This window comes from Allobosea massiliensis, from assembly GCF_042655245.1.
Classification (GTDB): domain Bacteria; phylum Pseudomonadota; class Alphaproteobacteria; order Rhizobiales; family Beijerinckiaceae; genus Allobosea; species Allobosea massiliensis.
Map to the genome: position 1 here is coordinate 1 of NZ_JBHSLU010000047.1, position 55,632 is coordinate 55,632.

At 65.7% G+C, this 55,632-nt stretch carries 56 protein-coding genes (1 of these 56 only partly in view); 34 read left to right on the top strand and 22 right to left on the bottom strand.

Annotated elements, in window-relative coordinates:
- Positions 1-77: 77 nt before the first annotated feature.
- The 4 genes from ACFPN9_RS15340 to ACFPN9_RS15355 form a co-directional block, all read right to left on the bottom strand.
- Positions 78-1,268 carry a hypothetical protein gene (locus ACFPN9_RS15340; RefSeq protein WP_377817224.1) on the bottom strand — a complete coding sequence of 397 codons (1,191 nt, stop codon included), beginning with the start codon at positions 1,266-1,268 and terminating at the stop codon, positions 78-80.
- Positions 1,265-1,672 carry a hypothetical protein gene (locus ACFPN9_RS15345; RefSeq protein WP_377817225.1) on the bottom strand — a complete coding sequence of 136 codons (408 nt, stop codon included), beginning with the start codon at positions 1,670-1,672 and terminating at the stop codon, positions 1,265-1,267. The genes ACFPN9_RS15340 and ACFPN9_RS15345 overlap by 4 nt, the downstream gene beginning before the upstream one ends.
- Positions 1,673-2,185: 513 nt before the next feature.
- A complete protein-coding gene (locus ACFPN9_RS15350; protein WP_377817226.1) occupies positions 2,186-3,628 on the bottom strand; it encodes a hypothetical protein in 1,443 nt (480 codons plus the stop codon).
- A gap of 143 nt (positions 3,629-3,771) precedes the next feature.
- The gene (locus ACFPN9_RS15355) at positions 3,772-4,539 is read right to left on the bottom strand and encodes a hypothetical protein (RefSeq protein WP_377817227.1); all 768 of its coding nucleotides are present in this window, start codon (positions 4,537-4,539) and stop codon (positions 3,772-3,774) included.
- Positions 4,540-5,459: 920 nt separating this feature from the next.
- Here ACFPN9_RS15355 and ACFPN9_RS15360 point away from each other — a divergent pair.
- The 10 genes from ACFPN9_RS15360 (at position 5,460) to ACFPN9_RS15405 (ending at position 12,968) form a co-directional block, all read left to right on the top strand.
- Positions 5,460-5,966, top strand: coding sequence for a hypothetical protein (locus ACFPN9_RS15360; protein WP_377817228.1), 507 nt, complete (start codon positions 5,460-5,462; stop codon positions 5,964-5,966).
- A gap of 111 nt (positions 5,967-6,077) precedes the next feature.
- Positions 6,078-7,250, top strand: coding sequence for a hypothetical protein (locus tag ACFPN9_RS15365; RefSeq protein ID WP_377817229.1), 1,173 nt, complete (start codon positions 6,078-6,080; stop codon positions 7,248-7,250).
- A 56-nt stretch (positions 7,251-7,306) separates the two neighbouring features.
- On the top strand, positions 7,307-7,444 hold the full coding sequence (locus ACFPN9_RS15370) for a PDDEXK family nuclease (RefSeq protein WP_377817230.1): 138 nt from the start codon (positions 7,307-7,309) through the stop codon (positions 7,442-7,444).
- A gap of 155 nt (positions 7,445-7,599) precedes the next feature.
- The gene (locus tag ACFPN9_RS15375) at positions 7,600-8,247 is read left to right on the top strand and encodes a hypothetical protein (protein WP_067993545.1); all 648 of its coding nucleotides are present in this window, start codon (positions 7,600-7,602) and stop codon (positions 8,245-8,247) included.
- Entirely contained in the window at positions 8,225-8,662 is a 438-nt protein-coding gene (locus ACFPN9_RS15380) for a hypothetical protein (protein ID WP_067993548.1), read from the top strand. The genes ACFPN9_RS15375 and ACFPN9_RS15380 overlap by 23 nt, the downstream gene beginning before the upstream one ends.
- Positions 8,663-8,933: 271 nt before the next feature.
- Positions 8,934-9,344: a hypothetical protein gene (locus tag ACFPN9_RS15385; RefSeq protein WP_377817231.1), complete on the top strand. Its 411-nt coding sequence runs from the start codon at positions 8,934-8,936 to the stop codon at positions 9,342-9,344.
- A gap of 4 nt (positions 9,345-9,348) precedes the next feature.
- On the top strand, positions 9,349-10,209 hold the full coding sequence (locus tag ACFPN9_RS15390) for a DUF6036 family nucleotidyltransferase (RefSeq protein ID WP_377817232.1): 861 nt from the start codon (positions 9,349-9,351) through the stop codon (positions 10,207-10,209).
- A 286-nt stretch (positions 10,210-10,495) separates the two neighbouring features.
- Positions 10,496-11,188 carry a Panacea domain-containing protein gene (locus ACFPN9_RS15395; RefSeq protein ID WP_067993550.1) on the top strand — a complete coding sequence of 231 codons (693 nt, stop codon included), beginning with the start codon at positions 10,496-10,498 and terminating at the stop codon, positions 11,186-11,188.
- Between the two features lie 416 nt (positions 11,189-11,604).
- Positions 11,605-12,168: a hypothetical protein gene (locus tag ACFPN9_RS15400; protein WP_067993553.1), complete on the top strand. Its 564-nt coding sequence runs from the start codon at positions 11,605-11,607 to the stop codon at positions 12,166-12,168.
- The gene (locus ACFPN9_RS15405) at positions 12,165-12,968 is read left to right on the top strand and encodes a metallophosphoesterase (RefSeq protein WP_377817233.1); all 804 of its coding nucleotides are present in this window, start codon (positions 12,165-12,167) and stop codon (positions 12,966-12,968) included. Before ACFPN9_RS15400 ends, ACFPN9_RS15405 begins: the two co-directional genes overlap by 4 nt.
- A gap of 429 nt (positions 12,969-13,397) precedes the next feature.
- Here ACFPN9_RS15405 and ACFPN9_RS15410 read toward each other — a convergent pair whose 3' ends face one another.
- A complete protein-coding gene (locus ACFPN9_RS15410) occupies positions 13,398-14,192 on the bottom strand; it encodes a hypothetical protein (RefSeq protein ID WP_156450998.1) in 795 nt (264 codons plus the stop codon).
- Positions 14,193-14,930: 738 nt separating this feature from the next.
- Between ACFPN9_RS15410 and ACFPN9_RS15415 the strand changes: the two genes are divergently transcribed.
- The 6 genes from ACFPN9_RS15415 to ACFPN9_RS15440 all read left to right on the top strand — a co-directional run bounded on the left by ACFPN9_RS15415 (position 14,931) and on the right by ACFPN9_RS15440 (position 21,636).
- Positions 14,931-15,272: a MarR family transcriptional regulator gene (locus ACFPN9_RS15415; RefSeq protein ID WP_377817241.1), complete on the top strand. Its 342-nt coding sequence runs from the start codon at positions 14,931-14,933 to the stop codon at positions 15,270-15,272.
- A 58-nt stretch (positions 15,273-15,330) separates the two neighbouring features.
- The gene (gene hdhA, locus ACFPN9_RS15420) at positions 15,331-16,098 is read left to right on the top strand and encodes a 7-alpha-hydroxysteroid dehydrogenase (RefSeq protein WP_067993560.1); all 768 of its coding nucleotides are present in this window, start codon (positions 15,331-15,333) and stop codon (positions 16,096-16,098) included.
- A gap of 33 nt (positions 16,099-16,131) precedes the next feature.
- A complete protein-coding gene (locus ACFPN9_RS15425; protein ID WP_067993563.1) occupies positions 16,132-16,926 on the top strand; it encodes an SDR family oxidoreductase in 795 nt (264 codons plus the stop codon).
- Positions 16,927-16,976: 50 nt separating this feature from the next.
- Positions 16,977-17,693: a hypothetical protein gene (locus ACFPN9_RS15430; RefSeq protein ID WP_156450999.1), complete on the top strand. Its 717-nt coding sequence runs from the start codon at positions 16,977-16,979 to the stop codon at positions 17,691-17,693.
- 240 nt (positions 17,694-17,933) lie between these two features.
- Positions 17,934-18,782 (top strand): hypothetical protein, encoded by an 849-nt coding sequence (locus tag ACFPN9_RS15435; RefSeq protein WP_156451001.1) that lies wholly within the window; start codon positions 17,934-17,936, stop codon positions 18,780-18,782.
- Between the two features lie 139 nt (positions 18,783-18,921).
- Positions 18,922-21,636, top strand: a complete 2,715-nt coding sequence (locus tag ACFPN9_RS15440) for a caspase family protein (RefSeq protein WP_377799797.1) — start codon at positions 18,922-18,924, stop codon at positions 21,634-21,636.
- 14 nt (positions 21,637-21,650) lie between these two features.
- Here the strand turns inward: ACFPN9_RS15440 and ACFPN9_RS15445 are convergent, their stop codons facing one another.
- The gene (locus ACFPN9_RS15445; RefSeq protein WP_377799796.1) at positions 21,651-22,097 is read right to left on the bottom strand and encodes a hypothetical protein; all 447 of its coding nucleotides are present in this window, start codon (positions 22,095-22,097) and stop codon (positions 21,651-21,653) included.
- A gap of 305 nt (positions 22,098-22,402) precedes the next feature.
- On the opposite strand from ACFPN9_RS15445, the gene ACFPN9_RS15450 reads away from it, so the two are divergent.
- Together ACFPN9_RS15450 and ACFPN9_RS15455 are read left to right on the top strand one after the other, a co-directional pair.
- Entirely contained in the window at positions 22,403-22,759 is a 357-nt protein-coding gene (locus ACFPN9_RS15450) for a hypothetical protein (RefSeq protein WP_067993607.1), read from the top strand.
- 81 nt (positions 22,760-22,840) lie between these two features.
- Positions 22,841-23,356, top strand: coding sequence for a DUF4189 domain-containing protein (locus tag ACFPN9_RS15455; RefSeq protein WP_377817234.1), 516 nt, complete (start codon positions 22,841-22,843; stop codon positions 23,354-23,356).
- 123 nt (positions 23,357-23,479) lie between these two features.
- Here ACFPN9_RS15455 and ACFPN9_RS15460 read toward each other — a convergent pair whose 3' ends face one another.
- The 3 genes from ACFPN9_RS15460 to ACFPN9_RS15470 form a co-directional block, all read right to left on the bottom strand.
- Positions 23,480-24,898: a hypothetical protein gene (locus ACFPN9_RS15460; RefSeq protein WP_067989384.1), complete on the bottom strand. Its 1,419-nt coding sequence runs from the start codon at positions 24,896-24,898 to the stop codon at positions 23,480-23,482.
- Between the two features lie 8 nt (positions 24,899-24,906).
- Positions 24,907-26,652, bottom strand: coding sequence for a hypothetical protein (locus ACFPN9_RS15465; RefSeq protein ID WP_067989385.1), 1,746 nt, complete (start codon positions 26,650-26,652; stop codon positions 24,907-24,909).
- 70 nt (positions 26,653-26,722) lie between these two features.
- Positions 26,723-27,568 carry a MotA/TolQ/ExbB proton channel family protein gene (locus ACFPN9_RS15470; RefSeq protein ID WP_082732878.1) on the bottom strand — a complete coding sequence of 282 codons (846 nt, stop codon included), beginning with the start codon at positions 27,566-27,568 and terminating at the stop codon, positions 26,723-26,725.
- 133 nt (positions 27,569-27,701) lie between these two features.
- Between ACFPN9_RS15470 and ACFPN9_RS15475 the strand changes: the two genes are divergently transcribed.
- Complete coding sequence (locus ACFPN9_RS15475) at positions 27,702-28,346, top strand: response regulator (RefSeq protein WP_067989386.1); 645 nt, start codon at positions 27,702-27,704, stop codon at positions 28,344-28,346.
- 7 nt (positions 28,347-28,353) lie between these two features.
- Here ACFPN9_RS15475 and ACFPN9_RS15480 read toward each other — a convergent pair whose 3' ends face one another.
- Both ACFPN9_RS15480 and ACFPN9_RS15485 read right to left on the bottom strand, forming a co-directional pair.
- Positions 28,354-30,165, bottom strand: a complete 1,812-nt coding sequence (locus ACFPN9_RS15480; RefSeq protein ID WP_377817235.1) for an ATP-binding response regulator — start codon at positions 30,163-30,165, stop codon at positions 28,354-28,356.
- A gap of 180 nt (positions 30,166-30,345) precedes the next feature.
- Positions 30,346-32,472 carry a tetratricopeptide repeat protein gene (locus ACFPN9_RS15485; RefSeq protein WP_067989389.1) on the bottom strand — a complete coding sequence of 709 codons (2,127 nt, stop codon included), beginning with the start codon at positions 32,470-32,472 and terminating at the stop codon, positions 30,346-30,348.
- Positions 32,473-32,957: 485 nt separating this feature from the next.
- Here ACFPN9_RS15485 and ACFPN9_RS15490 point away from each other — a divergent pair, with 485 nt between their 5' ends.
- From ACFPN9_RS15490 to ACFPN9_RS15525, 8 genes are all read left to right on the top strand, one after another.
- The gene (locus ACFPN9_RS15490) at positions 32,958-33,386 is read left to right on the top strand and encodes a hypothetical protein (RefSeq protein WP_067989390.1); all 429 of its coding nucleotides are present in this window, start codon (positions 32,958-32,960) and stop codon (positions 33,384-33,386) included.
- Complete coding sequence (locus ACFPN9_RS15495; protein ID WP_067989391.1) at positions 33,383-33,841, top strand: M23 family metallopeptidase; 459 nt, start codon at positions 33,383-33,385, stop codon at positions 33,839-33,841. The genes ACFPN9_RS15490 and ACFPN9_RS15495 overlap by 4 nt, the downstream gene beginning before the upstream one ends.
- Entirely contained in the window at positions 33,838-34,449 is a 612-nt protein-coding gene (locus tag ACFPN9_RS15500; protein ID WP_156450830.1) for a hypothetical protein, read from the top strand. The genes ACFPN9_RS15495 and ACFPN9_RS15500 overlap by 4 nt, the downstream gene beginning before the upstream one ends.
- Complete coding sequence (locus ACFPN9_RS15505; RefSeq protein ID WP_067989393.1) at positions 34,446-35,078, top strand: hypothetical protein; 633 nt, start codon at positions 34,446-34,448, stop codon at positions 35,076-35,078. The genes ACFPN9_RS15500 and ACFPN9_RS15505 overlap by 4 nt, the downstream gene beginning before the upstream one ends.
- A 26-nt stretch (positions 35,079-35,104) precedes the next feature.
- Positions 35,105-37,381 (top strand): hypothetical protein, encoded by a 2,277-nt coding sequence (locus ACFPN9_RS15510; RefSeq protein ID WP_377817236.1) that lies wholly within the window; start codon positions 35,105-35,107, stop codon positions 37,379-37,381.
- A gap of 109 nt (positions 37,382-37,490) precedes the next feature.
- Positions 37,491-37,952: a hypothetical protein gene (locus ACFPN9_RS15515; RefSeq protein WP_067989395.1), complete on the top strand. Its 462-nt coding sequence runs from the start codon at positions 37,491-37,493 to the stop codon at positions 37,950-37,952.
- A 28-nt stretch (positions 37,953-37,980) separates the two neighbouring features.
- Positions 37,981-38,547 carry a hypothetical protein gene (locus tag ACFPN9_RS15520; RefSeq protein WP_067989396.1) on the top strand — a complete coding sequence of 189 codons (567 nt, stop codon included), beginning with the start codon at positions 37,981-37,983 and terminating at the stop codon, positions 38,545-38,547.
- Positions 38,548-38,685: 138 nt separating this feature from the next.
- A complete protein-coding gene (locus ACFPN9_RS15525) occupies positions 38,686-39,813 on the top strand; it encodes a hypothetical protein (RefSeq protein WP_067989397.1) in 1,128 nt (375 codons plus the stop codon).
- On the opposite strand, the gene ACFPN9_RS15530 is transcribed toward ACFPN9_RS15525, so the two are convergent.
- From ACFPN9_RS15530 to ACFPN9_RS15545, 4 genes are all read right to left on the bottom strand, one after another.
- Positions 39,810-40,742: a hypothetical protein gene (locus ACFPN9_RS15530; RefSeq protein ID WP_156450831.1), complete on the bottom strand. Its 933-nt coding sequence runs from the start codon at positions 40,740-40,742 to the stop codon at positions 39,810-39,812. The two genes, ACFPN9_RS15525 and ACFPN9_RS15530, sit on opposite strands and share 4 nt — an antisense overlap.
- Before the next feature lie 11 nt (positions 40,743-40,753).
- The gene (locus ACFPN9_RS15535; RefSeq protein WP_067989399.1) at positions 40,754-41,203 is read right to left on the bottom strand and encodes a hypothetical protein; all 450 of its coding nucleotides are present in this window, start codon (positions 41,201-41,203) and stop codon (positions 40,754-40,756) included.
- Between the two features lie 224 nt (positions 41,204-41,427).
- Positions 41,428-42,054: a tyrosine-type recombinase/integrase gene (locus ACFPN9_RS15540; RefSeq protein WP_067989400.1), complete on the bottom strand. Its 627-nt coding sequence runs from the start codon at positions 42,052-42,054 to the stop codon at positions 41,428-41,430.
- A gap of 111 nt (positions 42,055-42,165) precedes the next feature.
- Positions 42,166-43,059 (bottom strand): LysR family transcriptional regulator, encoded by an 894-nt coding sequence (locus tag ACFPN9_RS15545; RefSeq protein ID WP_067989401.1) that lies wholly within the window; start codon positions 43,057-43,059, stop codon positions 42,166-42,168.
- A gap of 120 nt (positions 43,060-43,179) precedes the next feature.
- Between ACFPN9_RS15545 and ACFPN9_RS15550 the strand changes: the two genes are divergently transcribed.
- Positions 43,180-44,154 carry an alpha/beta hydrolase gene (locus ACFPN9_RS15550; protein WP_377799789.1) on the top strand — a complete coding sequence of 325 codons (975 nt, stop codon included), beginning with the start codon at positions 43,180-43,182 and terminating at the stop codon, positions 44,152-44,154.
- Positions 44,155-44,269: 115 nt separating this feature from the next.
- A complete protein-coding gene (locus ACFPN9_RS15555) occupies positions 44,270-44,695 on the top strand; it encodes a hypothetical protein (protein ID WP_377817237.1) in 426 nt (141 codons plus the stop codon).
- A gap of 164 nt (positions 44,696-44,859) precedes the next feature.
- On the opposite strand, the gene ACFPN9_RS15560 is transcribed toward ACFPN9_RS15555, so the two are convergent.
- From ACFPN9_RS15560 to ACFPN9_RS15590, 7 genes are read right to left on the bottom strand one after another with little or no spacing between them, the layout of a single operon-like run.
- Positions 44,860-46,107 carry an acetyl-CoA hydrolase/transferase family protein gene (locus tag ACFPN9_RS15560; RefSeq protein ID WP_067994568.1) on the bottom strand — a complete coding sequence of 416 codons (1,248 nt, stop codon included), beginning with the start codon at positions 46,105-46,107 and terminating at the stop codon, positions 44,860-44,862.
- A 7-nt stretch (positions 46,108-46,114) separates the two neighbouring features.
- Positions 46,115-47,311, bottom strand: a complete 1,197-nt coding sequence (locus tag ACFPN9_RS15565) for an acetyl-CoA C-acetyltransferase (protein ID WP_067994564.1) — start codon at positions 47,309-47,311, stop codon at positions 46,115-46,117.
- An 18-nt stretch (positions 47,312-47,329) separates the two neighbouring features.
- Entirely contained in the window at positions 47,330-48,244 is a 915-nt protein-coding gene (locus ACFPN9_RS15570; protein WP_377799892.1) for an SDR family NAD(P)-dependent oxidoreductase, read from the bottom strand.
- A gap of 8 nt (positions 48,245-48,252) precedes the next feature.
- Entirely contained in the window at positions 48,253-49,410 is a 1,158-nt protein-coding gene (locus ACFPN9_RS15575; protein ID WP_067994562.1) for an acyl-CoA dehydrogenase family protein, read from the bottom strand.
- The gene (locus ACFPN9_RS15580; protein ID WP_067994559.1) at positions 49,407-49,832 is read right to left on the bottom strand and encodes a MaoC/PaaZ C-terminal domain-containing protein; all 426 of its coding nucleotides are present in this window, start codon (positions 49,830-49,832) and stop codon (positions 49,407-49,409) included. The genes ACFPN9_RS15575 and ACFPN9_RS15580 overlap by 4 nt, the downstream gene beginning before the upstream one ends.
- Before the next feature lie 41 nt (positions 49,833-49,873).
- Complete coding sequence (locus ACFPN9_RS15585; protein ID WP_067994556.1) at positions 49,874-50,281, bottom strand: MaoC family dehydratase; 408 nt, start codon at positions 50,279-50,281, stop codon at positions 49,874-49,876.
- Entirely contained in the window at positions 50,278-51,129 is an 852-nt protein-coding gene (locus tag ACFPN9_RS15590; protein ID WP_291548159.1) for an IclR family transcriptional regulator, read from the bottom strand. Before ACFPN9_RS15590 ends, ACFPN9_RS15585 begins: the two co-directional genes overlap by 4 nt.
- A gap of 111 nt (positions 51,130-51,240) precedes the next feature.
- On the opposite strand from ACFPN9_RS15590, the gene ACFPN9_RS15595 reads away from it, so the two are divergent.
- The 5 genes in view from ACFPN9_RS15595 to ACFPN9_RS15615 are tightly spaced (at most 42 nt apart) and all read left to right on the top strand, a layout consistent with a single transcriptional unit that may run on beyond the window.
- Positions 51,241-52,482: a CaiB/BaiF CoA transferase family protein gene (locus ACFPN9_RS15595; RefSeq protein WP_291548160.1), complete on the top strand. Its 1,242-nt coding sequence runs from the start codon at positions 51,241-51,243 to the stop codon at positions 52,480-52,482.
- A 42-nt stretch (positions 52,483-52,524) separates the two neighbouring features.
- Positions 52,525-53,712, top strand: coding sequence for an ABC transporter substrate-binding protein (locus tag ACFPN9_RS15600; protein WP_377799788.1), 1,188 nt, complete (start codon positions 52,525-52,527; stop codon positions 53,710-53,712).
- Positions 53,713-53,740: 28 nt separating this feature from the next.
- Positions 53,741-54,616, top strand: a complete 876-nt coding sequence (locus ACFPN9_RS15605) for a branched-chain amino acid ABC transporter permease (protein WP_067994544.1) — start codon at positions 53,741-53,743, stop codon at positions 54,614-54,616.
- Positions 54,609-55,529 carry a branched-chain amino acid ABC transporter permease gene (locus ACFPN9_RS15610; protein ID WP_067994541.1) on the top strand — a complete coding sequence of 307 codons (921 nt, stop codon included), beginning with the start codon at positions 54,609-54,611 and terminating at the stop codon, positions 55,527-55,529. The genes ACFPN9_RS15605 and ACFPN9_RS15610 overlap by 8 nt, the downstream gene beginning before the upstream one ends.
- 1 nt (position 55,530) lies before the next feature.
- Positions 55,531-55,632, top strand: the start of a protein-coding gene (locus ACFPN9_RS15615; protein ID WP_067994538.1) for an ABC transporter ATP-binding protein. 639 nt of this gene lie beyond the right edge of the window; only the first 102 of its 741 coding nucleotides appear in the window; it begins with the start codon at positions 55,531-55,533; its stop codon lies beyond the right edge, outside the window.

Sequence of the window (55,632 nt, forward strand, 5' to 3'; positions counted from 1 at the left end):
CCTCACTCTTCGATATCGAACCAGTCATGGACACGACATTACTCCTACCCCTTACGGAAGTGGGAGGGCGTGTCCGGTCAATTAGGGGGCGGCTTCACAGACACCTGGCCGCACCAGACTGTCTCTGCGTCTCTGTCACGTGAGGTATCCGCGGGATCGCCTGATGCGTCGAACGCCACCGGGCGCATCTGGAACTGCCGCCCGTCACTGGTGCCGATCACCTCCACACCATACCCCGGGCGGGTGGCATCGGCGACGACGAGACTTCCATTCGCCACACACGTCGTCGTCATTCCTTCACGGACTTCGTAGCCAAGGCCCGCGAGACCGGTCATGATCGCAGCGCGCCGCGCAGATGCAGCCTCGTGGGCCCGATGCTTCGCCAAAACGGCCTCAGCGGTGGCGAGACGCGCCTGAATGACCTCGCTGACGACAGCAGCGTCCTCGGAGACTGTGAAAGAGGCGACCGGAAGTCCTGCCTGTGCCATCTCGGCCAGAAGAACGCGCAGCGCAGTTCTCAAGTCGGCGGCTTTCCGGGCTTCAGCGAGCACCCGCCCTGTTTCGACCTCCAACCCGTCGAGGATCAATCCCCGACGGGGTGATGGGGCTTCGATGGCTTCGTTCACCCTCGTTCGTAAGGAAGCGATGTCTCTGACATGGCCGAGCGCGAGCAGTTCATCGAGCCGGGCTTCGATCCGCTCGACATCGGGGTCTGTCGGAGCCGCCGGCTGTGCGGCGAGCCAGTTGGCGAACGACAGGGCTTCCTCACCACGGCTGAGTTGCTCCGCCAGAGCGCTCGCTCGCCCGGAAGCCGGCCTGCTCGCGGCAAGCGCACGGAACCCCTCCGCAAGGGCGGCCTCTTCGCCATCAGCGAGGCCGCGCATCACTTCATTTGAGAGGACGACGCCGGCGGCGGCAGCAGCCCTTCCCAACGTCTCGACTGCTTCGCAACGTCGACGGGCATGGGTGCGCGCGGCAGCCTTGGCGGCTGCGGCCTTCTCAAGGCGGAAGCGCATGTCCGACCGCAGGAACGATTCCTCTGCGGGAGCCTGCGCTTGCATCTCGGCGAATTTGCCCTCTGCGGCGAGCGCAGCCAGGGCGTCACGGCGCCGACAGGCTGCCTCGACTGTCGGCGCGTCTAGGCAATCATTGCGGCGTCCTGTCTCGGCCCACTGCTCGAGCGCAGCGTCGATACGAGCCAGCATCCCCCTGCAGATTGCTTCGTGCTCCTCGCGCGTGACGATCCTGACGACTTTGGGGCCGCTCATGTTCGCTCTCCCAAGGCGTGCGCGACGGCCGTCCGAAGGCGCGCGCGCTCGACATCGGGCTCGTGGAACCAGCGGTGCGAGGAAACGCGGTGCAGCACTGGCACCGACCTGCGCAGGACCTGCGGCCGCCAGACTTCTCGGGCCCTGGCGCACTCAAGGAGCGGATGGCGTGGCGCGTCGCATTCAATGCCGATGCCGAACAGGCCCGTTCGGGGATCCTCAATGGCAAGGTCGATCCCAAAAGCCCCATCGTCGCAGACGTCCGTCGGCTCCCAGCCCAAGGCCCTCAGCTCCTCCGTCACAGCAACTTCGAGACCATCGCGTCCGCCGACATGGCCAGTCAATCCAGAGGTGAACACGTCGCCGACGGCCAGACACCGGCCAACGCGGCCCACGGGGGGCACGCGCGCTTCTGCTATCCGGAAGTCCAGCTCCGGTCTCAACGGGCTGCGAGACCATCGCCTGGAAGACGCTGCGGCCGGGAGACAGCCTCAACTGAATCGATGGCCACCATTTCCTCTACAATGTAGAGTAAATGGTGCCGACACAGACAGGATGCCACGTGGCGGGGCGTGTTGGCGCCGCCGCCCACATTCCGCCGCCCTTCTCGCGCCTCCCTTGCGAAGGGGATCCGACCTCAGGGAAGCAGCGACGAGTGCTCCGACGCTGACGGAACAAAGGAGCGCCGGCCCTCCCGGGCCTCCGCGCCACCCAACGGCTCCAGGTCATCAAGGGAGCATGAGAGGGGAAGGCGCCCATAAGGGGGAGGGCAGACACAAGCCGTCAACTGCTTCACAGCCTGCGGGTTGACGGAACAGCCCTCCCGCCGGCAAAGGCGTCCAAAAGCAAAGGGGCCGATCCTCAACGGACCGACCCCAACGCCATCGCCTCCCAGGCATCGCCCCACGATGGGGCCGTCACCTTCCCCACAAGGCGCGCCCGAGGCGCCGCCAGTAGCCGCCCTCCGGAACGGCGCGTCCGCCGATCTCGGCGATCGCGCACGACAAACGGGGAAGGTCGTCCTGGAGGGACGACAGAGCCAGGACCTTCTCCTTCAGATCAGCCAGCGTCTGGGTGATCGTCGGATTCGACAGGACGCCGTCCTCACGGGCCTCCAGCTCCGCAAGATCCTCCATCCGCTTGCGATGGTTGTCGACCTCGAGCTCGACCTGATCAACGAAGAGGCGATCGACGACGCCAGAGGCGTCCAAGCCGAGAAGGTCGCCAAGGACCTTGGCCTGGACCTCGTCGAGGTAGAAGGCGGCCAGGTCGACGCCGTGCTGGACCTCGAGACGCTCGAAGACCTCGCCCGGCAGACCGGCGCGATGGAAGCGCACCTCCTCGGCGAGCGAGCGTTCGAACATCCCGAACGCCATCGCCAGCACGCTGAAACGGATCCGAAGCCGGCGATCGTCGCCACGCAGGAACGGGACCGGCGGCTTGGCCAACACCTTCGGCCCGCCGGCCCGGCCGGCCGCGTACTGGCGCGAGACCCCGTCGGGACCGACGGGGTCGATGATCGTCCCCGCCACCACTTGAAGATAGCCGGCCCCATGGTCCCTCAAGGTCGCGACGATCGAGTTCACGCCGACGCCCGGCGGCGAGCCGAAGTCCCGCCGCATCACGCCGACCACGAGCTCGACGTGCCGGAGCGACAGGAGGAGCGCACCCTCCACCGACGCCGACACCGGGACGGGGCCGACCCCGGAGAGGTCGCTGAAAAGCGCCCTCATCCGGCGGGGGTCAAAGCCCGCCGTCCGATAAAGCGACTCGTCGATGACGTGGAGCACGCCATCCTCCAGTTCGTAGACGACGCCATCGTGCGAGATGCCCGTCACCCGCTGAGGCGGGGCCGGAGGAGGAAGCGCCGCGGAAGCGACGGGCGGAGGCGGAACGGCCGGACCGGCCGGCTGAAGCGTGCCGTCCCGCCAAGCCTTCTCCAGCCTGATCAGGTCGACGAGGAGATCGCGCCCCTTGGGCATGCCTGACATCACGATCAGGAACTTCGCCTGCTCGGCGTTCAGGAAGTTGATCTTGGGCTTCTCGCCACGCTTCGAAGGGTCGATCAGACCTTCGATTTTCAGCAGCTCAAGGAGCCTCTCCGCAACAGCCTTATCAAAAGGCGGTTGCACGACCCCATCAGGATCGTGACGCAACAACTGACGCGCCTGGGGATCGATCTGAAAGATCGAGCCGAGCATCATCAGGCCGTCGCGGTTCGCGTCGATGAGATTCCATCGGATGCTACGCTTCCTGGCCATCTGAAGATCCTTGGCCAGATCCTCATCAGCCACCCGTGGCTCGCCGTCGATGATGAACAGGCGCCGCCCGTCCTTGTGGAAAACGCTCGGCTCCGCCACGACGGGCAGCCCGCCATTCGTATTGACCATGACCCTGCTCCCGCAACTTGATTCGGCACTCACGTGCAGAACATAGCGGAAACAGGGGATTTCCGGCAGGGATCGCTCGGAACTGCGCTACCATAGCGCAATTCGCCAAGCCGTCACTCGGCCGCGATGCCCACGGCCTTCGCCAACTCGGGATCAGGATCATCAGGCGAAGGCGCCGCATCGGCCAAGCCGACCATGACGAGGTAGGGAACCTCGCCCCGCTCGGGATGACCCGCCATGTGCGCCTTGCGCAGGCGATTGATCGCCACCTCGGCCGACGCGACATGATCGGGCCCCATCGCCAGAGGCCCATGGCCCAAGCACGCGCGCATCTCCTCGCTGTCCTTGAGCGTCCGCGGCGTCTCGCCGGCAGCCTGGCGCCGGACCAGCTCGGCCAAGGCCAGGTTCAGGCCCTCGTAGAGCGCCCGCTGCGCAAGATGAACCGCCAAAAGGCGCGCGTTCGCAGACCGGCTCGTGCGCGCGTTGCGCTCGGCCACGTCCCGCCGCTCGGGACGCGGAGCGTGCCTCGGCATCCCGGCTGGCAAGGCAACCTCGCCACGCTGCGCCTTCTCGTCGCGAACCCGCTGAAGCTCGATGAACCTCTGCTCGATCTGCTCCGCCAAAGCCGCGACCGGCCGATGGCGCTGGTACTCGAACAGGATCATCGTCTCGACGCGACGGACCAGGTTGTCCAAGATCCCGCCATCGTCGAGCAGGCCGAAGGCGGCCAGCTTCTCCTCGGCCGCGGTCTCGCCGAAGAGCATCCGCGCGAAGTCGACCTCCTGCTCGGCAAGCGAGCCGTCGCGGATCATCTCGACCGAACGGACCGCGGCGCGACGCGCGCGCTTGACCTCCTCGACGCCCCTCATCTCTGCGAACACGGCACAACTCCCGACCCTTAAAGCGCGGCCCGGGAGGCCGCCAATGAGACCCGACTCAAGCGCCGGGACCACGGTCGGGAGTCATACCACCTCCGGCCGGACGCCGAAACGGCCTCGAATGAAGATTCCCTCACGTGGGGCGGATTCCCCGGAATCGCCCGGATTCCCCGCAATGCGCAAGATTCCCCGGAATCCGCTTGACACGGGGGAATCCCGTGATCTCAGCAGGATTCCCTGCAATGACCACGATCCGAGGGAATCTCTGTCGAAAAACGCCAAAGATCACCTCGGATTGCCGATTTCAAGGTGATTTCGAAAATGGGCGTTCCGCAAAAACAAAATCACCTTGAAACGGCAGTTTTTCGGCTTCGCCATACGGGCCTACAACGGCCAAGGTCGGCTCTACAACGAGCCGTGGGAAGGTCCCTCAAAACCCATCTCAGGCGGCTTCGCAGAGGCACTACGACGTGCATTTTCAATGGGTTAGCGTTTTGGGCCTGACAAGGGGACGAGCTACAACGCTTCAGGCCCACATGGAGGGAGAAAGAGGGCACGATACCGCAAAGTTGACGGGAGGCGCTCTCGCTTCTCCCGATCATCTTCGCTGAGCCTCGCTTCCGCTCGTCTCCGTGCTCTCCGAGGGGTCTCCCGACGGGCTCCGGCCGGGCTCTCGCCGGCCTTCGTGTGCTCCTCGAAACCGGCCTGGTCGGCCTCGTCCCGCGCGCTCCATGTACCATGGATCGCGCCGCCCTCCCGGGCGGCTGCGGGTCGTTCGAAGAGCGTCTCGGAGGCGGCCACGAGCCGCCGTCCTAGACCGTTCCCGGTAACCACGCCAGCCCTCTCGTTCTGACGATGTTCCCCGGAAACAGGCAGGATCAGCCCGTGAAACGGTCTGATTCGGGCCCTATAGGAGTTGCGTCGTGACCAAAGCCAAGACGAAGCTGCCGGCGAAGAAGGCGCCGCCGACCATCATCATCGAGGGCCATGAGACCTACGAGCGCCTCGGCATGGTCGCGACCAAGATCGACGGCGTCGAGCACTTTCTCGACCGGTCGTACGCCAGGAAGATCGGGCGCCAGGAGAACATGGTCTCCCTGACGATCGAGGAAAATCGGGCTGAGCTTGAGGCGTACGGAACACTTCAAGTAGTAATTGATATGTTCGCCCTCGTCGGAAACGGCGCCAAGCGGCCCGTCAAGGCCCACTGGCTCAACGCCGACCAGATGATAATCCTGGCGATGCAGTCCCGCACGCCCAAGGGCGTCGCGTTCCGCAAGACGCTCGTCGAGCTGGTCAAGGCGGTCCGTGACGGACGACTCATCCACCGCCAGCATGCCGTCCTCACGGACAATCAAGAAGGCAATCCGAGCCTGGCCCTGCCCTTCGACCTGTCGAAGGGACTGGGACCGGTGCCAGAGGCCCTATAGGAATTGCGGGAGCTCTACGGAACAGTGCATGCCGCACATGCACTGTTCGCCGTCGTAGGGAACGACGCCAAGTACCCCATCAAGGGATATTGGCTCAACAGCGATCAACTCATGATCCTGCTGATGAAGTCGTCGTCGGCCAAGGCCGTCGAGTTCCGCCGGCGCATCGTCACCCTGATCAGGGACCTCAGGGAAGGTCGCCTCGTGTACCGCGACAACGCGCTCGTCGCCGCAGAGCCCCGTCACGACACTCAGACCGCGCATGCAAGCCCGCCGAGACACGCCCTGCCCTTCGACCTGTCGAAGGGACTGGGGCCGGTGACCGAGGTCAATGAGTGGGCGCAACGCTTCGCGATCAAGGACGGCTTGGCCATGGAGGCGCGGGACGTCCCACCCACGGCCAGGACCGACGACGGCGTCACGCTTCACGTCGTCGGCACGAGGGTCCACTTCACCGATGCCGACCTCGCCATGCTGGCGGGATGGACCGAAGCCGCCGTCGGCGACCTCATCGCGACGAACGTCGCGAAGTTCGAAGCGCACGGTCAAATCCACAAGGTGCCCAAGGCGGCTGCTGGCCGGCGCAAGGGCGCGTCCACAGATCGACTCCTGAACGTGCCGCAGACCGGCTTACTGCTCGACCTGTTGGAAGCCCGCGGGGTGCCGACGTCGGTCAGGGCCCGCCTCGGCGCGATCTACAAGGCCTACCTCGATGGGACCCTGGCCGACCTCTGCGGCGACCCGATCCAGAGGTCCAACGCGATCGCGATCGCGCAGGCCCGCCTCGGCTACGCCATCGACGCGCATGGCTACGTCCATAGGACGCACGACCAGAACGGCCGGCCGGTCTCTCCGTATGAATGGCTGCCGCCCGTCCGGATCGACCTCGCTCGAATCGTCTCCCATCTCGACGACGGGAAGCCCGTCTACGCTGCGGCGGCGACCGCCGCGACGACGCGCCAACTCGCCTCACGGCAACCGCCAGTCGATCCACCAAAGGAGATCGACGCTCCAGTTTCACCCCTCGCGCCGACCAGCGGTAGCAGTGAGATCGTCGTGAGGGACATCGAGGCACCCATCGGCGCCGCCGAACTGCCGGGCCTCATCGCCACCGCGGTCTCGCAGGGCCTGGCGCCCCTGGTGGACGCCATCTTGGCGACAAGGGTCCAGAGCGCCGCAGATCCGACCAGCCAGAGGACGAAAGGCGCGCCGCGGACCCTCGACAGGATCAAGAGCGCGCTCGACGCCTTCAAGGACCCGCGCCGCACACACGACGACGCATAGCCTCTAATCCAGATATCGGGTGGCGGCGCCCAGCCGGCACCGCCACATCTTGGGCCATGACCACGACCCTCTCCGATGCACGTCCGATCGTCTCGCCCACGACCAGAAAGGTCATGCAGGCGAACAAGCGCCGCGACACCGAGCCAGAGCTCAAGGTGCACCGCTGGCTGCACGCCAAGGGCTTCCGGTTCTAAGATGGAAAACCGGACTTCCCAGGACACCTCCCCAACATCCTGGTTATGGTTGGCGCCCTCGCCGACCCCAAAAACGCGAAAACACCTTGCTCAATCATGCTGCTCAGGGATCATCATGAGAGCAAACCCCCGCAAAGAGTGGATTATAAGCCATCATGCCCACAGAACTGAATGCTGATATCCTCGAACACGCTTTCGACGATCTCGGCCAGATGGCTAGGGACAATGGCCTGATATGTGAGATCGCCGTCTACGGCGGAGCATCCATCATGCTCGCGACCGACATCCGCGGTGTAACCAGGGACGTCGACTCAGCATTCTTGAAGGAAGCGCCATTCATCGATCAGGCCGTGCAGGTCATCAGTCGGAAAAGGGGTCTACCAGATGACTGGCTGAACCAATCAATTGCGCACATGGTCACTGGGCGCATAGGCCCGACGGCGAAGCTTACGCTCTTCAACGAGTATCCTCGAGATCACGGCGTGCCAGGTCTACGCGTCCTTCTGCCAACGCCTGAATACATCCTGGCGATGAAACTCATCATCTCCGGACGAACAGAACCGCATAAAGACGAAAGCGACCGAAAGGACATTATCGGTCTCATGCGGATCACGAAGATTCGGGACAAAACCAAGATGATGGACCTCGTGAAGCATTTCTTCCCATCGGCGGTCGGAACAGGCGAGCGGATCAAAGCCAAAATCGAAGACGCCATCAAAGCGGAAAAGGACAGCAGATCCCATGATTCCGATGCCAAGACCTGGAACGCTCAAGGAAGTCGTGCGCCGGGTTCTGGCCGGTGAACAAGAGCTAAATGTCGCGTTCAACGAATTCCTCGACGCATTCTACACGGACCCCGATCCCGTCAGCCGCATGGCACGAATAGCCGAGGAGCCAGCCTACCTTGACGACGAGGTCGCCGACGCGCTTATCGGCGCCGCGGGCGAGCATCTCGCACGACGCTGGCGGGTCGGAAAACCGCCGCGCTGGACCGAGCGCAAACGGCGCTTCCTCAGGAAACCTTGGTTCCCTGAAGGCGTCGACGCCGAGAAGCCGTTCATGATCGCAGAAAGCCCAATGGCGTTCCGTCGCCGTATGCTCTTCGTTGACGCGGAACCGCTACGCCGCCTCCGAATGCCTCATGACGAGCGTTGGTATGCCCACGAGCAACAGCGGACCGGCATCGACTGGCGAGAGCTTGAAAAGCCAAATCCATGATCGAGCGCGAGATTCACGTGGGCGCGTCGACGCGATCCCGAGCGACTTCACAGAAATAAACCGAGGCCACAGCCCCGGTCATGGCGATCCTCGCCCCACAGGAGGCTCAGAAGGCGGCTGCGCCGGAGGCAAGGGTCGGACGGCACGCGGAGCAGTCTTCAGGCCCCTGACGTTGATTCGCTGGCCAGCCGGAAATTATAAGAACGCCGACGAACCCCTGGGATGATCGCTCAACTCGATCGTGATACAAAGCTCAAGAAAGGAGGAAGCCGTGAGCGCCATCGAAGAGACAGCCGTGGGAAGCGCGTTCGCATTTCCGTCCCTGGCGCAGACGCCGATGCGGTTCTGGGACCGCGACAAGCACTTGTCGTGGCTCAAGGCCAACATCGCGGCGCACCGCATCTGCAGCGACCCAAAGACGCTCTCACACCTGAGACGCCACCTCGATGCGTGGCGCAAAGATCCGCGCAATGCGCTCACCATCCGTGTCTGGGATGATATCCTTGCGCAGGGCCCCGAGACCATCATGCAGCGCATCACCGCCTTGAATGACGCTGGCGAGTTGGCGCGCGACACGATGCCTCCGGGCATTGTGCTCGACGAAGCCGAGATCACCGCCTGCATCGCCGAACGCCGCCGACAAGAGGCTAGAGGCCTCGTTGTCTACGGATCCGACGGCTGACGCCATGGCCATGAATCGAGCGAAGCTAGACCGCCTCTTGAAGGCAGCGGCGCATCGCTCCAAGCAGAATCGATTCGTTCTTGTGGGCTCGGCCGCAGTTCTTGGTCGTGGCAAGAACATCCCCGCAGACATGCTGCAAACGAACGAAATCGACATCTACGCGCCAGACGCCGAGGATATCGAAGGGGTGTCAGAAGATCTTTCGGCTTTCCTCGGCGATGGCACAGCATTCGCAGATGCAAATCAATGCCACGTCGACGGCGTCAGCCCAAAAACAAGCAGGATGCCATCCGATTGGCTCTCCCGTACGGTAGAATACACCAGCTCTGGATGCCCTGGCGTGGCGGCCATCGTCCCTGACCTCAACGACATCGCAATCGCGAAAATGATTGCTTGGAGGGACAAAGACAAGATTTGGCTCGCTGCCGGTGCCCGACACATGCTGGTAGACGCCGCCACCATGCACAGTCGCATCGACAACCTGCCTGAGGCCTTCACAAGCGACATACCACGCTGCGAGCTGGAGCGTCGCCTCGACGACATCGAGCGCTTCACCGGCCGACCCGGAAAGGCAGCAAGAGTTCACGAGATCCTTGCCATATCCAAGATCGGTCCAGGACAAGATGACGGCTTCGTCAGAGTCCAATGGGGAGATCGCGACGACCCGACTGATGCGGAAAGGCAAAGCGCTCTCCTCACTTATCCGGCGTTATCAAGAGACCTTGCGATCAAGGAATGGCGCTTGCGCGACTTCGCAGGAGTGGAGCTTTGGGAGGCCAATGGACGTCCGGGAAAAGGACCGGATCGGAGCACTTCGACCAAGGGATGGATCGAGCTACGCATTAGAAGAGACATCACGGACTGATAAAACGTAGCGTTTCTCCTGAAGGCCAAAGTCATCTCGGCCCAGTTCGCGATCCCCGTAGACGGAAAGTACCTCCCGCTCCGAACAGGCCTCGGGTAACTTCACCGAAATCGACCGGTCATGGCCCCGGTCATCGCGATCCTCGCCCCACACGAGGCTCAGGGGCTGGCTGAGCCGGAGCCCAAGACCCGACGCTGAGGGCGGCCGTCTTGAGGCTCCTAGGATGGATTCGCGGGCCCGCGACGAATGAAGGACCAAGTCCCAACCCCTACAATGAAGACGAAAAATGCTGAACGCGATCTTTGGCAGCCATCGAACGAGCGGGCGCGTGAACCCAAACGTCGCTCTGACCTCGCGCGTCAAAGCGCTCGCGCTAGCGGTATGGGACTCTTTCAATCCCATCGCGATGCGATATGATCGGGCCATGCGAACCGATCCCATCCACTTCCGCTTCGATGAGCGAAAAGGCGTCGAGGTGCTCACCTACGTCGCCGAGCGCTGGCCGGGGATCACGCCGTTCTACGCCTCGAAAGTGCTCTTCGTCGCCGACGAGGAGCACATCAATGCCTACGGACGACCCATTACGGGCGACACGTTCATCGCCATGCCGAATGGGCCTGTGCCCTCAGCGACGTACGCGCTGATCAAGGGCCAGCTCGACGCCTTTGGCGCGCCAGAGGCGATCTTCGAGGCGATCGAAATCCGCCAAGGCCCTCGCTACAAGCAGATCTTCGCGAGACGGCCAGCGAACCGAGAAAAGCTTTCGCCGTCCGACGAGGAATGCCTCGACAATGCGATCGCCTTCTGCCGCGGACGGGACTTCGACGAGCTGTCCATGCTGACGCACCAGAATCCAGCATACCAGAGGGCCATGCCCAATGGTCCGATGGATCCGGCAGACATGGTCCGCATCGACCTCCCGCACCGAGACGAGGTGCTCCAAGAGATGCGCGACTTCAGCCGATATGGCCTGCTCTGAAGCGGCCGAATTGGTCACGGGCCATGTCTACGTGATCTTCGCGACCATCGCGAAGCCTCCCAAGGACAAACTCACGATCTGCGTCTGCGCCGGGAAGAATCTCTTCCTCTGGATCAACACGAAGCGAAACGACCGCCAGGACGGCCAACTGCCACTCAGGGCCGACGACCATGGCGTGCTCGATCGGGACTGCTTCCTCGATTGCAGACGTTTCCGCCCGTCTCGCTGGCGAGCGCCCGCGACAGGGGCCCATCTCAGACGACCTGCGCAATCGCATCATCGAGATGTTCGAGCAAACTCCGCCCCGCAGGGTCCCACGCGAACGGGTAGCCCTCATCATCGCAAGTCTCAGGGAAACACCACAGGACAGGTATTCGGACGGCGGTCTGAATCCGAACCCCTGAGGAAGAGACAAAATGTTAAAGACGATCAAGCGCGCGGGGCCCGCGCGCCTGGTGGTGAAGTCGGTCGCCTACGTCGCCACGACGGCGTTCCAGGGGACCGTGGGCGGTCAGGCGATCTTCACGCAGATCGCCGACGACGCCGGCCGGGTCGTCTACACCGCCCTCGGTGAGACAACGCTTGGCCGGGCCTCGGCCGCGAAGCTGACCCAGGCCAAGGTCAAGGCCACGCTCTTCGCGGCGCTGCTGACGCAAGCCAAGCCGATGCACTGGCTCGAGCGCGGGCACCTGACCTTCGGCGTCGACGAGCCCGGCATGGGCCTGGCCGCGATCGGGACGATCAACGCCGACGACTGGATCCTCCAGGCTCCGTACATGGTCATCAAGACCGCCACCGGCCACGCCATCCCCGGACCCATCGAGGTCGCCTACCCGATGTCCCTCGCGCACCTCTCCGACCGGGAGCCGCGCGTCAGCGAGATCAACCGCGACATCTTCTCGGCCTGCGTGCGGTCGGGATTCTACCGGGAGCTCACGGGCGCCGAGGCGATCGAGCACAGCGACCTGATGCCGGCATGAGGTTGCTGGTCTTATCAGACCTCCACCTCGAGCTGAAGCCGCGATGGTCGCTGCGCCGGCGCTGGCCCGACTATGACGTCACCGTCGTCGCCGGCGACCTCGCAGGCTCGATCGCGCTGGGCGTCGCCATGCTGGCGACGTATCCCGTCCTCGGCGGCAGGCCGGCCATCTACGTGCCCGGCAACCACGAGTACTGGGAAGACGAGATTGGCCAGGCCGAGCAAGCCGGCCACTGGGTCGCCTTGGGAACCAACGTCCACCTCCTGCAGGGATCGTCCGTCGTCATCAACGGCGTCCGGTTCGCAGGCGCCACGCTCTGGACCGACTACGCGCTCGACGGCGATCCGATCGGATCAGCGCGGATCGCATCAGAGACCATGAAGGACCACGACCTCATCGGCCTACGCCGGCCAAGCGGCGAGACGGCGGCCTTCATGCCGGGAGACGCCATGGTGCTGCATCAGCGGCACCGGACCTTCATCGAAAAGACCCTGGCGAAGCCCTTCGACGGGCCGACGGTCGTCGTCACCCACCACGCGCCCAGCGCGCGATCCGTCGCCGCGACCTACAAGGACGACGACGGAAATCCGGCCTACGCCTCCGACCTGGAGCCAACCCTCCTCTCGCGCCAACCCGACCTGTGGGTGCATGGGCACGTCCACAACTCGAACGACTACCGAATCGGCGCGACACGGGTCGTCTCGAACCCCAAGGGGTATGGGCCGTCGCGATCCCGCGACGGGCTGTTCCGAAAGAGCGAGAACCGGGCCTTCAACCCAGCCCTCGTCATCGAGATCTGAGACCATGACGAACCAACCTCGGAAGATCCTCGTCATCGTCCATCCCGGCTCCTGCTGCGGGTCGGCCGACATGAACCTCGGCCGATACGAGGCCCGTGCCCTCAGGGACCAACCCCACGGAAACCGTGCTCTCCGACAAGCTCGCGCACCCGGCCTGCGAGCATCTGGGGCGCGCGATCAAGAACGCGCTAAGCCGCGCAAGATACGGCACGCTCAGCCATGAAGGCCTCGTATCGATCGGTGCAAACCACTACAGCGTGCCTGACGGGGTTGGGCCTCGTTCCGCTAGCGCTTGGCCGCCTTGGCAACTTGCTCGGCCGACTTCCTGCGGGCGCTCAACCTGCTTCTGGACGCCGGGACCAAGGCCCATATTGCCCTCTCTGCGCTCAATACCCTAGTTCTGTTCATGACTACGTTCCGCGGCTTCGCCTATTGCTGCCGAGCGCCTCGGACGGCGTCAGCCACATCATTGTGATTCTTCCGCCTAAGCCAGTCGACCAGCTTGGTGGGAACGCGAAGCCCCTCTCTTATCCGACCTGCGCGAAGCGTCGCAGATTGGATGACGAGTCGGCCCAAGGCGACGCGATGAGGCAGCGGCACGTGGACCGTTTCCCGATCCGAGCTCAGTACGTCAAGCACGATAAGGCGGGTGGCTTCGCGCATTGCTGATGAGATAGGGCGCATGTCGCGTATTTGCCCAGTGATGTCAGTCGCCCGGAAGGCACAATCGATCGTGACCCAGCCCGTACTCCGCGCCCAATCTTGGTAAGGACAGAACTCAATCATTGCCCCGCTCGTCAAAGCGTTTAGCAGTCCATGATCGGCGCTGATCACCTCCTCAAGCAGAGTTTCGGCCTCCGATCGCGAAAGCCGGTCGCCGATTAAGCCAGCCCCCATGCGGTCTGCAAACCTAACGAAATATTGCAACCTCCAGCCTTGAGACGCTCGGGCACCCCGCTGAACCTGCGTCAGATCAGCATCATGGATTAGATACCTCTCCTCGTCACGCAAGTCCGAACTCCCGATGATTGCCGTGACAATACGTCCATAAGTGCGCTCAGCATTGGCGATCGCCTGCGTTTGCGACGCGGCACGCTCCGTCAGACGGAACAGTGGTGCGCTGCGCATGTGAGACAGCGTCACAGCGAACATCTGTTCGCGCTTGGTATTGATGATAGAGCCAGAATTACCGATTGGGCTTCCTGCTGTCGCCGGTGTCTTCATGAATGAGCCTTCCCGGCTGAACCTGACCGGAAAGCAAAGACGGCCCCGGTTGTTGACCACAGACGGACCGAGACCCGCCAGCTGTGCGAGGGTCTCAACCTCATCGGGTCTAACAACGGCTTCCACGGGCCACAGACGCAAAGCGTCAGCTTAGACCAGAAAAACATGCCTGATTCGGATTGCCGTCGCAACACGTCGCAAGCCGCTGCTGCGCGTTCCGCTTGAGATTTCTCTTGTGAGGCGCTGCATCGGAAGATCTCGGGGCTGTTTTCCCTTACTTTAGGAGGCTTCCATGACCGATGCCGTAACGGTCACTGCTGTTCGCCGCGTATGTTCGATGACATGGCCATTTGCTGCTGTTCCGACAGTATTGTCGATCGAAGCGAACCTCGAACGCCAGCAGCACCTCCGTCACCGAAGAAAACACCAGAATTGCCAGCCTCTCGCCTAGGCAAAATTCGTCACAACCGGCGTTGAGGGCGAGTCCAATGCGGACGGACGGCTCCGCCGGGCTGCGCTCGGGGTCGAACCGTGCCCGGTTGCGACCGGAGCCATTCTCGGGTCAGATCGTGGAGATGCTGTGCAGGAGACCGCACCATTCGTGCTGAAGGCGATCCCCTCGAGGCTGAGCGAGCGTTGCAGCTCCGCTATCACTATGTCGAGTTTCTGACGGCGCATCTGGCGGATTGCTGCCGCGTCTTTGGTGGCGACCTTCAGGAGATGCTGGTGTTGGCCGTCATGGGCCAGGTTCATCTGCGGGCCGGTCTCGACGTCGGCCCCGACGGCCTGGTCAAGCCGCGCTCGATCCCCGGCCCCATCGGGATCACGGCGTCGCGGATCGCCGATGTCACCGGGATTCCCAGGCAAACCGTCCGCCGCAAGCTTGCCAAGCTGGAGAGCCGCGGCTGGATCGTCCCGAAACCGTCGGGCCTCTGGGTGATCGCCCTTCGCGATGGCGTGGCAGTGGCGCGTCAGGGCGACAATGGGCTGGATGCGCTCGATGCCAGATCGATGGACCGCGTTCTGCGCATGGCCCGACAACTCTCAAAGATCGTAACGGGAACAGAGCGCCCGCTTTGAGCAGGTAGGCCCTTGCCGCCCGCCCGCCGCATCGCGACGGTGGCGTCGGGAGGACCCCATGTACGATCCATCGCTGTTTCGTCTCGACGGGGACGTCGCACTCGTCACCGGCGCCGGTGCAGGCATAGGCCGCGCGATCGCGCAGACCTTTGCCGCGGCCGGCGCGGCCGTCGTGGTCACCGACAGGACGCAGGTCGAGGCGCAGAAGGTCGCCGCCGACATCGCAAGCTCGGGCGGCCGCTCCCTCGCCTTGGCCTGTGACGTCACCCAGCCCGACCAGCTCGAGGCTGCGGTGGCCGGTGCCATCGGTGCCTTCGGGCGCCTGACCATCCTCGTCAACAACGCCGGCGGCGGGGGACCCAAGCCCTTCGACATGCCTATCGCCGATTTCCGCTGGGCCTATGACCTCAATGTCTTCTCGCTGTTCCGGCTGACGCAGCTGGCGGCCCCTCACATGGCTGAAGCAGGCGGCGGCGCCGTTCTCAACATCTCCTCGATGGCCGGCGAGAACCGCAACCAGCGCATGGCTTCCTACGGATCGTCGAAAGCGGCGGTCAATCACCTGACCCGCAACATCGCCTTCGATCTCGGGCCCCGCGGTATCCGCGTCAACGCCATCGCGCCCGGCGCGATCCGCACGGACGCGCTGGCCTCGGTGCTGACGCCGGAGGTCGAGACGGCGATGCTGCGGCACACGCCGCTGGGTCGTCTCGGCGAGGCCGCCGACATCGCCAATGCCGCCTTGTTCCTGTGTTCGCGCGCGGCGAGCTGGATCAGCGGCCAGGTGCTGACCGTCAGCGGCGGGGGCGTGCAGGAGCTGGACTGACCTCGCGCGACCTGATCACACAGGAGGAGATCGATGGGCTTCGATGCTTTTGCCGGGTTCCGGATGGCAGGCCATACGGCCATCGTGACCGGCGGTGCCCAGAACATCGGGGCGGCCATCGCCCGCAGCCTCGCAGGGGCTGGAGCACGGGTCATGATCGCCGATCTCGACGGCGACAAGGCCGCCGCAGCGGCCGCGTCCATCGCCGCCGAAACGGGGGCAGACTGCCTCGGCCAGGTCTGCGACGTGACGAAGACCGATCAGATCGAGGCCGTCGTGGCCGCCACCGTCACCGCTTTCGGGGGCCTCTCGACGCTCGTCAACAATGTCGGCTGGGGCGGCCGGCAGGACGATCCGACCGCGATCCCCGATGAGGAGTTCATCGCCTCCTACCGCCTCAATACGATCAGCGCGTATCGGATGAGCATGGCCTGCCTGCCCCATCTGCTGGCGGCGACGAACGCCACGATCACCAATTCGGGGTCGTTCTCGTCTGCCATACCGGCCTACGACATCCTTCCCTATGCCACGGCGAAGGCGGCGCTCAACCAGATGATGGTTTCGGTCGCGCATTTGCTGGCTCGCAAGGTGCGGGTCAACTCGGTCCTAATCGGAACGGTCCTCACCGCCGGCTATGCCGATGCAGGAATCGACGAGGCCGTGCAGCAGCGCATGAAGCACCCCGACACCCTCACAGGTCGCCCCGGCACCCCGGAGGACGTCGCCAATGCCGTGCTCTGGCTCTGCTCGCCGGGCAGCAGCTGGGTGAGCGGACAGACCATCAACGTGCATGGCGGGGGCGGTGTGGTGCGTCTCTTTGGGCACTGACCAGAGCGATCCGCGGCGCCGCCGGCACGAAGGGAACCTTGGCTATGAGAATGGCGATTGCGGCTGCTGCGGTCTCGGCCGCCTTCGGCACAATGTCGGTGGCCTCGGCGCAGAGCCGGGACGCCGCAAAGTCGGTCAGCGATCGCCAGGTCGCCGTCATGATGTTCGTCGATTATGGCCGTTCCTATGGGTACCAGAGCATGCTGGCGGCGATCCAGATCGACGTGGTCAAGGCTCAGATCGCTCGCGACCAGGCGCTGCTGAAGCAGAAAGAAGAGCTCTACCGGAAGAAGGCGATCCCGCTCGTCGAGCTGGAGATCGCCCGGCTTAAGGATCTCTGGAACCGCAAGCAGCTGGTCGTCGCCGAAAAAAGTCTAGCGACGGTGTCGGCCCAATACCAGGCGATGGGCGAAATGGCGAAGCACTTCAGTGGGGTGAACGTCCCGGTCGATGCCCTCTATGCGACGTTCCGGCGCGCTTGGGACGCAGGTTGTGAGAAGGGCCCCGACGAGGTCGAGGCCATGCGGGCGTGGGCTGCGTTCGCGACCAAATCCGCAGAACGTGCTCGGCAGTTGAACCGGCTGGGCCGTGAAACGAAGACGGCGTTGCTTGAGAAGCAGATGCAGCAGAGGATCGCCCAGGCCAACTATGAGCAAAGGGCGTCAAGGCTCGACCGCTGCAGGACCGTCCTGTCTCCGAGCTTCGATGACGTTCTGATGGTTGACGCACCGCGGCCAGCTGGAGCCGAAAAGCCGTCCGACCGATAGATGCAACCTCGCCGCCGCCGGAAGTGCTCGCTGTTCTTCCATCGCCGCGCTGTTCGGGAAGGATGCGCCACAACCCGACATTGGGAGCTTGCTGGATACCAGACATTCGGCACCGCAATTGTCTTCGCGGCTGCGGCACAGCATCATGATGAAGCTGAACCGCATCGCAGGTGGTTGGACCATATGGCGACGACTCCGGGCCTGTATCTGAAATGGCGCGCTTTTCGGGAGCTCGTCGGCATGCCGATGCCCGAGGCGGAGATTGCCTTTCGGCTGTTCGGCGAGACGAATTGGGAGAGCAGCGCGCCGAAATTCTCGAAGCTGCTTTACGGCGATTACGGCTTCTCCCTCGATACCGCCACCGAACTCGCCGAGATCGTCAACAAGCGTCTCGACGTCAGCCTGCGAGCGCGTGGATTGCCCGGACTGGCGGAGCCGCTGGCTCCGTCCGAGTTCACACTCCCGCTCTACGACTTCATCCGTCGCATCCAGTCGGCAGCGCGGATCGAGGACGGCGAAACGCTCGACCGGGCGCAGGACGCGCTGCTCGGCGACTTGGCACCTGGGGTCAATCCGCAGGGAACCGTGCGGCTCGTCATCGAGAAATTCGCGGCCGATCGCAGCTTCGACGGCTTCTTGCCGTCCGGCGGCGACGGACCCGTGGTCTTCGAGGCGGGCCGGCACAAGGGCCGCATCGCGGTGCAAGGCATCGATCGCGAGCCCGCCATGGCCTATACGCTGCTTGCGCGCGACACGCGCCCGATCGGACACAGATGTTGGGAACTCAGCTGGGCCGAAACGATCCTTTGGCTGCCGTCCCCGTCCCGCCCGCGCCTGGTAGAGGGAAAGCTGCTGCTGATGCCTGAAGCGGCGCCCGTGCAGCCCAAGCCCGGACGGTTCCTGGCGACCACGGCGCTGCTCTGGGATACCGACAGTCGCCGACTACTCGATCCGCGGGGGGCGGATGCGGAGCCGGGCGCGCTAGACGAGGAGGAGACGGCCCGCTTCCTGACCAATCTGCGCCGCCTGCAGCGGCGCAACGCGGGCGCCGTGACGGTTTCGAGCGCCGAGTACATCGTGACCATCTGACGGAGCGACGCAGATGCGCAGCCGCTGGTTCGATCTATCGGGAGAGAGCTGCGCTACCGCAGCCAGTGCCTTGGATTCCAACGCTCCGCCGGATTCCACGGCCGCCGCTCCTGAGATCGATGGACCTTCTGGATCCGGTGTGGAGCAGCGCTTCGCCCTGCTGATCGGCAACGCCTCCTATTCCCCGGCTGCGCTCGCCAATCCGGTCCGGGACGTGCGCCTGCTGGCCTGGACTCTCGAAGGCATGGGCTTTTCCGTGCGACGGGTCGAGAACGCAACGCTGGCTGCGATGCAGGACGCGGTCATCGCCTTCGGCGAAGAGCTCGACGCGGCCGGCGCGAACGCGATCGCGCTGCTCTATTTCGCGGGACACGGCGTGCAGCACGAGGGCGGCAACTTCCTGCTGCCGGTCGATGCGCGCATCCCGGCGCCGCATTATCTCGCAACGCGATCGCTGCCGCTCGACGTCGCGGTGGCGCAGCTGGCCCGCTGCCCCCGCCGCGCCACCATCGTCGCGATCGACGCCTGCCGCGACGAGGTCGTGACCGACATGTCCGCGGATGCGGCCGGCGTCACGGCCGGGCTCGCGCGCGCCAAGCTGCCGCGCCCCTCGCAACTCATCTTCTCGACGGCGGCCCGGGCGCGCGCCGCCGACGGATGGGGCGATCACAGCCCTTTCGCGCTCGCTCTGTCCGAGGAGTTGCCGGGGCTGCTCGTCCCCGGCCGCCGCCTGCAGGACATGATCGACGACGTCGCCACCAAGGTCGGCCTCTGGACGAAGGACGAGCAGACGGTCTCGGTCTATCGCGAAGGCTTCATGCCGCCCTTGTCCCTGACGGAATCCGACGAGCAGCGGCTGCGCGACTGGAGCAAACGTCCGCCGTTCCGGCTCTCGCGCCGGCAGGCCGTGCAGCGCATGGCCACCGGCGTCGCGGCGCTGGCGATGGTTGCGGCGGCAACGCTGTGGTGGACCGCCTATCCGGAAACGCGCACGACCTGGCTGCTGCGCGCGGGCCTGCTCGACAAGGCGGCCTATGATCTGACCTGCGCCCGGCCCTGGGACGGAGCGCCGGATCGCTATGGGCTGACGCGCCGCGACTGGTGTCAATTAATCCCGCGCATGCTGGTCGAAAAGGCGGCTTCTCAAGCCGGTGCCAAAGAGCAGGTCGCGACCGGTCTCCGCGATGGCGATCCGAAGGCTGTGCTGCTGGCCGCGGGCTGGGCCTCGCAGGATGCCGACGCCCTCCATTTACAAGCGCGGGAAACGAGAGAGCGAGAGGCCTATGCTCTCGCCGAAAGGGCGGCACAGACCGATCTTCCGCTCGGTGTGATCGCGCCGATGCTGATCGCGCCCTTGCGCTATACGGCCGAAGCCGGCCCGGCGGCTATCGTCCGGTCGCTGCGGGACGCCGAGGCGAAGGGTGTCCTCGTCGCGGCCATTCTCGCGCCGGTCGCGGAGGCGACGCTCCGCAGCGGCGGCATCGGAGGCATTCCGTACGAGGCGCTGGACGAGGTGGAGGCGGCCTTTCGCAAGGCGGCGGCAGAGGACAGCACCGGTGAGGTCGCCTATTACGCTGCGCAGAATTTCAGCGGAAACGGTCTTTCGCCGGCTCTGTTTTCGCCGGAACGGGAACGTGCCTGGCTGCAGCAAGCGGTCGCCGCCGGGTTTCGGCCCGCCATCGCGGTTATCGTGCGGCGTGCGGAAACCGATCCGGCCTATCGGCTAGAGCCCGAGGAGCGCACGCGCCTGCTCGGCCTTCTGGCGTCACGCGGCGATATCGCCGGCCGCTACTGGCAGGCTCGCCAGCGCATCGGGCGCGAGCACAGCATCGGGCCGGACACGCTTGCGCTCGCGGACGAGGCGGCCAGGGCCGGATTCGAGCCTGCGACACTCGATCTCGCGGATTATTATCTGGGCGACGGGCGAAACCCGCAGCGGGCGCTCGAAATGCTGCGCGCGGCGGCGAAAGCTGGTCAGCCTGAGCCGATCCTGAGGCTGGGCCTCCTCCTCGCCGATGGCCGAACCGGCGCCGACGGACGCGAGATCGTCAACCCGCAGCAGAAGGAGGCGATGGCGCTCCTCCAGCGGCCTGAGGTCGCGCAGAACCTTCATGCCCGCTTTACGCTCGCCCGGCTCTACCTCTACGGCGATCCCGCCCTGCGCGATCCGGCCAAGGCCGAGGCTCTGCTACGCGATGTCGCCAGAGCGACGCCGGAACCGCGGATCGGGCTCGATGCGCGCGGTGAACTCGACCGGATCGCGACAGAGCGAACGTTGGAGCGGGTGCTCGATTCTTCGCTCGGCATCACGGCCGGCCGTCCGGACGCGCCTCTGTCATTGACGCTCGCGATGTCCCCGTCCTGCGGGAGTTGCGGTCTCGAGAAGCTGATGCAGGTCGTCGAACCCTTCGTCGCGAGCGGCGACGCGCATCTTTCGGTCGTGCCGCTCAGGGCTCCCGGCGACGCGAGCGTCGAGGCCTCGCTGCTCGCTGTCTGCGCCGCCCCCGAGACGCGTTTCGCTCGGTTTCGCAAGCTCGTGGCCGCCGCCGTCCGGTGGGGGAGCATCGCCGAAGAAGCGCAGCGAAGACGGGCCTTCGCTGACGTCCTCAGCGAGGGGGACATCCCACCCGTCGATGTCGATGCATGCCTTCGAAACGGTACGGCTCGGGCGGCCCTCCAACGTCAGCACGACGACATCATAGTGGCGACGGGGCTGACGGCTCAGCCGGTCCTATTCATCGGCGGCGAGAGGCGCGAGGAGGCCGATGCTCTTCCCGCGGACGAACTGCGCTGGCTCATCCTCGCCCAGCTGCCGCCGGCGAGGCGCGTCGGATCGCGCGGCCCAACGCCATAGATCGAAGGTGCCGGTCACGATGCTCTGCCGGCCGGCCACCGCCCATCGTAGATCCGCTCCACAAAGAGCCTCCACGTCACGAAGAAGCATAGGAAGCCGGTGAAGAGCATGAGACTGCCGAAGACGATGCCCGGCCAGACCATCACCACGCTTGCGACGGTCGTGGCGAGCTTGTGGGCGAGCCACGACGCGGCGAAGCCGGCATCCTGCACGATGTCCCAGTGGTTCTGTGGCGGCCGCGGCTCCGGGAAATCCCGCACGAGCCACGCGACGGAGGGATGATAGGGGGCGCCGGGCTTCAGCCACGGTTCCGGGAAGAGGAAGTCGGTCGCCGCCCTGGCGATCCAGAGGCCCACCGCCATCGAAATCGCGCCGCAGACGATGAACAGCAGGTTCCCGGTCCAGCCGAGTTCCTTCTGCGCGGCGGGGGGCTCAGCCCCAGGGTTCTGCTGAAGATCCATGACGTTCTCCTTCGCGCTGATGATGTCCTGTACCGGGTGGCCCGTGGCGACCTCTGATCTGTTTTCCGAATATACAGCTTTGATCGCTCGGCGACGATTGCGCCTGCTTGCGCTGGGTTGCGGTTCGCCGTGAGACAGGATTCGCGAGGAAGGGGTGGCCGCATCCTCTTTGACGCCGCCATGCTCTTTGCCCGCGCCCGCTGAGGCGGCTCGCCAACGGCAAGGCCCGGCAACCGGAAGCAATCGACAGATGCCGGCCCGGTGGCAAAAGTAAACGAGATCTTCTTCGATCGGCCGAGGGACCCATGTCGATCACCACACCAGGACATCTTTCGCTCAACCGATCGATGGCGCGAGCCGGACTGGCGCTGTGCCTCCTCTGCGCGACGGCGCCAGCCAAGAGCGCGGTGCCGCGCCTGAACGGCGCGGGCGGCCTGTCCTGCCGCGTGCTGGACTCGCCTCCCAAGGCGCGTCTGCCGGAGGGGCACGCCGCGCTGCAATGGAGCTTCGGCTACCTCACCGGGCGTGTGGAATCGGGCACCGGTGAGCCTCACCGGCGCTTCGCGGGCCCAGACGGTATCGCCGCTGCGATCATCGCCTATTGCCGAGCGTATCCGGAACGACAGGTCGCGGACGCCGCGGCGAGTGTCTTCGGGCCTTGACGGCCTCTTTCCCGGTTCGACGCGGAATCTCCGCGCCGGCCGATCGCTTGGTTTTTTCAGCTTCTTACAGGGGGTATCGCGATGTCCATGATCACCCGCTTTCGTCTTGCGAGCGCGGCCGTCGCTGCGGCGCTGCTGCTGGCCTTCCCGGCCGCGGCCCAGAACAATCAGTGCTCGATGATGTGCAACGGCATGTATAACGACTGCTACAGGGCCTGTGCCGGATCGAATGACGGCCTCTCGCCCTTTGGAGCGGCGCCCGGCAGCGGTCCCGGCCGGTCCGGTGGCGGCTATGGCGCCATCGCGATCTCCGACAGCGACAAGGGCTCCCTGCGATGGGGAACATCCTATGATTACGAATCTCGCGGGCGCGCGGAAGCCGCGGCGATGCGAAACTGCATCGCCGGAGGGCTTCCGGGCTGCCGGGTACGGCTCTGGTTCTCCAACGCCTGCGCCGCCCTCGTGACCGCGGGCAACGGCCGTTGGTGGACATATTGGCGCGGTTCGCTCGCGGCCGCCCGCCGTGCGGCCCTGGCGGAGTGCGAGCAGGACGACAAGGGCCGGTGCACCGTGAAGGAGGCGTTCTGCTCGTCCTGAAGCACGTTCCAGGTCAAGGCGGCACAAGCGCCCGCGATGAGCGGGCGAACGCGGTTCGATGGCAGCGAGAACAGCGCCGAGCGGAAAATGGAGGTCCAGTCCGAAGCAGGCGGCCGGGAGGGCTCACTGAACCCCGATATCCTTTGCGACCTGCTCGACGAGCGCGCGTTGGCCCGGTGGCAACGCGTCCTTGAGCCCGGCATAGCGCTTGCTCAGCTCAGCGAAGAGCGCATCGTCCGGCTTCATGCCCGTGAGAGCGAGCGCAATCCAAAGAGCGGCGTTCGGCAGATCCTTGGGGAGCCCGGCGCGCCCCGTCTCACAGAGCCACCCGATGACCCCGCGGGACCGCGGGTGCATGACGGCTGCGCCCCCGTCCGCCATGACGAGAAGGCGGTCATAGGGCCCGTCGAGTCCCCGGGCGCTGCTCACGGCATAGGCCATGTTCGCATCGACGAGCGGCGCACGCCGCTCGCCGATCGCCTTGTACGCGGCGATCAAGCCGGGCCAATCGCCCGCGGCCAGCGCATCGGTAAACGCCTTGATCAGGAGAGCGGCCGGCATCGGATTGAGGTTGCGGCGCTTGTAGAGGTCTTCGACCGCGGCCGACTGGCCGGCCTGGATGGCGGCGGTCTCGAGGAGACGCGCGGCGCCTCGCTCATCGATCCCGGCTGCGGTGAGGAGGTTCGGCCGGCGCAGCAATTCGACCACCGCGTCCACGAGACCCAGTTCGGCCGCCGTGCGCAGGTGAAAGGCGGCCGCAGCCGCGTCGCCGGGGTCGGTGCCCGCGGTCGCGAGGATGAAGCCCAGGGCGAAGGAGGCGTAGGCGAGGGGCCGGTTCGGCTCCGGGGGTGTCGCCTTGGAGAGGCCCGTGAGAAGGGCGCGGGCCGTCGGCGTCTGGCCGGCCCGGAAGGCGCGTAAGGCGCGCGTCAGCACGAGGCCGTGGCGAAGCGCGCGCGAGAGGCGCAACTGCCCCTCGGCGAAGGGCAGCGGCGAGAGCGTATCGAGCAGCGGCTCCACCTCGGCTGGGTCCAGCGGAGCATAGGCCGCGCGCACGCGCGCCACCGCACCGCTGGGCTCGGTGAGGAAGGCTGCGACTGCGCGCTCCGCTTCGCTCTTGAACCGGGCATCGGACGCCACCCGCTGCGCTTCCTCCCCGCGCCGGTGGCTCTCGGCCTCCTGTCGCGCGGCTGCTGCCTTTCGGCCCTCTTCCGCCGCCAGGCGCGCGCGCTCTTCGGCCTGCCGGCGCTGCCCGGCCTCGGCCGCGCATGGACCGCGTTCGGCGTTCTCCGGCCGCCGGCAATCGGCCGGCCGCAACTGTTCGAAGGCGAACCAGCCGCAGGCGAGGAGCGCGAGACCCAGGACGGCCAGGACAGGCCCGCGCCACCGGGGTTTCGGCGGCAGGGATGCGCTTTGCTGTTGCTCCTCCGCCTCCGGTTGCGGGGGTGGGTTCGTTTCCGCCTGGAGCCGGGGCGCCGCGCCGCAGACCGGGCAAGCTTCGTGGGCATTGGCATCATAGGGATGGCCATCGAGGCAGCGGAGCATACGCCGGCTCATCGTCTCTGGCGTCCCTTCGTGCGTGACAGGAGGTCGAGGGCGTCGGCGGCCCGGAGAGTGCCGCCTTGGGCAAGGCCCCAGACGATCGAGCGAATCTGCTCGGGGAATCCCTTTGCGGTGAGGCCGTCGGAGAGGCGGTCGAGCTGCGGCGGCGGGTTGGGGGATGGCGGCGGCCCGGCTGTGCTGCCCGGGCGTCCGGCTTCGCGGGCCCGGGTGATGAGTGTCAGCCATTCGATGCCCTGGGCGGCCGTCATCGCGCCCTCGTCCACCATCGGCTTTATCAGTGCGACATGGCCGGGCTGCGCGGGTATCGCAGCCGCCCGCGCCTCGAATTCCCCGGGAATCGGTGCGATGCCGGCGCGGCGCAAGCGCGCCTCCCGCTCCGCCGGGCTCCACCAGCCGAGCGAGGCCCGCCGGACGAACGCTTCGGCCACGCCCGGGGGCACGCCCGCCGCCGAAAGACGCGGACGCAGTTCGGGCGCGAGGGCGTCGGGCGCGCCCGGCGGCGCGCCGGCCGCCTGCGTGGAATCGGCCTCAATCAAACCGATCCAACGGGTCAGCGCCGGCTGGTCGATGCTACCCGCGACATAGCCGTCGAGCAGATCCGTCAAAAGTGACCCTGCGGCGCCTTCGTTGCCAGGCGCACCGGCGGGCTTGTCGGCGAGGCGCCTGCCATAGAGAACGGCGAGATAGCCGCGCAGCGCCGTGCGGGCGGCGGCGCTCGACGGGTCGCAGATCGGCGCCCTGCAGGGTGCGTCGTCCAACCGCGCCCTGAACCAGCGCTGCTGTGCTTCGTCGAGCGGTACCGCTTTGAGCTGCTCGCCATCGAGACGCACGAGGCCGATAAAGACGAAGGGCTGCTGCGGGCCGATCCGGATGGGCGGCGCTCCCACGGCAGGGCCGCCGGAAGACAGAAAGCTCGACACGGCACAAGAGCTCTCCGCCAAGCTAGGACCCTGGCCGCCCCCCGCCGGGACTGCATTCAGGTATTTCGCATAGACCGCCAGGGAATCGCCCGGGCGAAGCGTTCGACCGATCCAGGTCGAGGCTAACTCGCGCGTGCCCCGCAGCGGGCTGAAGTCCAGGCTCTCGCCCGGGTCTATCTCGTCCGGGCCGCGCAGGATGGGCCCGTAACCTGGCGAGTCGTCCGCGGGTATCACGGGTTCGGGCTTGCCGAGCTCCCGCACCTGCTGATGCGAGACACCGACGACGATCACCGCATCCGAACAGCTGTAACGCAACTGAACGACCGCCGTCCGCCGCGCCGCAAGCGCCGCGTTCTCCCGAGCGAGCTGAGCGATGCGTGCCTTCAGCGCCACGCTGTCCTCCGCCCTCAGGCGCTCGACCTCCGCCCTGAGCGCCGCCGCCTCCGCCTCGAACCGCCGCGTCTGCGCCTCGGCATCGGCGAGCGCCGTCTGGAGGCGCTTTCGCTCGTCCTCGACCCGGTGCAGCTGGGAGCTCGCCTGATCGAGCCGTGTCTGGAGCCGCGACACGTCGCGCTGGCTCTGGGCGAGGCTGGCTACGGCCGCGTCGATCTGCTGCTGGAGACGATCGAGATCCTCCCTGGTGTAATCACCGGATTTCAACTTCCGGCTGGAAGCCTCGAGCTGCGTGCGGACGCCGTCGAGAGAGGCCCGGACGATTGCGGCGATCTGTTCGGAGGTGAAGTCGGGAATGTAATATTTCATCCCGAAGACCATGAGGATGAGGAAGGCTCCCATCGCCTTCGTCATCACGGCCATCAAGGCGACCTCGCTGGTTTCGGCTTGCCGCCTTCGCCTCCTCATCGCGGCTGCCTCGCCGGCCCTGTCCTCATCGCGCGACCACGCTCTCGTGGTCCACATAGACGCGGTTGATCAGGTTCTTGAGACAGTATTGCCCGGCGGCATTGAGCGCGAGCTCCTCCTGTTCCTGAACGGCATGCTGCACGAAGGCCATCATCGCGCTGGCGATCAGCGCGACGAGCGTGGTGTAGAACGACACCGAGAGGCCGCCGACCACCTTGCCGAGATCCATATTGGCAGGGTCGATGAGGTGCAGCGCGAGCGACAGGCCGATGACGGTGCCGAGGAAGCCGATCGTCGGGATGAGCCACGCCATGTAGCGCAGCATCTGGTAGCGCAGGTCGACCTGGTCGCTCATTAGGTTCAGCGAGCTGGTGAGCACGTTGATCGCCTGATCGACCGAGCGGCTCGCCTGGAGCTGAAGGATCGTCAGGTCGATCAGGGCCGGAAGAAAGCCGCTTTCGGCATCGTGCAGTTCGGCAACGCGGCGGCGGATCGGCCCGAGTTCGTGCAGTTCGAGGAGAGAATTGGGGTCTTCCGGCAACAAGCCGGCCTGAAGGAAGGCGCGCTCGCGTCGTGCGGCGCGCCAGCGTCGGTAGAGTTCACCCATCGCCCAGGCGAGAGCGAGGTAGATGAGGTTTTGGATGGTGAAGGGATAGGGAAAGACGCTGTAGCGCTGCCGGTCGAGAAGAAGAGCGGCCGTGGGGGAATCCGGGACGGTCATCAGGGTGGTCACGAGGATGGCGACGGCCGCGATCCCCAGCGCGGTCAGCCGGACGCGCCAGGCCGCCGGCACCGTCGGCCATGGATGCGGCCCGCCCTGCGCGAGAGCCAACACGGTGCCTTCCCCTGCGGTCGCTGAAGTGTCCGTCATGGCGAATACGTTGCAATATTGGAAATGTGGGACAATCTGACCGATGGTCGGCCGGGAGTCGAGACGAATGGGACTTTGGTCGCGAGACCTACGCGCTCTTTCCGGCGTCACGGAGTCGGGCAATACTCCGGCGATGAAGTTTCTGATCGTCGATGACCATCCCGTTTTGCGCGAGGGCATCGCGGCCCTGCTCCGGCGGGCCGGACCCGAGGTGGCGATGCTCGAAGCCGGAACGGTGCCTGAGGCCCTGCGTCTGGCCGAAGCGAACGACGATCTCGACGTGGTCATTCTCGACATGGTCCTGCCCGGCATGGACGGGCTCAGCGCGATCGGCGAGTTCGGCCGCGTGCGACCGGAAGTGCCGGTGATCGTCCTGTCCTCTTCGGAGAAGGCGGAAGACGCTCGCCGCGCCCTAGCCAGTGGTGCCCTCGGCTATGTCCCGAAATCGGCGAGCCACAACACGCTGCTCGCAGCGATCAGCCTCGTGATGGATGGCGAGGTCTATGTGCCGCCCCTCATCCTCGCCGAGGTGACGGGAACGGCGCTCCCTCAGAAGGTGCCGCCGAGCCCGGCGGACGTCACCGCCTCTGCGCTCACCGCGCGTCAGGTCGAGGTGTTGCGCCGCCTGAGCTCCGGGCAGCCGAACAAGATCATCGCCTACGAACTCGATCTCTCGGAGAAGACCGTGAAGGCGCACGTCACCGCCATCTTCAAGGTGCTGGGCGCCATCAACCGCACCCAGGCGGCTGCGGCGGCGCGTGCGGCGGGCCTTATCTGAGGCGGTCTCATTCGCCCGAGGATGCGCGCGCGCCCACCATGAGATTGCGCATCGCGGCGCGCAGTTTCCCGTTCGGCACAGGTTTGTGGAGGAGTACGAGGCCACTCGTCCGGGCCTCGATCAGCCTGTCGGGCGCGGTGTCGCCGGTGATGATCAACGCCGGGATCGTCTCGTTGAATTCCGAGCGAAGGCGCTCGATCACCTCGGTTCCCGTCTCGCCGTCCCGCAGGCGATAATCGGAGACGATCAGATCCGGCCGCGTCGGGTGCGATGCGAGCCGCGCGACCGCTTCGTCACCGGAACCCGCTGCGATGACGTCGTGGCCCCAGCCCGCGAGCAGGCGCTCCATCGCCTCGCGGATGGACGCCTCGTCGTCGATCACGACGATCAGGCTTCTCTCCGCGAGCGCCCCCGGCGCCGCCGCGACGGAATCCTCCGCCAGGGCAGCCTCGTCGGAGAGTGCCATCTTAACCTCGAAGCATGAGCCTCGGCCGATGCGGGAGCGCAGCGCGATGGGCATATCGAGGATCGCGCAGGTCCGCCGCACGATCGCCAATCCGAGGCCCAAGCCCTTGGTGCGGTCGCGCTCGACATTTCCGATCTGAACGTATTCCTGGAAAATGCGCTCGTGGTCGCCCGCGGCGATGCCGGGACCCGTGTCGAAGACCTGGATCGCGAGGCGGCCGCCGCGTCGACGGCACGCGACGAGCACGCCGCCCCGGTCCGAATAGCGGACCGCGTTGGAGACGAGGTTGCGCACCACGCGTTCGAGCAGAAACGGGTCCGTCCAGGCCACCTCGTCGCAGGAGCGGCAGCGCAGCCGCAGCCCTTTGGCCTCCGCCTCGGGACGGAGGTCGCGGCAGATGCGGGCGAGGTAGGGGCCGACCCGGAAGGCTCGCGGCGCGACCTCGACCACGCCGGCATCGAGCCGCGAGATGTCGAGGATGGCGTTGAACAGGCCGTCCATGGCAGCGGCGGACGCCTCGATCCGCTCGACGAGGAGACGAGCCTCGCCGGGCAGGTCCAGGCGAAGCAGCGCTCCCGCGAACAGACCGAGCGCATGCACCGGTTGGCGCAGGTCATGGCTTGCCGCAGCCAGAAAGCTCGATTTGGCACGATTTGCTGCATCGGCTGTATCCCGTTCCCGCCGCAGGTCCTCCGCCAGCGCCTCGCTCCGCAGCCGCAAGCCGACGATCTCGATGAAGGCGCGGTGGCTGCGGACGCCGAGGCCGCCCATGACCACGACATAGATCAGCATCAGGAACGCGCTCGCCCGCTCGACGAGCGCCGGGGCGAAAAAATTCGCGGCCACATAGGGCAAGGTCGCGGGCAGGAACAATGCGAGGAAGGCAGGCAGCCACGGGCCGAAGGCGGGAATCGCGCCGGCCGTCACCCCGAGCGTGACGGCGAGAGGAAGGAAGCGTATGTCGAAGGGAGCGTCAGGCGTCAGGCCCACGGGGGCGAAGCCCCAGGCGATTCCTTCCAGCCCCGCAACGACGGTGAAGGCGAGTGGCCATGTCGATGCGGCCCTGACAACGCAATCGGCGCGCCGGTAGCCAAGGGCGAGGAGCGTATGCGCGACGGCGCATGTCAGGACACAGGCGGCCCAGATGGAGGCGGTGCGGGGATCGGATGCGCCGAGCGCGACCAGGAACACCGCGAGGATCAGCGCGGCGAGGCCGGCACCGGCCACACCCGGGATCACCATTCGGAAGACCTCATCGATCTGCTCGCGCCGCAGTGCGGCCTCGTCGGCCTCCCTGACCGTCGGCGCGATCGTCGTCGCGGTGAGGCGTCCGGTGACGCGATGCTCTCTCATCGGAAAGTCGCACCGCCGAGACTGGGCGATCGCACATGCCCCCCGACAGCGGCTCGTCCTTCTTCGGGTGATGGCGACCCTTCGAGGTGAAGTCGCTTCCGATTTGGGCCTCGCCGGTCCGATGGCGACCGCACTCTCCGTCCTCGCCGATCGCCTTCGATCCGGCTCATCGGTGCGGCGCTATTGCGGCGGCAGGACATCGAGGACCGTCGACGCATCCGGGCGCCGCGACAGGCGGCTGACCCCGGCGCCGGCCTCGGCCTTCCCCGCCTGCAAGGCCCGGCGGTAGAATCTGAGCGCGGAATCGGGGTCGGCTTTGCCGCGCAATCCCTTCTCGTAGATCCGCCCGAGGGCCAGCAGCGCATCCGACTGGTCCTGCTCGGCGGCGCGCTCGTACCAGCGCACAGCCTCGGCCAGGGAACGCTCATAGCCGATGCCCTTCTCCAGCATCTCCCCCTTCCAGGCCATGGCGGTGGCGTCGCCCTGCGCCACGTCCAGCTCGACGAGGCGCCGGCCCTCGGGGATATTTTTCCTGATCCCGATGCCGTTGAGGTTGTAGTAGGCCAGCAGCCGGATCGACTCCCGGTCGCCTTCCTTCACGAGCGCTTCGAGCAATGCCAAGCCGGCGGCCTTGTCGAGGCCGCGCGCCTTGCCGGCGATGGCCATCCGCGCGCAGTGATAGCGGCCGAGCGTCGTCGTCATCTGGCAGAAGATCCCGGCCGCCGCCGTCTCGTCCTGCGCGACGCCGAACCCGTCCTGCAGTGCCATCCCCTGCTGGAAGAGTGCATCGGTGCTCCCCAATTCGGCGCCCTTGCGGAAATGGGCATAGGCCGCTGCGGGGTCGCGGAGCTCGCTCGGGCCGTATCTCATCAGCCAGCCGATCCGCGCATGGGCTTCGGCGTTTCCCGCGTCCGCCGCCTTGCGGTACCATCGCAGAGCATCGGCATAGTCCTGGCTCCCGTCGAGGCCTGCGGCGCAGATATAGCCCATGTTGAAATATGCGACGGGCGAGCCGTGCTCGGCCGCCTGCTTGGTCAGCCGCACGCCTTCCGCGATGTCCTTCTCGACATTCGTCCCGGTGATGAGCAGGTTCCCGAGCTCGGCGATCGCCGTGAGGTGGCCGGCGGCCGCGGCCTTCCTGACGAGGCGTACCGCGACCGCCTTGTCCTTCTCCGCGGCATACCCGGCGAAAATCGCGGCAGCGCAGTTGTAATTCGCTCTCGCGGTGTCGAGGCCGCAAAACAGCGCCGCCGCCGCCGCCCGGTCGCGCGTGGGCGCCTCGTCGTTGTAGAGGCGGATCGCGAGGCTCTCCTGCGCCGACGGATCGCCCTTTTCCGCGCCGAGCCGGTAGAGCCGCAGCGCCTCGGCCGGGTCCGGTCTGCCGTCGAGCCCCGCAACTGCGATATCTCCCATGCGCTGGTAGGCGGCGGCATAGCCCGCGGCAGCGGACTTGCCGTACCACTCGAAGGCCGCTCGCGGATCCTTCGGGCCGCCGACCCCGCGGATCGCCAGCGCGCCGAGGTCGAAAAGGGCGGCCGAATGGCCCTGCTCCGCCGCCAGGCGCAAGAGCTTCACCGCATCGTCGACGTCGTTCGCCCCGGCCGGCGCGTTGAGGAGGTGTTCGGCCAGGGCGACGCGCGCGTCGGCGTTTCCCTGGTCGGACAGCCGCCGCAGCATGACGACGCCATCGGACGCCGTCTTCCCGGGGACGGCGCCTTGAAGCAGCAGCTTGCCGCATTGCAGGTCGCCGGAAGCGCGCCCGAGACTGCAGTACAGTGCGGCAGCCGCCGCGATGTCCTTCGCAACGCCGCGCCCCTTGAGCAGCGCGTTTGCGTAGAGCAACGTCGCGTTGCGATCGTTGAGTTCCGTGCCGCGCCGGTAGTGCTCGGCTGCCTCCTTCAGGCCCTCCGCACCGCGTCCTTCGTTCTCCAGGATCCAGCCGAGGTCCCTGAAGGAGGGCGGATAGTTCGCCCGGACCGCCCGCTCGATCCAGCTTCGGCCCTCCGCGCGCGATTTCAGCTCGAAGAACAGGAGGTAGCCGAGTTCGCCCTGCGCCGCGACATGGCCCTTCTCTGCCGCCTTCCGCAGCCAGACGGCCGCCTCCTGACGCGTCCCCGTGTCGTCACGCAGGAGCGTCCCGAGCATGTACTGGGCCAGCATGTCGTCCTGCTCGGCGAGGGGTTTCGCCAGCCACAGCGCTGCCCCGCGGTCGCCGCGTCCGAAAGCTGCGACCAGATCGTCGCGAGGGCTGGCCGCCGCTGGGACGGCGAGGCCGAGCAGCACGAGAAGGAGGACTACGTGGCGCATGGGATCTCGCCCGGTCGCGGTTCCGGCAGCCCGCTCATCGTGAGCCCCACGAACCGGACGCACATCTCGCTCTCCTTCATCCCGTGGCCGACGGCGAAGCTGGCCATCACGCCAACAGCAAAGGCTTCACGGTGATGAGCCTTCGTTCTCCCTTAATGTGACGGCTCCCGCTCTCTTTGTGTAGCGGCCGAACGTCCCGTCTGCTCGGCCTCCATGGACATTGGTCTTAGGACCGTTGAGCGCAAGGAACTTCCATCATATCCGATACATGCCCGCGCTCGTCGTCCAAGCGCTCCTCGCGCGCAACCTCGGCGTCTGCGCGCGAGGAGCGGATGAACGACCAGCGCCGACGTGAAGGAGGCGCCCCGCTCGTCAGCAGGCCGGGCGGCGCAACTCGGCGCAAGGCCCGGCAATTCCGTCAAGCCCGGCACGCAAGCAGGATCGACGCCGTGCGATCCGCACATCACTGCCAACAGGAGCGTTCGATGCGACGTCGTTGCGCCTATGTCTTGCTCGTGGCTTCGACCTTGTTCGTTCCGGCCTTGCCTGCCGGCGCCGAGCCCCGCGCGCCGCTAGCCGCCGGCGGCTGCTGGATGGTGCTGCCCAAGGGCGAGAAGCCCGAACGCGGCAATGCGGCCGAAGTCTTGTGCCTCCGCCGGGACGGCTATGGCCGTGTCCGCGAAAGCTCCTTCTACGGCGATGTCGCCGGCTGCGGCCGGGTGACCTACCGCACGAGCAACGGCCCGACCCTGGTCGAGATCGACTTCAGCGCCTGCACCAACGGCGCGCCGAACCACAGCCTGCTTTGCGCGAGCGGCTCCGGGCGCAACCCTGTGCCCTGTCTCCAGAGGGTGCCCGGCGACGACGAGCCGGTGGAGATGGAGCTTTATCCGCTGGAAGGACCAGGCTCGTGAGACTCGCTCCCCGTCTCGCCGCCGTGCTCGGCCCGCTGCTCCTGCAGCCTGTCCCGGTGCACGCTTCCGATTGCCCGGAGGGCAGGGCCCGGCCGCTTCCGGTGAAGGCCCCGATCGAACACCGGTTCGGGCACCGCCTGCATCCCGTCATCGGCATGGCGGTCTTCCAGCCGAACATGGTCTTCCGCACTCTCAGCGGCCAGGCCGTGGTGACGGTGCGAGGCGGCCGGGTCGAGCCCGTCGAAGCCACGCGGATCGGCCGCTTCGTCCGGGTCCGGCAGCGCGACGGGAGCGAGCTGCGTTACGGTCCGCTGTCGCAGCTCCGCGTCCGTGCCGGACGCTGCGTCGCGGCCGGCGCGAGACTGGGCCGCACGACCTCGTCGCCCTTCACGCTCGCCCTGCGGCGAAACGAGCGATGGATCGATCCTGCGCCCTTGATGGGAGAGGCCCGGTGACCTCCCGCGTCGGCGGAATTGCCAGCCAAGAGGAGGCAATGCACGGCAAGCCGGCGCAATGGCGCGGCGGGCCCGATCCGGAGCAGAAAGTCTCGATCCGCAGTTCGAGGGACCTCATGCAAACACGCCGCTTCCTGTTGTCCCTGCTGAGCCTGCCGCTGCTGTCCTCGGTTGCCGCGGCGGAGGCGACGTGCGGTCCGCGTGGCGGCGCACTGATCGTCCGGCCGCGCCGGCCGGCGCAGCCGCTCTCGGCGCAGCTCGATGCGCTCGGCCCGCTGGTCCATGACGCGACGCTCGGGCTCGCCTTGCAGCGAGCCTGGAGCTGCTTCACGCCGGAGGAGGCCGTGCGAATGCGCTCGGCACTTGCCTGGGCGCGGGACGCGGTATCCCGGCCTGGCTTCGGCGAGATCAGGCCGGCGGTGCTGAACACGGCCCGGAGGCGGGGCAAGGAAGCGGCCGCGCGGCTGGTGGCGAAGGGCGCCGGCAGCGAGGAGGCACGCGTCATGCAGGCCTCGTTGCGCTATGTTTTCGCGAGGGAAGAGTTCGGGGGGACGAGCGCCCGTCGGATCTGTGACGGCGATCGCTCGATCAGGGGGAATTCACGATGACAGGACAGACGGTCGCCGAAGGCGGCGGGACCTTCAGGGATGCTTTCGACGGTTCGCTCGAGCGGCCCACCAAGCCGTTGAAAATCGCGATGTTCCTCGCCCTCGGCGCCTTCGCCGCCGTCGCGGCGATCTACCTCATGTTCGCGTTCGTGCCGCAAAACGGGCTCCCGGCGATCCACGAATGGTGGGCCGGGCTCGGAACACGGTCCTTGCGGGGCGAATCCGCTGCCTTCTCTTCGATCGTGATGGGCGCGGTCGCGACGATTGTCGTCGCCTTATTCGCAGCCTTCACGCTGACGGAGGCCATTGCGGATCTGCGCAAGGAAAGGCCGTTGCGGCGCCTCGGCCGGGAGCTCGTCGTCATTCGCGAGCTGACGCAAGACGGCGTCGGCTATCGGGAGGGCGACATCAAGACCGTGCACGTGCCCTGGGCGCAGGTGCAGGAGCTGCGCTCGATGGATCTGCCGGCCTTCGAGGGCAAGCTCTTCTTCGTCATCGAGCTGAAGAGCCCGATCCACGAACGCGGTCGTCTCGTCTTCTGGGACGGGCAGGATCGTCACAACAGCATCGCCGGTCGTCTCCGCGAACGCCTGGCGACGTACCGCGCCGCGCAAGCCGCCGCCGGCTGAAGAGAAGGAGGGGACCGATGCGGAAGTTGAATGCCTTTCCCTGTTTCGTGCTGTGCGGCCCCTTCCAAGGTTACGGCCCGGCACTGCCTGCCTTCGGTCGCTTCGAGCGGATCGAGTGGCCGATGTATTCCCGGGGAGATTTCACGCGGCCGCTCCGCTTCACCGGAATGCTGGACCTCGATGGACCACACGCGCTGGCATATCTCCACGATTCCGAATGGGCCGTGGTCCAGATCGATCGGGACGATCCTTGCGACTGGGTTAAGCGCGAGGACGGGACGGTCGAGCCCGGTCTGGTCTGTTTTGCCTCCGGTTTCGTGCTGTTCCGCGGTCCGCGCCGGACCGCGCTCAACATATTCACCGCTTACAAGAGCGGCATGCCCTTGAAGACGCCCCTGTCGGCGTTCCAGGATCGCACCGGCGTCGCCTCCGCCGGCGATTTCGGCGTGGCGATCGCGGGCGATGAAGGCTTCGCGCGCGCTGGCTTCTGCGGCGTCGCCCAGGCAGGAATGGCGGAGCGGCGCGGGAGTTCTGATATTTTCGCAGAGGTCGACTGGTCCGGATACTGGGCCTTTGGCGTGGCTCTGGCCGGCGTGCGTGGTAATGCGTCCGCCGGCAGGGAAGGGATTGCCGTGGTTGAGAGTGGCGGCCATGCGCGGGCGGCACATAGCGGTGTGGCGATCGCCCGCCGACATCCCCGCAAAATCGGCATCGCTCGTGGCCACTTCGGCAAATTCAGCGTCGTCGAGGCCGGCGGCAGCGGCATCGCCATCTCGCAGGCGAGTGAAGGGTCCGTGACCGTTGAGGCCCAAGGCGTCGCCGTGGCGACCGAGAGCACGCGCTGGCTGGCGGTCGGCCGTGGCGGGATCGGCGTGGCGCAGGGGGATGTGGAGCAGCTGGACATCGCCGACGATGCGCTCGTCGTCGCGGCGGGATTGGAAAGCGCGATCCGTTTCCGTCTGGGCCGTCGAGCGACGCTGATCATGCGTCACCGGCGGACAGAGGGCGTTGTCAGAGTGTTCACGACCTGCGGCGGAAACCTTGAGCCCAAGGTCTATAGCTATTGGGACGACGAGCTCCACGAGGAGTCCACCGACCGACTCGGTTCCGTCGATATCGAGCCGTGGGAGTCTGAGAAAGACGACGCGGTGTCTCTTTCCAAGTCTCCCGCCCCGGCTTTTCCCTCGGGCTTGCCGTGGTGGGTCGCCGCCCGGAACCACGATCCGGAGGCCGAAATCCTGCAAGAGCCGATACGAGAGGGAGAGATCGTCGTTCTGTGCGGCAATATTCCAGCAGCGGAGCTGGCGGCGGGGCGTAAGGACGGGAAATTGTGGCTCGGCGCCCTCATGGGCCAGGGCGATCTGCCGCTGAGCGATGGGGCACAATGCTGTCTGGTCAGGGTTGAGGGCGAGCATGCGCTCGGGCAGGGACGCGGCGAAATGGTCGGCTTCCGACAGGGGACGGCACTCTATCGCGGCACCCTGCGTGGCGCGGTCGCCTCGCTCCGCGCCGTTGGCGCCGACAAGGTGCTCGACGGCCATATCGCGCTGGCCGGGCCTGGCGGCGTCGCGCGTGTCGCGTCGCGGATGGACCCCGTGCCGCTGCCGCCTCCGCATCCCGCCGACATCGAGGAGCGCTATTACGGGACCCCGTCCAACCTTCTGCGCGGCGACCGCACCATCGGCCGCTATCCCTCCCTCGCCGTGGCCGGAGACGAGGGTTTCGCCATCTGCGACGGCGAGGCCCATGCCGGGGATCGCGGCGTGGCCTGTGCGCGCGGCCTGGGCGTCGCGCGAGCCGGGGCCAATGGCCTCGCCCTCTGCGAGAACGGCCGCGCGATCGCCGGCGAGTCCGGGATCGCCTTGAGTGTTCCTCTGACCTACCCCGGTGAACTTGACCACGGTGGACAGGCTGTCGCGGGCGAGCATGGCATCGCGATTGCGGAGTGGAACGGTACGACCGCGATAGCCGGCGAGAGCGGCATCGCCATCGCCAGGGGACCATCGGGGGGCCAGGCTCGGGCGGGGGACTTGGGTGTCGCCATCGGCGCGGGGGGCGAGCAGGTCGCGGTCCATGGTGGCGGGCATGCGGTCGTCGTCGCAAAGCGGGGGCGGGTCAGCGGCTTTGACGGCGCGTTGCTCGTCGCCTGGGACGAAGCGACGAAGCGCTGGGTTCACGGCTTGGTCGGGCGGGACGGCATCGAGCCCGGTGTCGCCTATGTCGCCCGCAACGGCCGCTTCGAGCCCTGGACGAGCCCGGTGCTTGTGGAATTCCGCCACAAGCACCGACGAAGGCCGCGCTGAGCGCCGGCATCCATCGGCAAGGCCGGGCAAGTCGGTGCAATACCGCGGCCGCCGGGTCGCGGCTATCCCTTCGTCCATCGGATCGCCCCGATGGAACGGAGACTGAGCCATGAAGAAACACCTCGCCCTCGCCGCCTTCGTCCTGCTCGCCGCGACCGGCGCGCAGGCCCAGCAGAGCCAGCAGAAGGTCGCCGTCAAGAACCGCGACATGATCGTCGCCATCACCAGCGGGCAGCTGGAGGACAAAATCGTCGGCAAGCCCGAAATCTTCCAGCGGAGCAACATCGCCTACGCCATCGGCATGACGCGCAGCCTGCACCGGGCCTGCACCATCCTCTCGGCCGAGGACGGCGCGCGGCTGGAACGGCTCGAGCGGGCCTACCGGACGAGGAAGGCAAGCAACGAGATCGACGCGGCGATGCAGGCCATGGTGCTGGGCGAACTCGACAACGGCGCCTCCGACACGGCCGCCCTGCTCGGCCGCTACGACTGCGCGGCGCTGGAGCGCGCCAAGCTGACCGGCCCGCTGCTCGCCTTCTGGAACAAATATCTCACCCGGCTCGCCGGGTGAGCCGCCGACACCGCAAGAGGAGGTTCCCATGCTCTCTCGCATTCGCATCGTCGCCGCGGCCTCGGTCGCGGCGCTGGCCACGCTCCTGGTATTGGCGGCCTCGGCGCAGACCGTGCCCTCGCCGCGCCTCGAAGCCCAGCGCCAGGCCAATGCGCAGTTCGAGACGTTTCGGGCCCGCTGCGGCAAGGACTATGTCGTCGCCGCCGACGTCTCGCCGCCGCCGAGGGGCGGCTTCACCACGACCCTGGGGACGCCTGTGCCCGGAGCGTCCTCCGGCCATACGCTCTATATCGCCTATGCCGATGTCCGCCTCGACGGGCGCGAGATCACGACCGATATCGACCGCCGCAACGGGATCGCCTGGCGCGGAACGCTGGCCTACAGCGCCGCCGCCCTGCGCCAGATCTCGGTCGGCCAGGACGGGACCAGAGGCGCCTGGAGCCCGTGGCAGCCCGCAGGGCCGATCTACACGGTGACGCTGGAGCTCAAGGACGGGAGCTGGTCGAGCCGCGGGCAGGAGATGTCGCTTCTGGGCGCGCTGGGGCGCTACGCCAAGCTGAGGCGTCCGGCCTGCGCCGAGATTCCGGCAGGCTGATCCGGCGATGGCGGCGGCACCCGCACCGCGATGATCGGCCAGGTCCACTTTTCGGTGGGGCTGACCATAAGATAATCTCGAAACCCGGGCGCGCGGCGGTGATGTCTCGCCCGTTGCACGACGAATGCGGGGTATGACATGGACGAACCAAGCGTCGCCTTCAGTGTCGAGGGCAAAACCTTTCGCAGCCCGATCGGCGTGTTTTCCATCTTCGGCATCTGCGCTCTCGCGGGCGCCATTCTCTGCCTGTTGCAACTCGTGACCAGGCCTTTGACGCCGTCGAACGCCGTCCCGCTGCTCTTCGGCGGCGTCGGAGGACTGATCGGGCTCGCGGCCGGCCTCGGCTTTACCGCCATGCATCTCAACGCATGGTGGGCCGGGCGTGATCCGGATGCCACCGCAAGGCGGATCACGCCTCTCGTCGTCACGGCCGGCGGGATCTTCATCGACCCCTATCCCTATGCCGGTCCCGGACCTCTGGGAGCGCGCCGCCGCCGCTTCGTGCCCTGGCGGGACGTCGCCGCGATCGGGCCGGTCAAGGAAACGGGCCTGTTTCCCGTGACGGTGGCGGAGAAGGACGGGGTTCAGAAGACCGTCTACGAAATCCCCGAAGAGGCGCGCAGCGAGGCCGGTGCGACGCCGTACGCCACGCTCCTCGCCGCTCGGCAGCGCTATCTGGCCGGGCTTTCATCCGCGGCCCGGGCCGCGACGGGGACGTTCCTCGTTCCGGTCGTAAGGGCGGCGCCGCCGATCTGGCGCGTGCTCGGTGGCGGCGTGCTGCTCGCGGGCGCGGCCGTCTTCGCTCTCCTGCTGACCGCGACAGCCGCGGCGACGAAGAGCGCCAATCTCGACCTCAAGGCCTTTCTCACGCTGCTGGGCTGGAGCGGGATCATCGCGTTCTTCGCCTTTGCGATCGTCGCCGCCGCTTTCGGGGCTTGGCGCGCCCGAGGCCAACACATCACCTGGCCGGTCGCGACGATCGAGGCGGACGGCTTCACCGCTACCGCCCTGCCGAATGCGGCAGGTGACCTCTTCGGCGATCTCGAAGGCCGCAGTCGCCGCGTCGCCTGGCCGGAGGTTCGAAGCATAGAGCCGCCGCTCCCCGGCGAAAACGACTTTACCGTCGACATCGGCGAGCGCCACCCACTGCGTTTGCCGGCCGCTGCGAAGGCCGAAGACGGGCGGACGCTTTACCCGGCGCTCGCCGGAGCATGGCAGGCCTGGCGCATGCCAGCTGAACCCGGAAGCCAGCCGGAGCCGACCTAAACCAAGCCAACCGGGTCGCCCGGCGTCTCGGGCGGCCATTTGAGGTCGAAGAGTAGGAACATTGCCGTCTGGACGGCAGTCGGGAAATCCCGAACCGATCCGCCGGCCGCCGGGCAAGGCAATTCGCCGATGGCGGGATCGTCGCGCGAGCGCAGCAGGGCTAGACAGCCGAGCACAAGCGTATGCGTCGGCAGCGCCACGCCGAGTTCGTAAAGGAGAGTCGCGTTGGCACGCTCGCGCGCCTGCTCGATCAGTTCGCGCAGCACCGGCGTCGGTGTCCAAACCTGATCGACCAGCCCTCGCCGCAACTTCGGATCGCTCCAGTCGAGTTGAGGAGCCAGCGTCAACAGAAGCGGACCGGGTGACATGCTTGGTCCAGCTGTTGCCCTCGTCCGAGCAAAATTAGCCCAGTCCAGGCCGACCACGGGGAACAGACGCTCTGGAAGTCGAGAGCTGGTTTCCCCCCGCCAGGCATCCGGAAGTCGGCCGAAGGCAACCATATGCAGCGCGCCGAGGAGAAGCTGCGAGGGGCTCCGACGATGCTCCTGACAGGCCTCGCGAAACCGATCGGAACGTTCCGCGCGCTCATGGAGCGCCCCGAACGAAGCCGGCGCCTCGGGCCAATCCTCGCCGCGCAGAGCAGCCTGCAAGCCCGACGATCGCCAATCGAGAACGGAGGCGAGCGCGATGATGTCCGGCCCGAGGGGTGGATCGTATGGCTCCGGTGGGTAAAGGTCCGGCGCCGGCATGCCCGTCGGCCTCGGTTGCCGAAGGCGTTGGACGATGGGATGCAACCTGTCGAGCCAATCACTCCAAACGCTCATCGCCGCCTCCTTGAGCGGCCAGCATGCCGTGCCGGTGCCGGCCCAGGCAATTGATGCCGATTGCATCGCATTGCGATCGGCATCCTGCCGTGCGCGATCGATCATGACCCTGTGCGCTATGGCCTTCGGATCGGCTCCGGCTGCTGTGAGTGGACGGCGCTCTGTTCTCTGATTGCCGTCGGGCCTTGCTCGGAACCGGGCTCGATGATCGTGACGCTGACGCAGACCAACAGGAAGACCAGGATGATATTGGCGCCGCCGATCACCGATGCGAACCGCCTCGCACCCCGCGCCCGAACGATGCCGATTGCCGCAATTCCACAAAGAAGCGCCATGGACGTGAACTGGCCGGTTATCATCCATCCGCGGATTTCCGTGCCGGCCGCATGATGGTCGATCATGAAAGGGCCCGAGAGGATCATAAGACCCCAGGGTATGATCATGAACGACAGTGCGCCCAAACGACGGCGGACTTCGGACCCACTCGGAAAGGAGCGGACGACGAGCACAGCAATCACAACGGATACCGATGCGACCAACGCGAGAAGCAGGATCAAATTGAGCATCGGAAGCTCTCTCCTTGCTGTCCTCGGCGCGCCGGCCGGCCCCAGTTTCACGAAAGAATTTAGTGCATCGAAAGGTAGTGCGGAATTGCTCGGCATTGCGCCGGAATCCAGTCGCCGCGCCGCTGTCACGACGGATCTGTTGCTCAAGCAGATTCACTCCAACGGGCTCGTTTAGCACGAAGGCGCGCCCAGCGGCTGCGTGAGCCCTGCCGCCAGGCGCCTCTTCAAAGGTCGGTCTGTTCAGAGAGAATCAAGGCGTCGTCGACCTCGATGCCGAGGTATCTGACCGTGCTCTCCAACTTCGAATGGCCGAGCAGGAGCTGGCATGCTCGCAAGTTGCCGGTCCGCTTATAGATCAGCGCGACTTTGGTCCGTCTCAGGCTATGGGTCCCATACAGAGCGGGGTCGAGCCCGATCAGCGAAACCCAGTCGTCGAGCAGGCGCCCATATTGGCGGGTGGTGACGTGATCGCCTTTATGGCTCCGGCTAGGAAAGAGCCAGTCAGCATCGCCGGATGGTCGACGCCTGAGCCAAGCGGTCAAGGCCTCCCGCGTCGGGTCGGTCAGCTCGAAGGGCACTGGCCGACCTGTCTTCTGCTGGATGATCGAGGTCCGCAGTCTGACCGTGCCGCCCAGCACGACATCGCTGATCCGCAATCGAACGAGATCGCAGCCTCGCAACTTGCTGTCGATCGCCAGATTGAACATGGCGAGGTCTCGTACGCGCTGATCATGCTGCAGTCGCGTTCGGATCGCCCAAATATGGCGAGGTTTCAGCGGCGGCTTGGGCCCGATAAGGCGACCCGCGTTCCAGGCGGGACGCTCGTCACGTTGCTGATGTTCGATCGGCATAGCGTGTCCTCCTTTGGAGGCCGCATCCGGATTGATATTATCACGAATGATGTTGAGCTGCGCTGCGCCACTTCCTGACATTGGCTGCCGCCCCATTAGCGGACGTAAGGATCATGGCCGATATCGCACGGCATTGAGCAGCAGGCGGAACGCCTGCGAGGTCTGAAGGCGGCTGGCATAGTAGAGGTGATATCCCGGCAGCGGCGGCGTCCATTCGCCCAGCATTCGGACGAGCTTACCTTCGCGCAGATGGGCATCGACCTGATCGAGCGGCAGATAGGCGATCCCGAGGCCTGCGAGCGCAGCGTCGAGAATGAGCTCGATCGTGTTGAAGACGAGCGGGCCCTCGACGCGAACGCGGATTTCGCGATCGTCATGAACCAGACGCCAGGCGTTGACCGTGCCCGGCGTCGGCAGCCGCAGATTAACCCCGCGATGGCTGGCGAGGTCGTGTGGTGTTGCCGGAGCCGGTCGCTCGCGCAGGTAGCTGGGCGCTGCCACGATCGCCATCGGGATATCCGGGCCCATGCGAACCGCGACCATGTCCTTCGACACATGCTCGCCGAGGCGCACACCTGCATCGAAGCCCTCGGCGACAACATCGGAGAGCTCATAGGTCGCGACTATCTCGACATTGATGTCGGGATAGTCGGCAACGAGCTTCGCTAAGGCTGGCAGCAGGATCGTCTTAGCCGCGTGCTCGACGCTGGTGATCCTGATCGTCCCCGACGGCTTGTCGCGGAACTCACCCAGCGCGATCAGGCTCTGATCGAGATCGCGCAGCATCGGCGCCAGCGTCTGCCAGAGCCGTTCGCCCGCCGGCGTCGGGGCGACGCTGCGTGTGGTGCGGGCGACCAGTGGCACACTGAGCCGCTCTTCCAGCCGCTTGATGATCTGGCTCAGCGCCGACTGCGACAGGCCGAGCCTGGTGGCGGCGCGGGTGTAGTTGCGTTCTTCCACCACAACGGCGAAGGCCGCCAGATCGGCCATGTCCTCGCGACGCATTCATCACCTCAGTGATAAGTTCAATCAGACTACTGCCATAGTCTGATGATTGGGGCGAGCCTAAGTTCTCGGTGTCGCGCCGCTCTGGCGCCCTACGACACCGCAACGGAGGAGACGACGATGGCTCGCAAGATCAGCTTCCAGAACAGCAACAACCCGACGATCACGATGTCGGCCGTTATTCATGTTCCCGAGGGCTTTGAAGAGACGGCAAGCTATCCGGCGATTATCGTCTCGCATCCCGGCGGCGGCGTGAAGGAACAGACCGCCGGCACCTATGCTGCCGAGTTGGCAAAGGCCGGCTTCGTCGCCATCGCCTATGACGCCTCCTATCAGGGCGAGAGCGGCGGCGAGCCGCGCCAGCTCGAAAACCCGCATATCCGAACCGAAGATGTCAGCGCTGTCGTCGATTATCTGACGACGCTGGCTTACGTCGACAACGAGCGCATCGGCGCGATGGGCATCTGTGCCGGTGCCGGCTACTCGGCCAATGCCGCGCTGCAGGACCGTCGCATCAAGGCGCTCGGCACGGTCAGCGCCGTCAATATCGGCTCCATGTTCCGCAATGGCTGGGAGAACAATGCGAAGGACGCCGACGCGCTGCCCTATACCGAGGCCGGCTCGAACGCCCGCACGGCCGATGCCGCCGGTGCTGCGAAAGCGCGCATGCCACTGGCGCCGGAAAAGGAGAGCGACGCGCCCAACGAGGAGCTGCGTCAGGCCTGGGAGTATTACCATACGCCGCGCGCGGAATGCCCGACCGCACCGGGCTTCGCCACCGCGCGCAGCCTGAACCAGATCATCACCTACGACGCCTATCACAAGGCCGAGGCCTTCCTGACGCAGCCGATCCTGGCCGTCGCGGGCTCCATCGCCGGCAGCAAATGGATGAGCGACGATCTGCTCGCCCGCGCCGCCAGCAAGGACAAGGCCATGCATGTCGTCGAGGGCGCCAACCACATGGACCTCTATGACGGCAAGCCCTTCGTCACTGAAGCCGTCTCGGTGCTGGCGCCGTTCTTCCAGAAGAACTTGGCTATGAGGGCGCGAACAGCCTATGAGGGCGCGAACAGCCTCGAAGCAAGCCGCAGCTGAGTAGCATCGGCGACAGTCGATATGTTGGGCCGGTGCCGTGGCGGCGCCGGCCTGGCGGTCCCTGTTGCTGCCTCGCGCCACTTCCAGACATTGGCTGATTGCCAGAAAGCGGACGTTGGCGGACTGGCCCCAGAAGCCGGGCAACAACGTCTCGCATTGGCCCAAGCGAGCGGGCACTCGCCAATGCGCGCGCGATCCGCCAACGGCTTTCGACCTGCAAAAGGTGACTTGGCCGATCGAGCTAGTGCTTGAAGAGCGCATAGTTGATGCCAAAGGGAATGTTCGGCAGCCGGAGTGGAAGTGCGATGGAGCGATGGTCGATCGTATCGATCGGGCAGACGAAGGCGATCACATCGCAATTTGCACGATCGACGGCAATTTGATGCGGGATGCAACCGGCCGCTTGGTGCCAGGGATTGCCGCAGCCCTGTTGAGAGCGGCTCAGAAGCGCCGCGTAAGAATTTGGCTTTTCATCTTTGTGGGGCTCGGGACGCCAGGGCCCAGACCTTCTGCTAGCCATCGAACAGGAAAATTGGTTTGAGTGCAGATTTTCGAGCGTGGACGGTTATCCCAGCCTAAGCGTTATGCGACCAGGATCCTCGGATACGCCAATTTTGCGGATACTGGATACTGGATGGGCGTAAGCGATAATGCGGCTTTCCTCCGGGGAGTACCTATCTGAATCGCTCAAGTTAATTGCGAGGCTTAGGGCGCCGTGCGGCCAAGCGTATCGCGAAAGTCCGGATGGGCGATTGCGATCATCTTCGGGAGGCGCTCAGCGAGGGACAGGCGACGAAGGTCGGCAACTCCGTACTCCGTAACGACAATGCTGGCGTCCGCCCTGCCGATGGTGGCCGGCCCCGACAGATGGGCGACGATTCGGCTGCTCAGCTGTCCCTTCACCTCGGCGGTAGAGGGGAGGGCAAGGATCGGCACTCCTCCCTGCGATGCGCGTGCCCCACGGAGGAAATCAAGAGCGCCTCCGATGGCGCCGACATAGCGACCGCCGGCTATCTCCGTGTTGGCCTGGCCTGACAGATCCACCTCGAGGGCAGAGTTAATCGCCGTGAAGCGAGGCAGAGCGGCGAGTTTCGAAAGCGCATGGGTTTCGGCGATCGGGCGAACCTCGATCGATGGATTGAGATGCGCAAAATCGAGCAGTTCGCGGCTTCCAAGGAGCGTTCCGGTCACCGACAGGCCGCGGTCAACGGGCTTGGCTGCGTTTGTCACCGCGCCGGATTGGATCAGCCGCATCGCCCCGTCACCAATCAGACCCGAGTGCAGGCCGAGATCTCGTCGGTCAACGAGAAGGTCTGCGATGCAATCCGGTAGGGCACCCAAGCCGAGCTGCAGCGTTGCGCCGTCCTCGACCAAGGAAGCGACGTTGGCCGCAACAGCCTGGTCAACGGCGCTGGGCATGCCGCGGGCGAGCGCGAGGACTGGCCGGTCTGTTCGTATGGCGACATCGACATCGTCCGCATCGATCAATGCGCTAGTAAACGGGGCCTGACGGTTGATTTCGGCCACCACGACGCGAGCCGTCTTGATCAGACCCTCGACGTAGTCGCTGGTGCAAGAGAGGCTCAGTCTGCCGTCATGGGGGTGCTCAGCCAGCTGCAGAAGGAGCACGTCGACCTCGCCCGCCAACGTCTTCGGCAGGTCCGAGTAATGCATCGGCAGGATGTCGAGCGCACCGGCTGCGGCGAGCTTTCGGTTGGTACCCGTTCCGCAGAAGGACGTAAAGCGGACATGGTCAGCGTGAGCTGGATCGACCGCGTCTCCGAGGCCGATGCCGACGAAGGCGGAGATCCCCCCGACCTGGGCGCGCTGCTCCATCAGCCGACCAGTCAGCGCGACTGGTTCGCCGCACGCCTGACCCCAGCAAATCATCTCACCGGGGCGAACGATCGCGGCAAAGTCGAGAGCCTCGAGGGAGGTCGTGAGTGGAGCCATCGTCAGCTTAGGCCAGTTCGAACACCGCGGCCATTCCCTGCCCGCCGCCAATGCACATGGTCTCAAGACCGTAGCGCACGTTGCGACGCTTCATTTCGTGGAGCAGCGTCGTCATGATCCTTACGCCGGTGGCCCCAATCGGGTGTCCCAGCGAAATGCCCGACCCGTTGACGTTCACCCGTTCGAGATCTACGCTCGGCCACGCCTGCAGAACCGACAGCACCTGGCAGGCGAACGCCTCGTTGATCTCGACGAGATCCATGTCGTCGACCGCGAGCCCGAGCCGCTTCATCAGCCGCGCCGCCGCTGGAACCGGGCCGATCCCCATCTCAGCGGGCTCGCAACCAGCAGCAGCCCAGCCCACCAGGAACGCATCCGGGGTCAGACCCAGGTCGGCCAATCTGTCCTCTGCCACCACCAAGCAGGCGGCCGCCGCATCGTTTTGCTGCGCAGCATTCCCGGCTGTCACGGTGCCATCGCGTTGGATTGCACGTAGCTTCGCAAGGCTCTCCAGCGTGGTATCCGCGCGAATGCCCTCGTCCTGCGCGACGACAATCGGGTCTCCGCGCTTTTGCGGCACGCTGACCGGAACGACCTCGGCCGCCATGCGGCCCTCGGACCAGGCCGCGGCTGCCCGGTGCTGGCTGCGCACGGCATATGCGTCGGCAGCTTCGCGTGAGATCGAGTACTTGCGGGCGAGGTTCTCGGCCGTCTCGATCATGCCGGAGATGTGGCCGAAGCGATGTTCGGGCTGAGACCGCTCGCGGCCGCGGTCGAGGCGGTCATAGAGCACGGGCGAACCCGAACGCGTGCCCCAACGCACACCCGTGGTGTAGTGCTCGATGTTGCTCATGCTTTCGACACCGCCTGCGATGACGACGTCGCAGGCACCCGACTGCACCATCATGGCTGCGGTTGCGATCGATTGGAGGCCGCCACCGCAGCGCCGGTCGAGCTGCATGCCGGGAACATGGACCGGCAACCCGGCCTCCAAGGCGATCCAACGGCCAACGCACGGCGTCTCGGAGTTGGCATAGGACTGAGCGAAGACAACGTCATCGACCAGGGCGGGGTCGAGACCGGTCCGGTCCAATACGGCATTGACCACCGTGGCTCCCAGCCGTTCCACGGGAACGTCCTTGAGCGCGCCGCCAAAGCGGCCCACCGGCGTGCGGAGAGGGGTTACGATCGCGGCGCGACGCATGCGGCAGCTCCTTCGGCCTCAGGCCGGATCCCAGGTAAAAACGTCCGACGACACGTCGAGGCCGTGGAAGCTCGCCGACAGCACCGGCATCGCGTGCTCGGCGATCTGTTCCGGCGTCCAACCGCCCTCGCGCTGCACCGAGCGAACTGGGCGTGGCTGGTTAAAGAGGAGGATTTCGTTGTTGCGGACACAGAATATCTGGCCGCTGACCGAGGTCGCGCGCTCCGAGAGCAGGTAGACGGCGAGTGGCGCGATCTTGGCAGGTGTCATCTGTTGCAGGCGAGCGACGCGTGCTTCCTGCTCCGGCGAGTCGACTTTGATCGAGCTGATCATCCGGCTCCAGGCGAAGGGCGCGATGCAGTTCGAGCGGACACCGAAGCGCTGCATATCGAGGGCGATTGATTTCGACAGCCCAACGATGCCGAGCTTGGCTGCCGAATAGTTCGCCTGGGCGAGATTGCCGATGAGCCCCGAGGTCGAGGTCATGTGCACCAGGCTGCCCGACTGCTGCTGCTTGAAGACCGGGGCCGCAGCGCGGCTGACGTGAAAGCTGCCGTACAGGTGCACTTTCACAACCCGGTCCCACTCCTCTTCCGTCATCTTGTGGAAGAAGGTGTCGCGCAGGATGCCGGCATTGTTGACGACGCCATCCAGTCGCCCAAAGGCGTCGAGGGCGGTCTGCACGATGCGTTGCGCGCCTTTGGCATCCGCGACGCTGTCGAGGCTGGCGACAGCCTCGCCGCCGGCCGCCTTGATCTCGGCGACCACGCGCGCTGCCGGCCCGTCATCCTGGCCGCTCCCGTCGAGACCTGCCCCAATATCGTTGACGACGACCCGTGCGCCATTCGCACCCGCCATCAGGGCGATATCTCGCCCAATTCCCCCGCCAGCGCCCGTGACGACGACGACCTTGCCGTCGAGCATGTGAGACACGCTCATGATCAGGCTTCCTTCAGGATTTGGCGGGCGATGAGGAGCTGCTGGATCTGGCTCGTGCCCTCGTAGATCCGCATCAAGCGCACGTCGCGATAGAAGCGCTCGACCGCGTACTCGCTCATATAGCCAGCGCCCCCATGGACCTGCACGGCTCGGTCGGCGACCCGACCAACCGCCTCGGTCGCGAAATACTTCGCAGCCGAAGCTTCGGTTCGGGCAGCGCCTTCGCGGTCGTAGATCGCCGCGGTCTGCTCCACCAGCGCCCGGGAGGCGAGGTATTCGGTGTAGCTGTCGGCAATCATCGCCTGAATGAGCTGGTACTCGGCGATCGGCTTCCCGAACTGCCGGCGCTCCTTGGCAAAGCCGGTCATTTCCGCGATGAGCCGCTTGCAGGCGCCAGTTGCGAGAGCCGCGATATGAATGCGGCCGCGGTCAAGCACACGCATTGCCAGGCGGAATCCTCGGCCGGGCTTGAGGCCGATGATCGCGCTGGCGGGCACACGGACATTGTCGAACATCACGTCGGACGTCGTCGTGCCGCGCTGACCCATCTTGCGATCCTTCTTGCCGATCGTCAGGCCAGGGGAGTCGCTCGGAACCAGGAAGGCCGAGATCGCATCTGCGCCCGGCTTGTCGAATTCGGTTCGCACCATGACAGTGAAGACGCCGGCGCGCTGGGCATTGGTGATGTAGCGCTTGGTCCCGCTGATCAGGTAGTCGTCGCCGTCCCGTACGGCACGCGTCGTCAAATTGGCAGGATCCGAACCCGTGTCCGGCTCGGTCAGGGCGAAGGCCGAGATCAGTTCGCCGCTCGCCATTCGTGGCAAATAGGCCTGCTTCTGCTCCTCTGTGCCCTCGAAGATGAGCCCGCGCGCGCCAATGCCGATATTGGTCGCCAGCAGCGAACGGAAGGCGAGCGCTGTCCCGCCAAAGATCATGGCGAGCTGGCTTTCCTGGCTGGCGGTCAGTCCGATGCCGCCGTACTCCGGCGGGATTGTCAGACCGAAGAGACCGAGCTCCCGCATCTCGGCGACGATCTCCTCGGGGACCTCGTCCTCAATCTCCAGCCGCATCTCGTTGGGGACGAGGCGTTCCGCTACGAAGCGCTCGACGGTCGCCTTGAGATGCTGGAAGGTTTCGTCGTCGACTGCCGGCTCACTCATGCGTCACGTCCCTTGTTGGAATGTTCTGCGGCAGGGAGGACGGTGCAGGTTCCTTCGACTGCTCGTTCCCCTGCCATTGTCTCGACGAAAATGTCGTAGGTACCCGCCGCGTCGTCCCTGAGGACGCCGCCCGCTCGGATGGATGAACCGACCGGCAGCGGTCGGATGAAGCGTGTATCCAGGGCCAGCTTTTCTGGAACTCCGCCGAAGGTGCGCTCGATCGCCTCGATCACCAGGTTGAGGCCGAGCGTGCCGTGTACAATCGGGCGACCGAATGCGGTCTTGGCGGCAAAGACTGGATCGAGATGAATCGGGTTGTAGTCGGCTGTCAGCGCCGCGTAGCGCGCGACCGCGTCCAGGTCCGTGATCATCTCGACGATGGCGAGTTCACGCGGCAGCGCCGCAGTCTCTAGCGTTCCCATTCCGCATTATCTCCGTGGAGCGCGTATTGCCGGGCCCTGTGTCATCGCGCCCAGATCGTTCGGATCTCGCCGTTGAGGACATCCTGTCCTTCGACACTCAGGACGACGCCAAACGTCACCCAGCCGCGTTCCTTGCGGCGCTCTTTTGACAGGCAGCTGACCTGCGCTTCGAGTTTATCGCCGGCCTTCGCCGAGCGACCGAAGACGAGCTTCTGGCTGGCGTGGATGTTGCCGGGCGGTCGAGGCTGGGCCGCGTTCAGGTAGGCTTCCATCATCGCTGCGACGAGCATCCCGGCCGGCACGCTCTCCTTTGACTTCCGCTCGCCATAGATGGCGGTCCAGTTGTCCAGGTGCGCATCGTCGAGCGTGATGGCAAAATTCCCCAGCGGCTGGCCAGGGCTGAAATCATCGAAGACCCAAACAGGGAGATCGGTTTGCGCGCCGCTCACCGCTGTCCTCCACGGCCTTGCGGTGCCGCCCGCCCACCGGCCAGCCTCCGCTCGGACTGCCGCACACCGCGAGAGACGCCGAAAAGTGCTTCACTGATCCAGTCGGCGGAATCGCGTAGATCGACGCCCAGGCGCTCGATGTCCTCACGGGACAGTTGACCTGCAATGCTGATCCCGCTGATCCCGAGCCGCGGCCGGCCTTCCGCATCGGTTACGACAGCGGCCGCGATCTCCAGGCCTTTGAAGAGCTGCCCCAGGTCAAACGCGTAGCCATCACGCCGAGCCTTCTCGACGTCGGCCGCGTAATCCTCAAAGCTCGGCGGGGCCTGCCATTGCAGCGCGTCGAAGCGGAGTTTCAGTTCGTCGCGCGGCAGGTTGCGCAAGGCGGCGTAGCAACGACCAACCGCACCCACGAAGGTCGGGAGGCGCGAGCCGTCGGACATGTCGACTCTGACCGTCTTCGCTGTTGAAACACGGTCGACGAGAACGATGCGCTCGCCATCAGTCACCTGCCAGAGGCAGAGCAGGCTCTTGTGCTCGCCGGAGAGCCGCGCGAGCTCCGGCCGGATCAGATCGGCCTGGTTGGCGCCAAGAAGCGGCAACGAGAGCTCCAGAACACCGAGGCCGATCCGGTAGGTCTTCGCCTCCGCATCGAAGTCCACCAGCCGCTCCGTGGAGAGCGTCCGCAGGATGTTGAAGCAGGTGCTGACGCTCACGCCGGTATCGCGCGCGATGACCGCTACACCCGCCGGCTCACTCATCTGAGCAAGCGATCGGAGGATGGAAACCGCGTTGGCGACGGCTCCGACGATTTTTGGCGAGAGGTCTTGATCAGGGCTTGCACTCATGTATGAATGGCTTTCAAGAAACTGTGAATGTCATTCAGCATAGAGAATGACTAACACGTCAAAGCAAGCGATGGAAAGCCCCCTTCGCAGAAAATAAGGGTGAGGAAAGTGGTGGACGGGACCGAACTCCCGATAGGCGTTAACGGCGCATCTGGCGTGGAAGCGGGCCTTTCGGGCCTGCGCGTGCTCGATCTCGGTCGCTATATCGCGGGGCCGTTCTGCGCAGCATTGCTGGCCGATCACGGGGCGGAGGTTATCCGCATCGAGCCGCCCACCGGCGCTCCCGATCGCGAAGTGATGCCGATCGGCCAGCCGGGTCGGGGTGCGCTGTATCTTCAGATGAATCGCAACAAGAAGTCGCTCGCGCTCGACCTCGATACCGAGAGCGGGAGGGCGGCATTCGAGAAGCTGGTCGCAACCGCGGACGCCGTCATTGTCAATCTGCCGCCGGCCGCCTTGCGCCGCGCGCGCCTGGACTACGATACTCTAAAGGCTATCCGCCCCGACATCGTGCTCTGCACGATCAGTGCCTACGGGCCGGAGGGAGACAGTCGCGACCGCATCGGCTTCGACGGCACGGGACAAGCGCTCAGCGGCGCTATGGCTTTGAGCGGGACTGGTGAGCGTCCCATCCGGGCCGCTGTCTCGTATGTCGATTACGCCACCGGAATGTCAGCTGCCTTTGCGACCTTGTCGGCGCTGTATGAGCGGCGTGGCACCGGGCGAGGCCAGCATGTCCAGGCATCGCTGCTGGGAACGGCGCTGACGATGACCAATCCGATGCTGATCGAGGAGGCGGCCGGCGCGCGCAGCCGCAAGCCGATCGGCAACCGCAGCCCGATCGCTGGCCCATCTGATCTTTTCCAGACTCGCGACGGCTGGCTGATGATCCAGGTCATCGGTGACGGCATGTTTCGCCGCTGGGTGCAGTTCGTCGGCCGCCCTGACTTGCTGGCGGACCCGCGTTTCACCTCCGATATCGGCCGGGGCGAGAACGGCGAGGCTCTGAGTGCGGTCATGGCTGACTGGTGCTCGTCGCGCTCGTCCGATGAATGTCTGGCAGAGCTTGAAGCCGCCAAGATTCCGGCCTGCCGGGCCCTGACCCCGGCCGAGGCTCTCGTGGCTCCCGAGAATGCCAATGGCGGCTTCTTTTCATTGGAGCCGGCGCCGGACGGCGCGAGCCAGATACCAATCGTCGCAAACGCTGTCCGAACAGCTGCGCTGCGGCCCGAGCACCGGCCTGCGCCGAAGCTTGGCGCCGATTCAGCAGAGCTCTTGGCCTCGCTCGGCTACGAACCGGACGAAATTACCGGCCTCACGGGCTTAGCGACTGGCAGCACGACACATCGATAGCGGGCACGGAATCAACCGAAGCTCGGAAGTGGAGGAGAGGAAATGACGTTTACGGCACGGATGAAGCTTCTCGGACTGGGGACCTCGCTTGGGCTGCTCGCCAGCCTCGGCGGAGTGCAGGCTCAGGAGACGATCAAGCTTGGACTTTCCGTTCCCCTGTCGGGCTCTGGAGCGATCTGGGGCAAGGGGTCGGAGTTCATGTGCAAGAAGGCGGCGCAGGAGATCGCGCAAGCCGGCGGCGTCAAAGCCGAGGGCAAGACCTACAACTTCGAATGCCTCGCCTATGACAACAAGTACAACGCTGCCGAGGGCACGCGCGTCGCGCAGACGCTCCTCAACCGCGACGGCGTGAAGTTCATCGGCGGCAGCCTTGGAACAGCTCCCGTGCAGGCGCTGCAGTCGCTCGCCGAGCGGCAGGGCGTGCTGATGTTCACGACCGCCTGGGGCTTCAGCATCAAGGGCCCGAAGTTCCCGCTGACCTACACCCAGATGAATACGGCGTTCGAGATCATTCCGCCGATGTTCAAGTACGTTCTTGAGCAGCATCCGCAGGCCAAGTCGGTCGTGATGCTCAACCCGAATGACGCGACCGGTCGCGAAACCGAAGGCGTCGCTAACAGGGCCTGGGTCGGCAACAACATCAAGATTCTGTCGAGCGACTTCTACGAGCGCGGGACGACCGAGTTCCAGCCGATCGCGGCTCGCATCGCCTCTCTCAAGCCTGACATGGTCGATCTGGCCTCGATGCCGCCGGCCGATGCCGGGGCCGTCCTGCGCGAACTGGATGTTCTCGGCTGGAAGGGCGTCAAGATCGTCGCAGTCGGCACCGGTATCGACGGTCTCAAGGCGACTGGCGGTAAGGCGATCGAAGACGTCTACATGGGTGCGGCCATCACCTTCGACAGCCCGGCCATGACCGGCCAGCAGAAGGCCACGAACGAAGAGGCTCGGGGCGTCCTTGGTGAGTCGCTCAACTCGATTCAGATCGGCTTCTACGACTCCGTCTACGCTCTGAAGGCGGGCATCGAGAAGGCGCAGTCGATCGATCCCAAGAAGGTCGCGGCCGTGATGGCCGATGTCTCCTTCACCTCGTTCTACGGCAGCAAGGTCGATTTCTACGGCACGGACACCTACGGGTCCCGCCAGCAGATGCGCCTGCCCGTGACGATCACTCAGGTGAAAGACGGCAACCTGGTCGAAAAGACCCGTCTCGTGCCCTCGGGCAAGTGACCTCCAGACCAAGCCAGGCACGCCCACCATGCAAACCGCGATACAGCTCACCCTGACGAGCCTGCAGATCGGCGCCGTCTACATCCTGTTCTCGCTCGGCCTGACCCTGATTTTCGGGGTCATGCGGATCGTGAACTTCGCCCATGGGCACCTGTTCGCCGTCTCTGCGTTGGCGGTGGCCTGGGCGGTGCCTTGGCTGGCAGGCAATGGTCTCCCCATCCTGCCAGCTTATCTGCTGGCAGCGGTGGGGGGCATCGCGATCGCTATGGCGCTCGGGCTTCTGATGTACGTGACCGGTTTCCGGTTTTTCCAACGCGACATGGTTGGGTCTTTCATCCTGTCGATCGGCCTCGTTCTGCTGCTCGACGGCGTGCTGCTCAAAGTCTTCGGCGGGGCGGTGAGGCCCGTGCCGGAGATTTTTCCTGGCAACATCTCCATCTTCGGGGCGGCTATCACTAATCAGCGCTTTGCCTTGTGCATCGCAGCGATCCTGATCACCGCCTCGCTCTACTGGGCGCTCACGCGAACCAAGCTTGGCAAGGCCCTGAGAGCTGTCTCGATCGACCACGAGGCTGCCATGCTGCAGGGCGTCCCCTACAACCGCATGGCGCTCGCCGGCTTCATGATTGCATCCGGTCTCGCAGCCCTTGCCGGGGCACTGATCGCCCCGGTGACCATCGTCTCGCCGGTGATCGGCGCCGACTATCTGATCAAGGGCTTCATCGCGGTCATCGTAGGCGGGCTCGGCAGTGTTCCAGGTGCGATCCTTGGCGGGTTGTTCGTCGCCGGGATCGAGACCTTCGGCAGCTTCTACTTCGACCCGAGCTCCGCCACAGTTGCCATTTTCCTCCTCGTCATCGCCGTTCTGCTGGTGCGGCCGAAGGGGCTTCTCGGCCATGGTTGATGTGAAGCTTCCTTACTGGCTGGGCGGGATCGCTATCGTCCTCGCGGGCACCGCTTTTGTTCGCGATCCCTATATTGCGAGCGTGGCCAATCTCATCGCAATCGGTGCGCTAACGGCGGTCAGCCTGCGCTTCGTCATGTTGATGGGCGAACTGAACTTCGCCACCGCAGCGTTCGTCGGCATCGGCGCCTATACCACCGGGGCAACGCTCACAATCCTGAACTGGCCGTTCCTGCTCGCCCTGCTGGCCGGCGGCGTCATGGCCGGCCTCGTCTCGATCCTCTTCGGCTACATCACACTCCGGACCAAGGGGCCTTACTTTCTCCTGATCGGCTTCGCGTTCACTGAAGCTGTCCGCATTCTCTACTCAAAGAGCATCGCGCTCGGCGGCACCTCCGGGATGGTCGGGATCTTTCCGCCGATGATCCTGGATGGCTGGATGCCCACCTTTATCGTCGCGGTCGCAGCCCTGCTTATCCTCGGGCTCTATGCTCTGGAGCGTTCTGACTTCGGGAAGATCCTGACCGCGATCCGCGACAACGAAAATGTTGCCAGGACGGTCGGCCTCAACATCCTGCTGGTGAAGATCGCCTGCTTCGCAACGGCCTCTGCCGCAGCCGGCATGGCCGGAAGCCTGCACGCCTTCGCCAACAATGTGATCAGCCCCGGCGATTTCAGCTTCCTCGTTGCGGCATTCGCCCTGGCGTACGTCAAGGTCGGCGGAGAGGGCAGCATCATCGGCCCGCTCTTGGGAACCGCGCTGCTCGTCGTGCTCGGCAGCTATGCGCTCGGCCTCGGAGGAGGGGAGCACATCTTCTACGGCGCGGCGATCGTGCTGGCGGTCCTGCTGCTGCCCCACGGCGTCACCGGACTAGTGAGCGGTAAGCGGCCCCAAGCCGGAGGGGGACACTGAGATGCTGGCAGAGCAACAACCCCTGCTGCGCACCAAGGGTCTGACACGCCGCTTCGGCGGCCTGGTCGCGGTCTCCGATCTCGATCTGGAGATTCGCCCCCGT

Excerpts from the sequence above, each read along its gene's own strand:
- ACFPN9_RS15340 (WP_377817224.1), bottom strand. The coding sequence starts at position 1,268 with ATGAGCGGCCCCAAAGTCGTCAGGATCGTCACGCGCGAGGAGCACGAA.
- ACFPN9_RS15365 (WP_377817229.1), top strand. The coding sequence starts at position 6,078 with ATGATCCTGCTGATGAAGTCGTCGTCGGCCAAGGCCGTCGAGTTCCGC.
- ACFPN9_RS15370 (WP_377817230.1), top strand. The coding sequence starts at position 7,307 with ATGACCACGACCCTCTCCGATGCACGTCCGATCGTCTCGCCCACGACC.
- ACFPN9_RS15375 (WP_067993545.1), top strand. The coding sequence starts at position 7,600 with ATGCCCACAGAACTGAATGCTGATATCCTCGAACACGCTTTCGACGAT.
- ACFPN9_RS15390 (WP_377817232.1), top strand. The coding sequence starts at position 9,349 with ATGGCCATGAATCGAGCGAAGCTAGACCGCCTCTTGAAGGCAGCGGCG.
- ACFPN9_RS15395 (WP_067993550.1), top strand. The coding sequence starts at position 10,496 with ATGCTGAACGCGATCTTTGGCAGCCATCGAACGAGCGGGCGCGTGAAC.
- ACFPN9_RS15400 (WP_067993553.1), top strand. The coding sequence starts at position 11,605 with ATGTTAAAGACGATCAAGCGCGCGGGGCCCGCGCGCCTGGTGGTGAAG.
- ACFPN9_RS15405 (WP_377817233.1), top strand. The coding sequence starts at position 12,165 with ATGAGGTTGCTGGTCTTATCAGACCTCCACCTCGAGCTGAAGCCGCGA.
- ACFPN9_RS15410 (WP_156450998.1), bottom strand. The coding sequence starts at position 14,192 with ATGAAGACACCGGCGACAGCAGGAAGCCCAATCGGTAATTCTGGCTCT.
- ACFPN9_RS15415 (WP_377817241.1), top strand. The coding sequence starts at position 14,931 with ATGGGCCAGGTTCATCTGCGGGCCGGTCTCGACGTCGGCCCCGACGGC.
- hdhA (WP_067993560.1), top strand. The coding sequence starts at position 15,331 with ATGTACGATCCATCGCTGTTTCGTCTCGACGGGGACGTCGCACTCGTC.
- ACFPN9_RS15425 (WP_067993563.1), top strand. The coding sequence starts at position 16,132 with ATGGGCTTCGATGCTTTTGCCGGGTTCCGGATGGCAGGCCATACGGCC.
- ACFPN9_RS15430 (WP_156450999.1), top strand. The coding sequence starts at position 16,977 with ATGGCGATTGCGGCTGCTGCGGTCTCGGCCGCCTTCGGCACAATGTCG.
- ACFPN9_RS15435 (WP_156451001.1), top strand. The coding sequence starts at position 17,934 with ATGCCGATGCCCGAGGCGGAGATTGCCTTTCGGCTGTTCGGCGAGACG.
- ACFPN9_RS15445 (WP_377799796.1), bottom strand. The coding sequence starts at position 22,097 with ATGGATCTTCAGCAGAACCCTGGGGCTGAGCCCCCCGCCGCGCAGAAG.
- ACFPN9_RS15450 (WP_067993607.1), top strand. The coding sequence starts at position 22,403 with ATGTCGATCACCACACCAGGACATCTTTCGCTCAACCGATCGATGGCG.
- ACFPN9_RS15455 (WP_377817234.1), top strand. The coding sequence starts at position 22,841 with ATGTCCATGATCACCCGCTTTCGTCTTGCGAGCGCGGCCGTCGCTGCG.
- ACFPN9_RS15460 (WP_067989384.1), bottom strand. The coding sequence starts at position 24,898 with ATGCTCCGCTGCCTCGATGGCCATCCCTATGATGCCAATGCCCACGAA.
- ACFPN9_RS15465 (WP_067989385.1), bottom strand. The coding sequence starts at position 26,652 with ATGGCCGTGATGACGAAGGCGATGGGAGCCTTCCTCATCCTCATGGTC.
- ACFPN9_RS15470 (WP_082732878.1), bottom strand. The coding sequence starts at position 27,568 with ATGACGGACACTTCAGCGACCGCAGGGGAAGGCACCGTGTTGGCTCTC.
- ACFPN9_RS15475 (WP_067989386.1), top strand. The coding sequence starts at position 27,702 with ATGAAGTTTCTGATCGTCGATGACCATCCCGTTTTGCGCGAGGGCATC.
- ACFPN9_RS15480 (WP_377817235.1), bottom strand. The coding sequence starts at position 30,165 with ATGAGAGAGCATCGCGTCACCGGACGCCTCACCGCGACGACGATCGCG.
- ACFPN9_RS15485 (WP_067989389.1), bottom strand. The coding sequence starts at position 32,472 with ATGCGCCACGTAGTCCTCCTTCTCGTGCTGCTCGGCCTCGCCGTCCCA.
- ACFPN9_RS15490 (WP_067989390.1), top strand. The coding sequence starts at position 32,958 with ATGCGACGTCGTTGCGCCTATGTCTTGCTCGTGGCTTCGACCTTGTTC.
- ACFPN9_RS15505 (WP_067989393.1), top strand. The coding sequence starts at position 34,446 with ATGACAGGACAGACGGTCGCCGAAGGCGGCGGGACCTTCAGGGATGCT.
- ACFPN9_RS15515 (WP_067989395.1), top strand. The coding sequence starts at position 37,491 with ATGAAGAAACACCTCGCCCTCGCCGCCTTCGTCCTGCTCGCCGCGACC.
- ACFPN9_RS15520 (WP_067989396.1), top strand. The coding sequence starts at position 37,981 with ATGCTCTCTCGCATTCGCATCGTCGCCGCGGCCTCGGTCGCGGCGCTG.
- ACFPN9_RS15525 (WP_067989397.1), top strand. The coding sequence starts at position 38,686 with ATGGACGAACCAAGCGTCGCCTTCAGTGTCGAGGGCAAAACCTTTCGC.
- ACFPN9_RS15530 (WP_156450831.1), bottom strand. The coding sequence starts at position 40,742 with ATGATCGATCGCGCACGGCAGGATGCCGATCGCAATGCGATGCAATCG.
- ACFPN9_RS15535 (WP_067989399.1), bottom strand. The coding sequence starts at position 41,203 with ATGCTCAATTTGATCCTGCTTCTCGCGTTGGTCGCATCGGTATCCGTT.
- ACFPN9_RS15540 (WP_067989400.1), bottom strand. The coding sequence starts at position 42,054 with ATGCCGATCGAACATCAGCAACGTGACGAGCGTCCCGCCTGGAACGCG.
- ACFPN9_RS15545 (WP_067989401.1), bottom strand. The coding sequence starts at position 43,059 with ATGCGTCGCGAGGACATGGCCGATCTGGCGGCCTTCGCCGTTGTGGTG.
- ACFPN9_RS15550 (WP_377799789.1), top strand. The coding sequence starts at position 43,180 with ATGGCTCGCAAGATCAGCTTCCAGAACAGCAACAACCCGACGATCACG.
- ACFPN9_RS15560 (WP_067994568.1), bottom strand. The coding sequence starts at position 46,107 with ATGGCTCCACTCACGACCTCCCTCGAGGCTCTCGACTTTGCCGCGATC.
- ACFPN9_RS15565 (WP_067994564.1), bottom strand. The coding sequence starts at position 47,311 with ATGCGTCGCGCCGCGATCGTAACCCCTCTCCGCACGCCGGTGGGCCGC.
- ACFPN9_RS15575 (WP_067994562.1), bottom strand. The coding sequence starts at position 49,410 with ATGAGTGAGCCGGCAGTCGACGACGAAACCTTCCAGCATCTCAAGGCG.
- ACFPN9_RS15580 (WP_067994559.1), bottom strand. The coding sequence starts at position 49,832 with ATGGGAACGCTAGAGACTGCGGCGCTGCCGCGTGAACTCGCCATCGTC.
- ACFPN9_RS15590 (WP_291548159.1), bottom strand. The coding sequence starts at position 51,129 with ATGAGTGCAAGCCCTGATCAAGACCTCTCGCCAAAAATCGTCGGAGCC.
- ACFPN9_RS15600 (WP_377799788.1), top strand. The coding sequence starts at position 52,525 with ATGACGTTTACGGCACGGATGAAGCTTCTCGGACTGGGGACCTCGCTT.
- ACFPN9_RS15605 (WP_067994544.1), top strand. The coding sequence starts at position 53,741 with ATGCAAACCGCGATACAGCTCACCCTGACGAGCCTGCAGATCGGCGCC.
- ACFPN9_RS15610 (WP_067994541.1), top strand. The coding sequence starts at position 54,609 with ATGGTTGATGTGAAGCTTCCTTACTGGCTGGGCGGGATCGCTATCGTC.